Annotated in this window: 57 protein-coding genes (2 of these 57 cut by a window edge); 39 read left to right on the forward strand and 18 right to left on the reverse strand. The window is 60.3% G+C overall.

What is annotated here, in order from left to right; all coding sequences use genetic code 11:
- Window positions 1-309 carry the 5' portion of a transcriptional regulator FnrL gene (gene fnrL, locus B9A11_RS15240; RefSeq protein WP_058247205.1) on the reverse strand. Its footprint begins 438 nt before the window's first position, so 309 of the gene's 747 nt are visible here — the first part of the coding sequence; its start codon is at window positions 307-309; the stop codon falls past the left edge of the window.
- Window positions 310-375: 66 nt separating this feature from the next.
- Between fnrL and hemN the strand changes: the two genes are divergently transcribed.
- Entirely contained in the window at window positions 376-1,731 is a 1,356-nt protein-coding gene (hemN, locus tag B9A11_RS15245; protein WP_058247204.1) for an oxygen-independent coproporphyrinogen III oxidase, read from the forward strand.
- Between the two features lie 27 nt (window positions 1,732-1,758).
- Here the strand turns inward: hemN and B9A11_RS15250 are convergent, their stop codons facing one another.
- From B9A11_RS15250 to B9A11_RS15270, 5 genes are all read right to left on the reverse strand, one after another.
- Entirely contained in the window at window positions 1,759-3,348 is a 1,590-nt protein-coding gene (locus B9A11_RS15250; protein ID WP_058247203.1) for an ABC transporter ATP-binding protein, read from the reverse strand.
- Complete coding sequence (locus B9A11_RS15255; RefSeq protein WP_058247202.1) at window positions 3,345-4,481, reverse strand: ABC transporter permease; 1,137 nt, start codon at window positions 4,479-4,481, stop codon at window positions 3,345-3,347. The genes B9A11_RS15250 and B9A11_RS15255 overlap by 4 nt, the downstream gene beginning before the upstream one ends.
- Window positions 4,482-5,570, reverse strand: a complete 1,089-nt coding sequence (locus B9A11_RS15260; protein WP_058247201.1) for a microcin C ABC transporter permease YejB — start codon at window positions 5,568-5,570, stop codon at window positions 4,482-4,484. It abuts the gene before it with no gap.
- A 1-nt stretch (window position 5,571) separates the two neighbouring features.
- Window positions 5,572-7,512, reverse strand: coding sequence for an extracellular solute-binding protein (locus tag B9A11_RS15265; RefSeq protein WP_083499819.1), 1,941 nt, complete (start codon window positions 7,510-7,512; stop codon window positions 5,572-5,574).
- 207 nt (window positions 7,513-7,719) lie between these two features.
- Window positions 7,720-8,238, reverse strand: coding sequence for a c-type cytochrome (locus B9A11_RS15270; RefSeq protein ID WP_058247200.1), 519 nt, complete (start codon window positions 8,236-8,238; stop codon window positions 7,720-7,722).
- Between the two features lie 127 nt (window positions 8,239-8,365).
- Here B9A11_RS15270 and B9A11_RS15275 point away from each other — a divergent pair, with 127 nt between their 5' ends.
- Window positions 8,366-9,199, forward strand: a complete 834-nt coding sequence (locus tag B9A11_RS15275) for a prephenate dehydratase (protein WP_058247199.1) — start codon at window positions 8,366-8,368, stop codon at window positions 9,197-9,199.
- A 106-nt stretch (window positions 9,200-9,305) separates the two neighbouring features.
- On the opposite strand, the gene B9A11_RS15280 is transcribed toward B9A11_RS15275, so the two are convergent.
- Window positions 9,306-9,764: a methylated-DNA--[protein]-cysteine S-methyltransferase gene (locus B9A11_RS15280; RefSeq protein WP_058247198.1), complete on the reverse strand. Its 459-nt coding sequence runs from the start codon at window positions 9,762-9,764 to the stop codon at window positions 9,306-9,308.
- Window positions 9,765-9,865: 101 nt separating this feature from the next.
- Between B9A11_RS15280 and B9A11_RS15285 the strand changes: the two genes are divergently transcribed.
- A complete protein-coding gene (locus B9A11_RS15285) occupies window positions 9,866-10,351 on the forward strand; it encodes a hypothetical protein (RefSeq protein WP_058247197.1) in 486 nt (161 codons plus the stop codon).
- 65 nt (window positions 10,352-10,416) lie between these two features.
- On the opposite strand, the gene B9A11_RS15290 is transcribed toward B9A11_RS15285, so the two are convergent.
- The 3 genes from B9A11_RS15290 to B9A11_RS15300 are packed head-to-tail and all read right to left on the reverse strand — an operon-like array spanning window position 10,417 to window position 13,064.
- The gene (locus B9A11_RS15290; RefSeq protein WP_058247196.1) at window positions 10,417-11,115 is read right to left on the reverse strand and encodes a TadE/TadG family type IV pilus assembly protein; all 699 of its coding nucleotides are present in this window, start codon (window positions 11,113-11,115) and stop codon (window positions 10,417-10,419) included.
- 12 nt (window positions 11,116-11,127) lie between these two features.
- The gene (locus B9A11_RS15295) at window positions 11,128-11,664 is read right to left on the reverse strand and encodes a TadE/TadG family type IV pilus assembly protein (RefSeq protein ID WP_058247195.1); all 537 of its coding nucleotides are present in this window, start codon (window positions 11,662-11,664) and stop codon (window positions 11,128-11,130) included.
- Window positions 11,661-13,064 carry a TadE/TadG family type IV pilus assembly protein gene (locus B9A11_RS15300; protein WP_234988869.1) on the reverse strand — a complete coding sequence of 468 codons (1,404 nt, stop codon included), beginning with the start codon at window positions 13,062-13,064 and terminating at the stop codon, window positions 11,661-11,663. The genes B9A11_RS15295 and B9A11_RS15300 overlap by 4 nt, the downstream gene beginning before the upstream one ends.
- Window positions 13,065-13,444: 380 nt before the next feature.
- On the opposite strand from B9A11_RS15300, the gene B9A11_RS15305 reads away from it, so the two are divergent.
- The 17 genes from B9A11_RS15305 (at window position 13,445) to ribD (ending at window position 32,948) form a co-directional block, all read left to right on the forward strand.
- Window positions 13,445-14,881: a Glu/Leu/Phe/Val family dehydrogenase gene (locus B9A11_RS15305; RefSeq protein ID WP_058247194.1), complete on the forward strand. Its 1,437-nt coding sequence runs from the start codon at window positions 13,445-13,447 to the stop codon at window positions 14,879-14,881.
- A gap of 197 nt (window positions 14,882-15,078) precedes the next feature.
- Window positions 15,079-16,944, forward strand: a complete 1,866-nt coding sequence (locus B9A11_RS15310) for a TadE/TadG family type IV pilus assembly protein (RefSeq protein ID WP_058247193.1) — start codon at window positions 15,079-15,081, stop codon at window positions 16,942-16,944.
- 246 nt (window positions 16,945-17,190) lie between these two features.
- Entirely contained in the window at window positions 17,191-19,029 is a 1,839-nt protein-coding gene (locus tag B9A11_RS15315; protein ID WP_186009190.1) for a pilus assembly protein TadG-related protein, read from the forward strand.
- Window positions 19,026-19,562 (forward strand): TadE/TadG family type IV pilus assembly protein, encoded by a 537-nt coding sequence (locus tag B9A11_RS15320; protein WP_058247191.1) that lies wholly within the window; start codon window positions 19,026-19,028, stop codon window positions 19,560-19,562. Before B9A11_RS15315 ends, B9A11_RS15320 begins: the two co-directional genes overlap by 4 nt.
- A gap of 3 nt (window positions 19,563-19,565) precedes the next feature.
- On the forward strand, window positions 19,566-20,126 hold the full coding sequence (locus tag B9A11_RS15325) for a TadE/TadG family type IV pilus assembly protein (protein ID WP_058247190.1): 561 nt from the start codon (window positions 19,566-19,568) through the stop codon (window positions 20,124-20,126).
- Window positions 20,127-20,254: 128 nt separating this feature from the next.
- Window positions 20,255-21,508, forward strand: coding sequence for a sarcosine oxidase subunit beta family protein (locus B9A11_RS15330; RefSeq protein ID WP_058247189.1), 1,254 nt, complete (start codon window positions 20,255-20,257; stop codon window positions 21,506-21,508).
- A gap of 12 nt (window positions 21,509-21,520) precedes the next feature.
- Window positions 21,521-22,024, forward strand: a complete 504-nt coding sequence (locus tag B9A11_RS15335) for a hypothetical protein (protein ID WP_058247188.1) — start codon at window positions 21,521-21,523, stop codon at window positions 22,022-22,024.
- Between the two features lie 7 nt (window positions 22,025-22,031).
- Window positions 22,032-22,295: a sarcosine oxidase subunit delta gene (locus B9A11_RS15340; RefSeq protein ID WP_058247187.1), complete on the forward strand. Its 264-nt coding sequence runs from the start codon at window positions 22,032-22,034 to the stop codon at window positions 22,293-22,295.
- Entirely contained in the window at window positions 22,285-25,218 is a 2,934-nt protein-coding gene (locus B9A11_RS15345) for a sarcosine oxidase subunit alpha family protein (RefSeq protein WP_058247186.1), read from the forward strand. Before B9A11_RS15340 ends, B9A11_RS15345 begins: the two co-directional genes overlap by 11 nt.
- A complete protein-coding gene (locus B9A11_RS15350; RefSeq protein WP_234988870.1) occupies window positions 25,211-25,762 on the forward strand; it encodes a sarcosine oxidase subunit gamma in 552 nt (183 codons plus the stop codon). The genes B9A11_RS15345 and B9A11_RS15350 overlap by 8 nt, the downstream gene beginning before the upstream one ends.
- Window positions 25,763-25,791: 29 nt before the next feature.
- Window positions 25,792-26,067 carry a hypothetical protein gene (locus tag B9A11_RS15355; RefSeq protein WP_058247184.1) on the forward strand — a complete coding sequence of 92 codons (276 nt, stop codon included), beginning with the start codon at window positions 25,792-25,794 and terminating at the stop codon, window positions 26,065-26,067.
- Between the two features lie 154 nt (window positions 26,068-26,221).
- Entirely contained in the window at window positions 26,222-28,192 is a 1,971-nt protein-coding gene (gene dnaG, locus B9A11_RS15360; protein WP_058247183.1) for a DNA primase, read from the forward strand.
- 120 nt (window positions 28,193-28,312) lie between these two features.
- Window positions 28,313-30,298, forward strand: a complete 1,986-nt coding sequence (gene rpoD / locus B9A11_RS15365; protein WP_058247182.1) for an RNA polymerase sigma factor RpoD — start codon at window positions 28,313-28,315, stop codon at window positions 30,296-30,298.
- Between the two features lie 184 nt (window positions 30,299-30,482).
- Entirely contained in the window at window positions 30,483-30,734 is a 252-nt protein-coding gene (locus tag B9A11_RS15370) for a hypothetical protein (protein WP_058247181.1), read from the forward strand.
- A 90-nt stretch (window positions 30,735-30,824) separates the two neighbouring features.
- The gene (locus tag B9A11_RS15375; protein WP_058247180.1) at window positions 30,825-31,232 is read left to right on the forward strand and encodes a secondary thiamine-phosphate synthase enzyme YjbQ; all 408 of its coding nucleotides are present in this window, start codon (window positions 30,825-30,827) and stop codon (window positions 31,230-31,232) included.
- Between the two features lie 148 nt (window positions 31,233-31,380).
- The gene (nrdR, locus tag B9A11_RS15380) at window positions 31,381-31,848 is read left to right on the forward strand and encodes a transcriptional regulator NrdR (RefSeq protein WP_058247179.1); all 468 of its coding nucleotides are present in this window, start codon (window positions 31,381-31,383) and stop codon (window positions 31,846-31,848) included.
- On the forward strand, window positions 31,845-32,948 hold the full coding sequence (gene ribD / locus B9A11_RS15385) for a bifunctional diaminohydroxyphosphoribosylaminopyrimidine deaminase/5-amino-6-(5-phosphoribosylamino)uracil reductase RibD (protein WP_268811260.1): 1,104 nt from the start codon (window positions 31,845-31,847) through the stop codon (window positions 32,946-32,948). Before nrdR ends, ribD begins: the two co-directional genes overlap by 4 nt.
- On the opposite strand, the gene B9A11_RS15390 is transcribed toward ribD, so the two are convergent.
- From B9A11_RS15390 to B9A11_RS15400, 3 genes are all read right to left on the reverse strand, one after another.
- The gene (locus tag B9A11_RS15390; protein WP_058247177.1) at window positions 32,945-34,978 is read right to left on the reverse strand and encodes a capsular polysaccharide biosynthesis protein; all 2,034 of its coding nucleotides are present in this window, start codon (window positions 34,976-34,978) and stop codon (window positions 32,945-32,947) included. The genes ribD and B9A11_RS15390 overlap by 4 nt on opposite strands.
- 3 nt (window positions 34,979-34,981) lie before the next feature.
- The gene (locus B9A11_RS15395) at window positions 34,982-36,127 is read right to left on the reverse strand and encodes a polysaccharide biosynthesis/export family protein (RefSeq protein WP_058247176.1); all 1,146 of its coding nucleotides are present in this window, start codon (window positions 36,125-36,127) and stop codon (window positions 34,982-34,984) included.
- A gap of 93 nt (window positions 36,128-36,220) precedes the next feature.
- Window positions 36,221-37,513 (reverse strand): capsule biosynthesis protein, encoded by a 1,293-nt coding sequence (locus B9A11_RS15400; RefSeq protein WP_058247175.1) that lies wholly within the window; start codon window positions 37,511-37,513, stop codon window positions 36,221-36,223.
- A gap of 91 nt (window positions 37,514-37,604) precedes the next feature.
- On the opposite strand from B9A11_RS15400, the gene B9A11_RS15405 reads away from it, so the two are divergent.
- Window positions 37,605-38,192: a riboflavin synthase gene (locus tag B9A11_RS15405; protein WP_058247174.1), complete on the forward strand. Its 588-nt coding sequence runs from the start codon at window positions 37,605-37,607 to the stop codon at window positions 38,190-38,192.
- Window positions 38,193-38,225: 33 nt separating this feature from the next.
- On the opposite strand, the gene B9A11_RS15410 is transcribed toward B9A11_RS15405, so the two are convergent.
- From B9A11_RS15410 to B9A11_RS15420, 3 genes are all read right to left on the reverse strand, one after another.
- A complete protein-coding gene (locus B9A11_RS15410; protein WP_058247173.1) occupies window positions 38,226-39,284 on the reverse strand; it encodes a YeeE/YedE family protein in 1,059 nt (352 codons plus the stop codon).
- 79 nt (window positions 39,285-39,363) lie between these two features.
- Window positions 39,364-39,699: an ArsR/SmtB family transcription factor gene (locus B9A11_RS15415; RefSeq protein WP_058247830.1), complete on the reverse strand. Its 336-nt coding sequence runs from the start codon at window positions 39,697-39,699 to the stop codon at window positions 39,364-39,366.
- Between the two features lie 26 nt (window positions 39,700-39,725).
- On the reverse strand, window positions 39,726-40,106 hold the full coding sequence (locus B9A11_RS15420) for a thioredoxin family protein (RefSeq protein WP_058247172.1): 381 nt from the start codon (window positions 40,104-40,106) through the stop codon (window positions 39,726-39,728).
- A 75-nt stretch (window positions 40,107-40,181) separates the two neighbouring features.
- Between B9A11_RS15420 and B9A11_RS15425 the strand changes: the two genes are divergently transcribed.
- The 18 genes from B9A11_RS15425 to B9A11_RS15510 all read left to right on the forward strand — a co-directional run bounded on the left by B9A11_RS15425 (window position 40,182) and on the right by B9A11_RS15510 (window position 55,304).
- Window positions 40,182-40,919, forward strand: a complete 738-nt coding sequence (locus B9A11_RS15425; protein WP_058247171.1) for a cytochrome c biogenesis CcdA family protein — start codon at window positions 40,182-40,184, stop codon at window positions 40,917-40,919.
- 66 nt (window positions 40,920-40,985) lie between these two features.
- A complete protein-coding gene (locus tag B9A11_RS15430) occupies window positions 40,986-41,564 on the forward strand; it encodes a thioredoxin family protein (RefSeq protein WP_058247170.1) in 579 nt (192 codons plus the stop codon).
- A 147-nt stretch (window positions 41,565-41,711) separates the two neighbouring features.
- Window positions 41,712-42,176 (forward strand): sulfur oxidation c-type cytochrome SoxX, encoded by a 465-nt coding sequence (gene soxX / locus B9A11_RS15435; RefSeq protein ID WP_370736529.1) that lies wholly within the window; start codon window positions 41,712-41,714, stop codon window positions 42,174-42,176.
- A 29-nt stretch (window positions 42,177-42,205) separates the two neighbouring features.
- Complete coding sequence (soxY, locus tag B9A11_RS15440; RefSeq protein WP_058247168.1) at window positions 42,206-42,625, forward strand: thiosulfate oxidation carrier protein SoxY; 420 nt, start codon at window positions 42,206-42,208, stop codon at window positions 42,623-42,625.
- Window positions 42,626-42,643: 18 nt separating this feature from the next.
- Window positions 42,644-42,970, forward strand: a complete 327-nt coding sequence (gene soxZ, locus B9A11_RS15445; RefSeq protein ID WP_058247167.1) for a thiosulfate oxidation carrier complex protein SoxZ — start codon at window positions 42,644-42,646, stop codon at window positions 42,968-42,970.
- 58 nt (window positions 42,971-43,028) lie between these two features.
- Window positions 43,029-43,877, forward strand: a complete 849-nt coding sequence (soxA, locus tag B9A11_RS15450; protein WP_058247166.1) for a sulfur oxidation c-type cytochrome SoxA — start codon at window positions 43,029-43,031, stop codon at window positions 43,875-43,877.
- Window positions 43,878-43,978: 101 nt separating this feature from the next.
- Window positions 43,979-45,676, forward strand: a complete 1,698-nt coding sequence (gene soxB, locus B9A11_RS15455) for a thiosulfohydrolase SoxB (RefSeq protein ID WP_058247165.1) — start codon at window positions 43,979-43,981, stop codon at window positions 45,674-45,676.
- Between the two features lie 27 nt (window positions 45,677-45,703).
- Window positions 45,704-46,981, forward strand: coding sequence for a sulfite dehydrogenase (gene soxC / locus B9A11_RS15460; RefSeq protein ID WP_058247164.1), 1,278 nt, complete (start codon window positions 45,704-45,706; stop codon window positions 46,979-46,981).
- Window positions 46,965-48,209: a c-type cytochrome gene (locus B9A11_RS15465; RefSeq protein WP_058247163.1), complete on the forward strand. Its 1,245-nt coding sequence runs from the start codon at window positions 46,965-46,967 to the stop codon at window positions 48,207-48,209. The genes soxC and B9A11_RS15465 overlap by 17 nt, the downstream gene beginning before the upstream one ends.
- Before the next feature lie 3 nt (window positions 48,210-48,212).
- A complete protein-coding gene (locus B9A11_RS15470; RefSeq protein ID WP_058247162.1) occupies window positions 48,213-48,923 on the forward strand; it encodes a c-type cytochrome in 711 nt (236 codons plus the stop codon).
- A gap of 132 nt (window positions 48,924-49,055) precedes the next feature.
- Window positions 49,056-50,315 (forward strand): NAD(P)/FAD-dependent oxidoreductase, encoded by a 1,260-nt coding sequence (locus tag B9A11_RS15475; RefSeq protein WP_058247161.1) that lies wholly within the window; start codon window positions 49,056-49,058, stop codon window positions 50,313-50,315.
- A gap of 72 nt (window positions 50,316-50,387) precedes the next feature.
- Window positions 50,388-51,299: a cation diffusion facilitator family transporter gene (locus tag B9A11_RS15480; RefSeq protein ID WP_058247160.1), complete on the forward strand. Its 912-nt coding sequence runs from the start codon at window positions 50,388-50,390 to the stop codon at window positions 51,297-51,299.
- A 178-nt stretch (window positions 51,300-51,477) separates the two neighbouring features.
- Window positions 51,478-52,098: an ATP-dependent Clp protease proteolytic subunit gene (locus tag B9A11_RS15485; RefSeq protein ID WP_058247159.1), complete on the forward strand. Its 621-nt coding sequence runs from the start codon at window positions 51,478-51,480 to the stop codon at window positions 52,096-52,098.
- Window positions 52,099-52,264: 166 nt separating this feature from the next.
- Window positions 52,265-53,527, forward strand: coding sequence for an ATP-dependent Clp protease ATP-binding subunit ClpX (clpX, locus tag B9A11_RS15490; protein WP_058247829.1), 1,263 nt, complete (start codon window positions 52,265-52,267; stop codon window positions 53,525-53,527).
- 115 nt (window positions 53,528-53,642) lie between these two features.
- Window positions 53,643-53,999, forward strand: a complete 357-nt coding sequence (locus B9A11_RS15495; protein WP_058247158.1) for a RidA family protein — start codon at window positions 53,643-53,645, stop codon at window positions 53,997-53,999.
- Window positions 54,000-54,115: 116 nt separating this feature from the next.
- A complete protein-coding gene (locus B9A11_RS15500; RefSeq protein WP_058247157.1) occupies window positions 54,116-54,499 on the forward strand; it encodes an NADH:ubiquinone oxidoreductase subunit NDUFA12 in 384 nt (127 codons plus the stop codon).
- Window positions 54,496-54,948 carry an outer membrane lipid asymmetry maintenance protein MlaD gene (gene mlaD / locus B9A11_RS15505; RefSeq protein ID WP_058247156.1) on the forward strand — a complete coding sequence of 151 codons (453 nt, stop codon included), beginning with the start codon at window positions 54,496-54,498 and terminating at the stop codon, window positions 54,946-54,948. The genes B9A11_RS15500 and mlaD overlap by 4 nt, the downstream gene beginning before the upstream one ends.
- Window positions 54,945-55,304 carry a DUF2155 domain-containing protein gene (locus tag B9A11_RS15510; protein ID WP_058247155.1) on the forward strand — a complete coding sequence of 120 codons (360 nt, stop codon included), beginning with the start codon at window positions 54,945-54,947 and terminating at the stop codon, window positions 55,302-55,304. The genes mlaD and B9A11_RS15510 overlap by 4 nt, the downstream gene beginning before the upstream one ends.
- On the opposite strand, the gene aat is transcribed toward B9A11_RS15510, so the two are convergent.
- Together aat and accC are read right to left on the reverse strand one after the other, a co-directional pair.
- Window positions 55,268-55,903 (reverse strand): leucyl/phenylalanyl-tRNA--protein transferase, encoded by a 636-nt coding sequence (aat, locus tag B9A11_RS15515; RefSeq protein WP_058247154.1) that lies wholly within the window; start codon window positions 55,901-55,903, stop codon window positions 55,268-55,270. The genes B9A11_RS15510 and aat overlap by 37 nt on opposite strands.
- Window positions 55,904-56,118: 215 nt before the next feature.
- Window positions 56,119-56,983: the 3' portion of an acetyl-CoA carboxylase biotin carboxylase subunit gene (gene accC / locus B9A11_RS15520; protein ID WP_058247153.1), read on the reverse strand. The gene runs 485 nt beyond the window's last position; 865 of the gene's 1,350 nt are visible here — the last part of the coding sequence; its start codon lies beyond the right edge, outside the window; it ends in the stop codon at window positions 56,119-56,121.

Here is a 56,983-nt window from a genome sequence, read left to right on the forward strand (position 1 = left end):
CACGTCATAGGCGGCGGTGGCGCGCCCCGGACGGCCCACGAAATCGGACGGCAAAAGCAGGCCCACCATCTGCGTGCGCCCGTCTTCCATGGTCTGTGTCAGCGTCGCGATGCCCGAAACCACAGAGCCGACAAAATCCATGCGATCGCCGGACCAGATCACCGTCTGACCGGCTTCGAACTTGCGGTAGTATTTGATCTCTTCGAGGCGCTCCAGCTCATCTGTCTCACAGCGCGCACAGACGGCACGGTGCCGAATGGGACACTCTTCGCAATCGTTGTGCACCGCCAGGCTTCTTTCATTCAGCATCGGTTTCCCGTCCCGTGTTGATCTGGGTCAAAGTACATCTGTTCTACCCTTTTTAAGGGTACACCCATGACAAATCGAACACAACTCGCACGGCTTGGCTTGTTTGACGCCAAAGTGCCGCGTTACACATCTTATCCGACGTCGCCGCATTTTGCCGGAAACGTCGGTCCTGACCGCTTTGCAGAGTGGATCAGCGCCGTTCCTCAAGATGGGAACGTATCGCTGTATTTGCATGTTCCATTTTGCCGCAGGCTGTGCTGGTTCTGTGCGTGCCGCACCCAAGGCACGGCGACTGCCTCGCCGGTCGAGGCCTATGTGGACACGCTTCTTGCAGAGTTGGCGATATTGAAAAGCCATTTGCCGCAGGGGGTTAAGCTCTCTCGCCTGCATTGGGGCGGGGGGACGCCGACGCTGTTGTCGCCGGACATGATGACCCGTCTGACCGATGCGATTCATGATGTGGCAGGCTTTGCGGACGGGGCGGAATTCTCGGTCGAGATTGACCCCAACGAGATCGACGAGGCGCGTCTGGATGCGCTGGCGGCGGGCGGGATGAACCGGGCCTCGATCGGCGTTCAGGACTTTGACGAGCAAATTCAGGAAACCATCGGACGCCAGCAAGGGTTCGAGGTCACTCGCCGCGCAGTTGATATGATTCGCGAGCGCGGCGTCGCCTCGCTGAATGCCGATATTTTATATGGTTTGCCGCATCAGACCAACGCACGGATCACTGAAACGGTGCAAAAGCTGCTCAGCTTTGGGCCGGATCGGGTTGCCTTGTACGGCTATGCGCATGTGCCCTGGATGGCCAAGCGCCAGCAGATGATCCCGTCGGACGCGCTGCCGACGCCCGAAGAGCGGCTCGACCTGTTCGAAACCGCGCGCAAGCTGTTCCTGTGGGACAATTACGACGAAATCGGCATCGACCACTTTGCGACCAAGTCCGATGGTCTCGCCGTCGCGGCGCGGGCAGGGCGGCTGCGGCGCAACTTCCAAGGCTACACCGATGACACCTCTGAGGTGCTGATCGGCGTGGGTGCCTCTTCGATTTCCAAGTTCCCGCAGGGCTACGCGCAGAACGCGCCGGGCACCTCGGCGCACACCCAAGCGATCCGCGAGGGGCGCTTTTCCACGGCGCGCGGGCATATGTTCCAAGGCGAAGACGTGCTGCGCGGTCGCCTGATCGAGGCCGTGATGTGCGATTTCCGCGTCAGCGCCGCCGAGATCACGCGCGATCACGACATCACGCGGGACGGGCTGTTTACCATGTTCCGGCAGGTGAACGACCAATTCGAAGGCTTGCTTCAGATCACCGACGATGGGCTGTACATTCCCGAAGCGGTCCGCCCGCTGACCCGGCTGATCGCGCGCAGCTTTGACGGCTACGAATTGTCCAAGGCTGGGCACAGCTCTGCCATCTAAAAGGTGGCCCCCCCTCGGGCAGGGGGGCTACGTCAGATCGAAAGCGGCGGACAAAAGGGTTTTGGTGTACTCGGTCTTGGGCGCGTCAAAGATTTCCTGTGCCGTCCCGGTCTCGACCACATCCCCTTGTTTCATAACCATAACTTTGTGGCTCATGGCGCGCACGACCTTGAGATCGTGGCTGATGAACAGGTAGGCCAGATCGTATTTCTTTTGCAGATTGCGCAGAAGTTCGACGATTTGCACCTGCACCGTCATATCCAACGCAGAGGTCGGTTCGTCCAAGACGACCAATCGCGGGCGCAGAACCATGGCCCGCGCGATGGCGATCCGCTGGCGTTGCCCGCCCGAAAATTCGTGGGGGTAGCGGTGCATGGACGCCGGGTCGAGCCCGACCTCGGTCATCACGTCGGTCACCACGTCCCGCTTGGGCCGGCCGTCGGGGGATCCGTGCACCTCCAGCCCTTCGGCAATGATTTGTTCACACGTCATGCGCGGTGACAGGCTTCCAAAGGGATCCTGAAACACGATCTGCATCTCGGATCGCAGCCGCCGCAAATCCTTGGTCGACCATTTCCGCAGGTCCTGCCCGCGATAGTTGATCCCGCCGGTGGACTGGATCAGGCGCATGATGGCAAGGGCAAGCGTGGTCTTGCCAGAGCCGGATTCCCCAACAATCCCAATGGTTTCCCCCGCACGAACAGAGATCGTCGCCTCGTTCACGGCCTTCACATAGCCCACCGTGCGCTTGAGAAACCCGCGTTGGATCGGGAACCAGATGCGCAGGGCGTCGGTGCTGGCAATCTCGGGGGCGCTGTCGGGCACGGGATCCGGCGTGCCGGTGCTTTCAGCGGACAGCAGCATCTGCGTGTAAGGGTGTTGAGGATTGTCGAAAATCTCAGAAGTTGGCCCCTGCTCGACAATCTCGCCGTTCTTCATCACGCAGACCCGGTCCGCGATTTTCCGCACGATTCCAAGATCATGGGTGATGAACAACAGGCTCATCCCCTCAGCTTCCTTGAGATCAGCAAGCAAGTCGAGGATTTGCGCCTGAATGGTCACGTCCAAAGCGGTGGTCGGTTCATCCGCGATCAGCAATTCCGGCCCGTTTGCCAGCGCCATGGCGATCATGACGCGCTGCCGCTGCCCGCCTGAAAGCTGGTGCGGATAGGCGCCCAGCCGGGACTCCGGGTCTCTGATCCCGACTTTGGTCAACAGCTCAATGATCCGCGCACGCACGGCGGGGCCGGTCAACCCTTGGTGCAGTTCAATCGACTCTGCCAGCTGTTTTTCCAGCGTATGCAACGGGTTAAGCGAGGTCATCGGCTCTTGAAAGATAAAGCTGATGTCGTTTCCGCGCACTTGCCGCAGGTGCCTGTCCGAGGCACCGATCATCTCTTGGCCTTCATACTTGACCGATCCGCCCACGGTCGCCGTCTCGCCCAGCAGGGACACAGTGGACAAGGCCGAGACGGACTTTCCCGAGCCAGACTCGCCGACCAAGGCCACTGTTTCGCCCTTGTTCACCTCGAAAGACACGCCTTTTACAGCAGGTACAGTTTGCCCGTCTTGGCGAAAGCTGACAGTCAGATTTTCGACCTGAAGCAAAGCGGTCATGAGAAAGTCTTTCTGGGGTCAAAGGCATCCCGCACGCCTTCGAAAATGAAAACGAGCAGCGAAAGCATGATGGCGAACACGGTAAACGACGTAAATGCGAGCCACGGCGCTTGCAGGTTTTGTTTGGCCTGCAAGGTGAGTTCACCCAATGACGGTGCCGAAGAAGGCAGGCCGTAGCCGAGGTAATCAAGCGTCGCCAACCCGCCAATTGCGCCTGTGATGATAAACGGCAGGAACGTCAAAGTGGCAACCATTGCGTTGGGCAACATATGGCGAAACATGATTTTCCAGTTGGAGACACCTAGCGCTTTTGCAGCACGTACGTATTCCAGATTTCGGGCTCTTAGGAATTCGGCGCGCACCACACCGACCAAACCCATCCAGCCGAAGAGGACTGAGAATATCACCAACAGCCAAAAGCTTCGCCCAAAAATGGCGAACATGATGATGATGATATAAAGTCCCGGCGTCGCGCTCCAAATCTCGATGATGCGCTGGAATACAAGGTCAACCCAGCCGCCGAAAAAGCCTTGGATCGCGCCTGCAATGATCCCGATAATAGAACTGAGTGTCGTGACAATAAGAGTATAAAAGATCGACAGGCGGAAGCCATAAATAATGCGCGCAAGCACGTCGCGTTTGGTATCGTCGGTGCCCAGCCAATTCTGTTCATTCGGCGGAAGCGGCGCAGCGCCGGGGCGATCCACCGGCGTGCTATAGCTGTAGGGAATAGCGGGCCAAATCATCCAACCTTTTCGGAAATCACCTTCCAGTTGTTCTCCGGCTTCCGCCCGCTCGATCAAGCCCTCGGGGTCGTCAAAGCATTCTTCCAATCCTCCGGTCGTGATCAGGCATTTCACCTCGACATCGCGATACGGCGCTTCGGTTCGAAAGTCGCCGCCGAATTCGGTTTCCGGATAGAACTTGAAGATGGGCATGTAAAGCTCGCCGCGATAGCTCACGACGATCGGTTTCTCGTTGGCCAAAAACTCTGCAAACAGCGATAGACCAAAGAGAACCAGGAAAATCCATAGCGACCAAAAGGCGCGCCGATTTTTCTTAAAGTTATTCCAGCGTCTTTGGTTGAGCGGAGAAAGGCCTAAACGACGGTTTGGAGTTGTGGTGTCGGTCATTCACCCCTCCCGTTTTTCAAAGTCGATACGTGGATCGACAAGAACATACATCAGGTCGGATATAATTCCCATCACAAGGCCAATCAGCCCGAACGCAAAGAGGGTGCCAAAAATAACTGGGTAGTCACGCTGGACCGCCGCTTCGAATCCCAAGCGCCCCAAACCATCGAGCGAGAAAATCGTCTCGATAATAATTGATCCGCCAAAGAATACACCGATGAAAACACCGGGCAGACCTGCGATAACAATCAGCATCGCGTTGCGGAAGATGTGCCCGTAAAGGACACGCCTTTCCGACAGGCCTTTCGCCCGCGCTGTCATAACGTACTGCTTTTTGATCTCGTCTAAAAAGCTGTTTTTTGTCAGTAGTGTAAGTGTCGCAAAGGCTGCGATCGTCGAAGCAAGAACAGGCAGAGTGATGTGCCAGAAATAGTCCGTGATCTTTCCGAATAAAGAAAAGTTTTCCCAGTTGTCTGAGGTTAAGCCTCGTAGCGGGAAAATTTGCCAATAGCTGCCACCGGCGAAAAGCACAAGCAGCAAAATAGCGAAAAGAAACCCTGGGATCGAGTATGCCGCAATGATGACACCAGATGTCCAAGTATCAAAAGAGCTTCCATCACGTACGGCTTTTTTGATGCCAAGAGGAATGGAAACGAGATAAGCGATCAGTGTAGACCAGAGCCCCAAAGTGATTGAAACGGGCATCTTTTCCATTACCAAATCGACGACTGTAATTGATCGAAAATAACTCGTTCCAAAGTCGAACTGCATGTATTTCCACATCATATTCAGGAACCGCTCCAAAGGCGGTTTGTCAAACCCGAATTCCTTTTCGAGCTGCTCAATAAATTCCGGTGGAAGACCTCGGGCACCCGCGTATTCGGTATCGCCAGCCGAAGCCGTATCCATGTCGGGGCCGGAATTTCCGCCAGTGAAGCCGCCGGTAACGTCACCTTCGCCTTCCATATTTGCGATGATCTGTTCAATCGGTCCGCCGGGAACAAATTGCACCAACGCAAAGTTCACAATCATAATCCCCAAAAGGGTGGGGATTATGAGGAGCAGACGTCTTAGGATATAAGCGCCCATGTTATTTCAGGTAACCTTGCGCTTTGAGATTGGCTTGTTTTTCTGGATTTGCCCACCAGAAGGACAGGTAGCCGAGGTCGTAGGGCGGAATTGTCTCCGGGTGTTCATACATGTCGTAGTACGCAACCCAGTGGTCGGCGATATATCCCGTCGGGATCATGATAAATTCGTAGCGTAGCGCGCGATCCAGTGCTTTCAGAGCGACATCCGTTTCATCCTGATTTTCGGCATTGAAGCTTTCGGCAATGATTGCGTCTACTAGAGGGCTGGCCAAACCGGCAGGGTTGAAAACGCTAAAAGCGGCCTCTTCGGAGCCATACATTTGGCTCAACCCGCCGCCCGTCGAAAGAAATGTCCCGTATCGGGTGGAATAGAGGACGTCATAGTCCCGATCCCGTCGACGATTGGTATATTGCGAGGGGTCCACTTTTTCCACCGACGCATCCACGCCGATTTGTTGGAGGTTTTGAATAAACGTTTCGTGCATCCCCTCAACCGACGAGTCGATATTGCTTGGGATCAGGAACGTCAGGCTGAGCGTGTTGCCTTGAGCATTGCGTCGCACGCCGTCATCGCCAACTTCCCATCCGGCATTGCTCAGCAGGTTTGACGCCTGTCGCAGATTGCGCCGGTCGGGCAGGCGGGAAGCGTTGGATTCGTGAAATTGGTAAACGGGTGTGTCGTAAACGTCGCTCGGAACGACATCACCAAGCGATTGCAAAAATGCCAATTCGGCGCCAGTGGGCACATCGGTCGCTTCGATATGTGTGCCTTGGACAAAGGAACTGCGCGGCGAATACAGGCCAAAGAGCAGCGATTCATTGGTCCATTCAAAGTTAAAGGCCAAGGCCAAGGCCTCGCGCACGCGTTTGTCCTGAAGCGGTTCTTTACCAAGGTTAAAGACAAAACCGGTGGGATTGGGCGGGCTGCCGTCGGGCAGTTCTTCCTTTACTACGATGCCATTTTGGACCTTGGGGAAGTCATACCCCGTTGCCCATTGCTTTGGGTCACTCTCGGTGGTGAAGGTGTATTCCCCGGCTTTGAAGGCCTCGAATGCGGCGGTTTGATCGGCGAAGTACTCCAGCCGGATCTCGTCGAAATTGTTGCGCCCCGTTTGGTAGGGCAGGTCGGCCCCCCAATAGTCCTCGACACGTTTGTAGACGATGCGGCGGTTCACCTCAAAGCTGTCCAGACGATAGGGGCCAGAGCCAGGGGCAACCTCGAGTCGGGGTTGATCTAGGCGGCGGTTTTCGGGATCGGCTTCGAACCACGCCTTTTGGAAAACCGGGGTTGAGCCTGCGGTCTCAATGCGCGAACGCTTTGTTTCCTCAGGATTAAAGGTGAATTTAACCGTGTAGTCATCCAAGGCCTCTGCGCCGGTGATCATCTTGGACACGGCGGCGGCATAGGACGGCAAGCCTTGGGTCGTGAACAGCTTGTGAGAGTAGACCACATCATGCGCGGTGACGGGGCTGCCATCCCAGAACTTGGCGTCCTGCCGCATGTGAAAGATCACCCAATCGCGGCTCTCGGGGTACTCCAAGCTTTCGCAGAGCAGGCAGTAGTATTGACCGACGCTATCCTCGACCGACTCGATCAGCGAATCGTATTGCAAGGTCGTTAGCGCACCAGAGCGCCCCTTGACCGTGTAGGGGTTCAGACTGTCGAAGGTGCCGGTTGCGCCAAGCACCAGCGCCCCGCCCTTGGGCGCATCTGGGTTAACGAAATTGAAGTGGGTGTAATCGGCGGGGTAGTCGAGGTTGCCGAAATATGAATACCCATGCGCCGTGGTGACGTTTTCGTCTTGGGCAAAGACACTGGACGCCAACAGCGCGACGCCAAGCGCCAGCGCCCCGGTGGCCCAAGGACGCAAATCGGGCAAAGCGCGGGCCTTGGCTGCGGCGCGCGGACGGTGCGAGGGGCGTTTGTGCAGGACGGTCATGTGTTTCTCCCTGATCGGTCGAGACCTTCGGTGGATTCATTCCACAGCATTCTTGGTTAATTTTAAGCTAAGTGTTTCGGCTGACCACATTCAAGGTGAGAATATACCTGCAATTAGATGAAAACACTGTGAGGTTCCGGTGAACCGGCAAAGAAAAAGGCCGCGACCCCTAGGGGTGCGGCCCAAATCACAGGTTTTCAAAAGGGCTTAGCCGCCCAGCGTCGCCAGATACGCGATCAGGTTCACGCGATCCGCCGGCTTGTTCAGGCCAGAGAACGACATGGTCGTGCCCGATGCCGAACCGCGCGGGTTTTCGAGGAAGGTGTTCAGGTTCTCGGCAGTCCAGACGTCGCCAACCTGGTTCAGCGCACCCGAGTAGCCAAAGCCAGCAACCGAACCGATGGCGCGGTCGACCACACCGTTCAGGTGCGGGCCGGTCTTGTCGGTGCCGTCGATGGCGTGGCAGGCGCGGCATTTGCCAAAGACTTTTTCGCCCTTGGCGGCATCGGCGGAGGCCATCATGGTCGCAAAGTCGATTTCTTCTTCGGGCTCGGCAGCGGCGCCGCCGTCGTCCACTTCAATCACGTAAGCGGCGTGGACTTCTTCGCCGTGACCACCGACTTCGGTGTGGTACAGCGTTTCCGCCGTCCATTTTGCCAGCAGGAAAACCAGGAAGGTGCCGCAAACGCCGCCCACGGCTTTGGTAAGTGTCATCGTGTCAAACATTGTGGTGCCCTGTTCGTCAGAAAGCAGTATTCCGGCGCGTGTCTATTGCTTCCCATCTTGCAAAGCAAGGTGTAGAAGGCGCGACCAATCGCCCGCATGCCGGGGTATGCAGAGAAAGTTGTGAAAAATGCCGCAGAAAATTGCGTTCCAAGGCGAACTTGGCGCCTATTCGCATCAAGCTTGCGTCGATGCACGCCCGGATATGGCCCCGCTGCCCTGTAAATCCTTTGAGGATGTGATCGCCGCGGTGCGCACGGGGGCGGCTGAATTGGCGATGCTGCCGGTGGAAAACACCACCTATGGGCGCGTGGCGGACATCCATCGCCTGTTGCCAGAATCGGGTCTGCGGATCGTGGACGAAGCCTTTGTCCGGGTGCACATCAGCATGATGGCGCTGCCCGGCGTGCAGATCGAAGAGCTCAAATGCGTGCGCGCGCATCCGGTCCTGCTGCCGCAGGCCGCGACCTTTTTGAAAAAATACGGGATCGAGGGCGAAGCCTGGGCCGATAGCGCCGGTGCCGCGCAGGAGCTGGCGGACACGCAGTCGCGCGAGATGGGCGTGCTGGCCTCGGACCTCGCGGCAGAGATTTACGGGCTGCACATCTTGGCGCGGCACATCGAGGATCACGCGCATAACACCACGCGGTTCCTGATCATGGGCAAGGAGCCCAATCTGGAGCGGCGCGGCGCGCATGGGATGATGACGACCTTTGTCTTTCAGGTGCGCAACATTCCGGCGGCGCTGTACAAGGCGATGGGTGGATTTGCCACCAACGGCGTCAACATGACCAAGCTGGAAAGCTATATGGTGGGCGGCTCTTTTACCGCGACGCAGTTCTACGCCGATATCGAAGGGCACCCGGATGATCCGGCGGTGCAGCGCGCGCTGGAAGAGCTGGACTACTTTACCGATGTGCTGGAGATCCTCGGGGTCTACCCGCGCGATCCCCGCCGCGACTAAGCCAAACGGTATCTAAAGGGGCGCTGCGCGCACAGGGATAGCCGCCCCGGCCATTGGCCCGGTCGGCCCGTTGTCGCGCGGGGATAGGGCAGATGTCCGGTCGAGGTCAGATCAAGAGGCTGGCGGCACCTTCGTGTTTCAGGAGGTGGACCTTGGTTTCGATGCCGGTGCCGCCTGAGAAGCCGCCAAGGCCGTCCCGCCCCAAGACGCGGTGGCAGGGGATCAGCAGCGGCAGGGGATTGCCGCCGCAAGCCTGCCCGATGGCTTGGGCCGGGACGCCCAGCGCCGAGGCCAGATCGCCGTAGGTGCGTGTTTCGCCAAAGGGGATGGCCGACATGGCGGCGCAGACGGACGCCTGGAAGGGCGAGCCTTGGACGTGCAACGGCAGGTCAAACTCTTTGAGGTCATGGGCAAAATAGGCGTCGATCTGGCGCTTGGCCTCTGACAGCAGCGGCGTTGTGTCCTGCCTGTGTGCGCTGTCCCACGTGAGCCGTACGAGGCTCTCATCCTCTTGGGTGAGGGTCACGGGGCCGGTAGGGGTTGGGACAGTCAGCTGGGCGCGCATGGGGGCAGGCTAGGCGGGACTGCGGGGCAGGGCAAGGCGTGGCGCTTTTCAGCGGGGGCGCTTTTGTCTAACAGGGGGGGCAGTGAGGCAAGGGGACCGACATGCAGGATACGGAAATTGCACGGGTGAGCGCTTCGGCGCCGCGCAGGGTCATCGGGGTGGCCGCGATGATGGGGCTGGGGGCGCTGCTGCTGTACGTGGCCTTGGCGACGCCGCCGAGCCTGATGTGGCAGGCGTTTCTGGTGGTGCTGGGGATCGCCGCGCTTTGGGGCGGGCAGATGCTGTGGCAAGCGACCGGGCACGCGCTGATCCTGACCGAGGAGGCGCTGGTCGACAGCGATGGCACGGTGGTCGCGCGGCTGGAGGATATCGCCAAGGTCGACCGCTCGCCCTTTGCCCTGAAGCCCTCGAACGGGTTCCTGTTGATCCTCAAGGAGCCGTCGTCGCGCGTGTGGCGGCCCGGTCTGTGGTGGCGTACGGGCAAGCGGGTGGCCGTTGGCGGCGTCACCTCTGGGGCAGAGACCAAGCCTGTCGCCGATATGATCGCGCTGCGGATCGCGCCCCCCATGGGGTTTGACCCGGAATAAAACGCAAAATCCCGGCAAAGCGCGATGGCCTTGCCGGGGGTTTTCTTTTGCCTATGCGCGGGGCGTTAGTTGCCCTTGCCCTTTTTCGAGGGTTCGATGTTCAACTGGCCGCTGTCGTTCACGCAATCGGTGGCGTTTTCGGCGTTGTTGTTGCACAGCGAGTTGCCGGGCGCATCTTGGTCACCGTTGCCCCAACCGTTGTTCTGACCCGGATCGTAAAAGATGATCTGCGGCGCGTAACGCGGACGGGTAAAGCTGTAGGTGGTGATGTCGAACTCGGACAGGCCAACCTCGAACGCGGGGTCGTATTTGTCCCATGTCTCGACCAGCACCAGCTGTTCCGAATTGCCCGCCACCGGCAGGCGTTCGGTCATCCCGTTAAGGTCGCCGTTGTTCATGGGCGCTTGACCGCCGCGGGCCTCGGACCATTCCAACGACCACTTTTTGTTGTTGGCGTTGTACTCGGCCACGGTGATGCGCATGACGCTTTCACCGTTTTGCGATTTGTTCATCACGTTCAACAGCTTGAAGGCGTTGTCGATATAGGTGTCGTCGATCGGATCGGTTTCCCGAGAGATCATGTCACCAATCACGTAGTTGGCCTTTTGGTTCACGGCCTGCTGGCGGAACACGTCAAAGTAGACCCAGCCCACGCCGAACAGCCACAAGAGCGCCGGCATGACGATCACCGCTTCGACGGTGACATAGCCGCGCGTGTCCTTGGCAAAGGCGCGCAGACGGGAAGTGAGGATGGATTTCAGCATAGCCCGTCTCCTTTAGGTGGGTTCGTGCACAAAGGCGGTGGTCGAGATGATCGCGGTGTAGCCTTGGGCATCTTTTTTCATGCTGCCGCCCAGCATCCCTGCTGGGGTGATCGGCTGGTATTTAAAGCACGCGCGGATCATCATCATTTCATGCGCACCGCCGTGTTCAAAGTTGCGCAGCGGCGTGATCGCCTCTGGCGCAGTGTCGGTGCATTGTGCCTTGGCCGGGGGGTCCGACCAGTCGCGCAGGTCCAGACGCACCATTTCCAGATGCAGCTTGTCCATGCAGTCGGGCAGGATATTGGCGCTCGAACAGATCTTTTCCTTGATGATGTCGTTCGAGGTGCCGCCCGTCCCCAGACGCAGGTCACGCACCGCCTGGTCAAGGCTGCGCTCTAGCGCGGTATGACGGACGGTGACGGTGCCCAATTCGATCGAAGAGCCGATCAGGGCCAGGAAAACCGGGGTCCACAAAGCGACCGGGACCACCATGGACCCATCTTCGCGCTCGAGGAAACGACGCAGGGGGTTCTTGAGAAAGCCGATCATTGGGTGAGCCTCAACTGGTTAATGGTGTGTGCAATCGACGAAAACGCATCGGCGATATCCAGACCTTCCACACGGAAGAAGTGCGAGGGCGAGGACGCGCATTTTTGCAGAACAGACGCGCCGTGGTCGGTGGTTTCAAAGCCAACGGTCCAGATGATCACACCCTGGTCCTTGGCGGCGGAACAGATGTTGTTCAGCAGGGTGTCGCCCTGTGCGGCGTTGTACTTTTGCTCGTAGAAGTACCCCCAGTTGTTGGAGTGCACCGCGTTCACGAGGTAGTACCACATGTTGTAACGCGCCCAGAGCTGGATTTCCGAGTCCGAGTTGTAGGCCCAGTCGCGGATGCGCATGGACTGGTCATGCTGACCGTCGGTCATCAAAACGATGGTCTTGATGGTCTCGGTGTCTTCGTATTGGACGGGACGCCCAAGAAAGGCGCTGTCCACGGTGCTGCGCGAAATCAGGCCAGAGGTGACGTTCTGCGTGCTGGGGTCCAGCAGGGCCGCGCCCCACTTCATCCCCAGGAACATCGAGGTGCCCGCCCGCGGCTGCAACGCGTCAATCTGCGCCTTCAGCTCGGTGATGTCCTGGCTGAACGGGGTGATCCGCTCATAGCTGAACTGCGGGCAGATCGTGTCATCGCGATCGTTGGCCCCAAAGTAGTTCCACTGGAAGTGCTGGGTCTGCTCATAGGTGATGTCATAGTTCAGCTCGGTGCTGGCGAATTCCTCATCGGGGAATTCCAGACAGTGCGAATAGCCGTGCCGCCAGTTCACATTCAGATTGCTCGCGATGTCCGGGCCGGGGTTCACGTGCTCGGAGTAGGGCACCAGCGAGATCGACACGAGGTCTTTGTTCGCCGGGGTCAGCAGCGTGTCGAAAAAGCTCTTTGCGGCGGTGCGCAGGTTCGACATCTTGTTGTTGTCGGCCATAGAGCCGGACACGTCGAGTACCAGCGAGACCTCGATCTTGTTCACGCCTTCCTCGGCGCGGGCCAGCCCATCAACGCCCAGCGATTTGACGCCGAGCAGTTTCATGAAGTTGGCCTGGATCTCTGCCGTTCCGGTGGCGGTGACGCGGCGGGCGTTGATGCCGCCCCCCGTCTGCACATCCACCAGCGTGTCCGACATGTTCATGGCGCGGAAGTAATCCTCGACCACGAATGTCGGGTCCATCTCGTTTTGCAGATCGGCTGCGGCCAGCACGGCGCGGTCCAGCGTGTTCTGAATCTTGTTCCGTTTCAGTTCGGCGTGGATCATATCGATCCCGATACCGCCAAACACCATCATCACCAGCGCGCCGGTGATGGCGAGATAGGACATGTTGCCGGATTGGTCGGACCAAAACCGCCCCAGCCAGCCGCCTGTTGCGGAGGTGGCAGAGTTTTGGGGGCACGTCACACTCGTTACCTGTTTATTCATTTCGTTCGACATCCCGTCACCTTTCCCCCGAGTTTTCCCAGGTCAAAGTCCACGTTTCACACGTTGCGATAGACGAATTTATGCCATTCCATGATGGCCAAAATGGGGCGCATTAAGTTGCAATTTGCCCTTAAATTTAAGGGAAATGTAGACATTCACGGGTCTAAATTGCGCTCTGTTTCCATGGTCCCAACAATGCGCCGAAATCATCCGAAAAGGTGCCTGCCAGTTGGGCGCCACGTGGACAGATTCCTTTTCGCCGGGGAACCGATGCGCGTTAACGTGATTATTACGCTGAAATCGTAGGCACAAAGAAGCTGACCAAAAGCATATGGCAGCATCTCATCGGGAGGCATCTTATGTCCGTTGGACCATCGAACGAACCCACTTTCAGACAATCCGTGGACCTGATGTATAACCGGGCTGTCTCTTTGATGGACCTGCCGCCGGGGCTCGAGGAAAAGATACGGGTGTGCAATGCCACCTATACGGTGCGTTTCGGGGTGCGCCTGCGCGGGCAGATCCAGACCTTTACCGGCTATCGTTCCGTGCATTCCGAACATATGGAGCCGGTCAAGGGCGGCATCCGCTTTGCCCCCGAGGTCAATCAGGACGAGGTAGAGGCGCTCGCTGCCCTGATGACCTATAAATGTGCGCTGGTCGAAGCGCCCTTTGGCGGCTCCAAGGGCGGGCTGTGCGTCGATCCGCGCAAGTATGACGACCACGAGCTGGAACAGATCACCCGGCGGTTTGCCTATGAGCTGATCAAACGCGACCTGATCCACCCCTCGCAGAACGTGCCTGCGCCGGACATGGGCACCGGCGAGCGCGAGATGGCCTGGATGGCCGATCAATACGCACGCATGAACACCACCGACATCAACGCGCGCGCCTGCGTGACCGGGAAACCCTTGAACGCGGGCGGCATCTCTGGCCGGGTCGAGGCGACCGGGCGCGGGGTGCAATACGCCCTGCGAGAGTTCTTTCGCCACCCAGCGGATGTGGCCGCCGCAAAGATGGATGGCTCGCTGGACGGCAAGCGGGTGATCGTGCAGGGGCTGGGCAACGTCGGCTACCACGCCGCCAAGTTCCTGTCCGAAGAGGACGGGGCCAAGGTCATCGGCATCATTGAACGCGATGGCGCGCTGTTCGACCCCGAAGGCCTGAACGTGGAAAAGGTGCGCGACTGGATCGTCAAACATGGCGGCGTTTCGGGCTTTCCTGATGCCAACCACGGCGCGGACGGGGCAAAGGTGCTTGAAGAAGACTGCGACATCCTGATCCCCGCCGCTTTGGAAGGGGTCATCAACCTGTCCAACGCCCACAACATCAAGGCCAAGCTGATCATCGAGGCGGCGAACGGCCCTGTGACCGCGGGCGCGGATGATATCCTTCGGGCCAAGGGGGTGGTGATCATCCCCGACATGTATGCCAACGCGGGCGGCGTGACGGTGTCCTATTTCGAGTGGGTCAAGAACCTCAGCCACATCCGCTTTGGCCGGATGCAGCGCCGCCAGGAAGAGGCGCGCCACCAATTGGTGGTCGATGAACTCGAACGTCTGGATGAGGCGATGGGTGACGCCTGGTCCCTGACCCCGTCCTTCAAAGAGCGCTACTTGCGCGGCGCCGATGAGCTGGAATTGGTGCGTTCGGGGCTCGATGACACCATGCGCATTGCTTACCAATCCATGCGTCAGGTTTGGCATGGGCGATCCGACGTGACCGACCTGCGCACCGCTGCCTACATTGTCGCGATCGAGCGTGTCGCCAGCAGCTACCGCGCCAAGGGGCTGTAAGCCGTTGGAAACAGGGCGTGCGCTGGGCAAGGCGCGCGCCATTCCCCTGACGGAATTCAAACGAGTTTAGTGAAAATGGGAAGGATAGTTCACCTTTCCGCCGCATTTACGCCCCGTGTTTGGAACGGGTATTTCGTGAATCTTACCAGAACAACCGCAGAACCCCGTCAATGCGGTAAGGTTTGGGAGACAACGAAATGCGCCTTTCACGTCAGGACATCACACGCTTTGCCCGCGAAGAAGACGGCAATGTGACGATCTTTTCGGTCTTCAGCGTCATGACGATCCTGACGATCACCGGGGCGGCGGTCGATCTGATGCGCTCCGAGGCGGCGCGCGTGAAAATGCAGGCCACCGTCGACCGCGCGGTTCTGGCGGCGGCCGATCTGGACCAGATGCAGGCGCCCGACACGGTGGTGCGTGACTACGTGGCCAAGTCCGGTCTGGCCGAAATGCTGACCAACGTCTCGATCGAGACGGGCGTCAATGATCGCGTCGTCTCTGCCACCACCGAAGGGATGCTGGAAACCCTGTTCCTGCGCTTGGCCGGGCACGACACCCTGACCCAAGGCGCGCTGGCCACCGCCGAAGAGCGCATCGCCAACGTCGAGGTGTCCTTGGTTTTGGATATCTCCGGCTCCATGCGCTACAACCAGCGGATGGAACGGCTGAAACCGGCGGCCAAGGCCTTTGTCGACAAGGTGCTGACCGAGCGCAGCCAGGGCGTCACCACGCTGAACCTTGTGCCCTTTGCGGGCCAAGTGAACCCAGGCGACATCATGTTCGATTACTTCCGTGGTGAGCGCCCCAAGCTCAAGCAGAACAACGGCTGGGGCAACGGCGATCAGGACGCGCCGGGCAACTCGCTGTGCAACAACAATGCCGAGAACGCCGACGAAGGCGCTGCCGATCCGTCCTGCGCCGATGGCACTGCCACCGTGGACAACAGCTTTTTCCCCGTCTGGCCGCAGGCGATTTCCAACGTCGTGATGTATTTCGACACCGACGGCGACGACATCTTTGACCGCGCCCACAAGATCGAGGGCTTCCCCGAGGATGCCCCGCGCGATCTGGATGACATTATGGCGGGGGCGGCGGCCTATGCGGTGAACTACGATCCGAGCCTGTATAGCACCACGCAGCTTTTGGGCTTTTCGATCAAGGGTGGGCAGGAAAAGACGCGCTATTTCACCGTGCGCGGCAACACCAACGGCCCGGCGTCCGAACTGGGGCCGACCAAGAACAACGGCAAGATCCCCGGTCTGACGTTCCAGTACCCGTGGATCAACTACGCCTATTGGGAAGCGTCCTACGTGGCCCAGCCAGAGGTGGCCGACGAGCAGAACGTGAACATGCCGTCCTCTTGTATCGAGGTGTATGACGACGAGTTCTGGACGACCGCTTTGCCGCTGTCAGACGATTTTGTCCCGCATTTCAACTTTTGGCCTACCGATGAGACGGTCATGGACTGGGGCTGGTGCCCCGAGGATGACAGCGCGATCCAGTATTATTCGTCGGACGCCGCGCAGCTCAAAACCTTTATCGACGGGCTGCGGATGCACGACGGCACCGGTATCCACATCGCTTTGAAATATGCGCTGGCGCTGCTGGACCCGATGACACGCGAGGCGGTGGGGCATCTGATCGACGCTGATCTGGTGGCACCTGAATACCTCGGGCGACCCATCGACTGGCATGATGGCGAGACCGAAAAATACATCGTTCTTATGACAGATGGGCAGATCACCGACCAGTATCGCCCGGTTGATCCGGACGCGGCCATTAACGGAGAGGTTGATCTGCAAACCCAAGGGCCGGGCAGCTACACGGTGCTGTCGGATCAGGCGACCAACACGCAGCAGTTGTTTCGCCAATGTGATCTGGCGCGGCAAAATGGCGTAGTTGTGTTCACCATCGCCTTTGAAACGAACCAAGCTGCCGCAGACGATATGCGCGCCTGCGCCTCTTCGGACAGCCACTTTTTTCACGTCCAAGGCACAGAGATCGCCGAAGCCTTTGACTCTATTGCGCGTCAGATCAACAACTTGAGGCTGATCCAATGATTTGCGCGATTTCTATCTTTTCGCCTACAGCTGACTATACTTTCGGACAGGGCGTTAACAACATCTTCACGAAATGGAACCTGAATGTGCCCAAGTGCGCCACAATCCAGACCCATTCCTTAACTAATTCCTATTCTTGCCGGACTGCACTCCCCGGCCCGACAAGAATAAGGAACCAACCGCATGCAAAGAACTTGCGCGTTAAAAAGAACGTTAAAATCGTTCAAGGAGAACGATGCGGGCAACGTGACCATCTTCTCCATCTTCATGATCGTTCTCATTCTGACGATCACCGGCGCATCGGTGGACATCATGAGATTTGAAGCCACCCGGGCCAAGATGCAATCCAGCATGGACCGCGCGGTTCTGGCCGCCGCCGATCTGGACCAGCTGCAAAAGCCCGATGTCGTCGTCAAAGACTACATGGACAAGGCCGGTCTGGGCGACGCGATCGCCAGCGTCAACATCAAGTCCGGTCTTGCCTCGCGCACGGTCGAAGCCACGGGCACCGCGTCGATGAAAACGCTGTTCCTGAAAATGGCCGGTGTCGACACGATGACCGCCCCGGCTGTCAGCATCGCCGAGGAAAAGATTTCGAACGTTGAGGTGTCCTTGATCCTCGATATTTCCGGCTCGATGACCCGCAATGGTCGTATGGACAAGCTCAAGCCCGCCGCGCAGGACTTTGTGAACAAGGTCATGACCGACGAAAGCAACGGTGTGACCACGCTGAACCTTGTGCCGTTTGCGGGCCAGGTGAACCCCGGCGACATTCTGTTCGATTATTTCCGCGGCGAGCGTCCCAAGATCAAGCAGAATAACGGCTTCGGCAACGGCGATCAGGACGCGCCGGGCAACTCCTTGTGCAACAACAACGCCGAGAACGCCACCGATTGCGACGATGCGACGGTCACGACGACCCCTGCGGTTCCTGATTACTTCCCCGAATGGAGCGGCAAGCTGACCAACGTGGTGTTCTATTTCGACACCGACGGCGATGACATCTACAATATCGCGCATAAGATCGAAGGGTTTCCCGACTATGCCTCGCGCGATGTGGACGACTTCTTTCGCGGTTTCGTGGCCTTTGCCTTTGCCCATGACTGGCGCCTGACGGACCCCGAGCAGTTCCTCGGCGTGTCGATCAAGGGCCGCGGTGACAAGACGCGCTACTTCCAGGTCAAGGACGACCAGAACGGCACGGAATCGGACATCGGCCCGACGCGTAACTCGCGGTACATCCCCGGTGCGACGCTTCAGTACAGCTGGATCGACTACGACTATTGGGCCCCCAGCTACGTGCCGCCTTCGCGTACGCCGCCGGCCCCGGTCGAAACCGCAGAGGACAACGCCTACACCGACACCAATGTCAACATGCCGTCCTCCTGTGTCGAGATTTATGCGGACGAATTCGCCAACACCGAACTGCCCAAATCCAGCGACTATGTCCCGCACTTCAACTACTGGGGCTATGACGAGGAAACCATGGACTGGGGCTGGTGCCCGAGCGAAGACATGGCGGTGCAGTATTACTCGGCGGACCGTCAGGCGCTGGTGGAGTTCATCGGCAACATGCGGATGCACGACGGTACCGGACTGCACTATGGCATGAAATACGGCCTCGCGTTGCTGGACCCGGAGAACCAGGACGAGGTGAGCCACCTGATCGCCAACGGACTGGTCGACGAGCGCTTTGAAGGTCGGCCCATCGCCTGGGGCGACCCGGAAACCGAAAAGTTCATCGTGCTGATGACCGACGGTGACACGACCGACCAGTGGCGTCCGACGAACCCCAAAGATCCGCGCAACGGCGACACCCCGCTTCTGGCCCAGCACAGCAGCAAAAGCAAACTGCTCTCGCCCCGGTCCGAGAACGTGGCAGCCCTGCTGAAGCAATGTGACCTGGCGCGGGAAAAGGGCGTGACCGTCTTTACCATCGCCTTTGAAACCAGCGACTCCGGGGCGGCTGACATGCAGGCCTGCGCCTCTTCGCCCAGCCATTTCTTCCGGGTGGAAGGATGGGCCATCGACGAGGCCTTCGACACCATCGCCCGCCAGATCAATAACCTGAGGTTGATCCAATGATGTGCAAACTCAAGACTTACCTGTCCCGCTTTCGTCGCGAAGAAGACGGAACCGCGACCATCGAATTTGCGCTGTATTTCACGGTCTTCTTCTTCTTGATCGCCGCCGGGGTGGAAATCGCCTACATGAACCTGCGTCACGCGATGCTGGAACGGGGGGTGGATCTGGTGACGCGTGACATTCGTCTGAGCACCGGCAACGTGCCCAGCTATGACGACGTGCGCGCCAAGATCTGCACCGAGGCGGCGATCCTTGAAAGCTGCAATGAAAACTTGCGGTTGGAAATGGTTCAGGTGAACCCGCGGGCCTTTACCGCGGTGCCGGCCTCGGCCGACTGTAAGAACGCCGAAGAAGACCCGCGCCCGGTGCGCGCCTTCAACCCCGGTCTGGACAACGATCTGATGCTGATCCGCGCCTGCCTCAAGTACAAGCCCGTCATGCCGACCACCGGTCTTGGCAAGGCTTTGAACAAAGACGCCGATGGCTATGCCCAGATGGTCGTGACCTCTGCATTCGTACAGGAGCCGAGATAAGCCATGCTCAAGACCTTTCTTGCATCCCGCTTGCGCCGTTTTGCCCGCTCGGAAGAGGGCAACATGACCATCGAGGCTTTGATCTGGATCCCCTTGATTATCGCCCTGCTGGCCGCGACGTTTACCTTTCACGACGCGTTTCGTTACAAAAGCCTGAACGTTAAGGCGGCCTATACGATCTCTGACGCGCTGTCGCGTGAGACCGATCCGATCGACAACGCCTATCTGGACGGCATGGTTGATCTGCTGGAGTTTCTGACGCGCGGGCAGGGGCCGTATTCGTTGCGGGTGACCTTGGTCCGTTACAACGGCACGGACACCAAGTTCGAATCCGAGTGGTCGCAAGGCCGCGGCGAGTTTGCGCCGCTGACCGATGCCGATCTGGTGACCTTTGCGCCTAAGCTGCCGAATTTGCTGCACAATGAGCGGGTGATCCTGGTGGAAACCTCGTCCAACTATCAGCCGCCGTTCGAAATTCCGGGGCTGGTCGATAAGGGGCTGTTCTACAACTTTGGCTTCACCCGACCGCGTTTCGCCCCCAAGATCGTTTGGTCGGACGCATGACGATTTAGCGCCCCGTTTTGTCGCATACAGACAAGGCGGTGTCGCAAAATCACGCGGGAATTGTAAGCACGCATTGATACTCGACGACGGGGCTGGTTCACTGGCCCCGTCTTCGTGTGGAGAAAGCGATGTGGTTTTCAGGATGGCGCGTGCTGAAAGAGGGGCTGACCGGCAACAAAGGCTGGCGGCCACACTGGCGCGATCCTGATCCCAAACCGGTCTATGACGCGGTGATCATTGGCGGCGGCGGGCATGGGCTGGCGACGGCCTATTACTTGGCCGCCGAGCATGACATGACCAATATAGCGGTATTGGAAAAAGGCTATTTTGGCGGTGGCAACGTCGGGCGCAACACGACCATCGTGCGCGCCAACTACAACCTGCCCGGCAACTCGGAGTTCTATTCCCATTCGCTGAAACTGTGGGAAGGGCTAGAGCAAGAGTTGAACTTCAACACCATGTTCAGCCAGCGCGGGGTGCTGAACCTGTTCCATTCCGATGGCCAGCGCGATTATGCGGCGCGGCGTGGCAACTCCATGATAAGCCAAGGCGATGACGCGGTGTTGCTGGACCGCGAAGGCGTGCGCAGCATGGTGCCGTACCTTGATTTCGACAACGGGCGCTTTCCGATTTACGGCGGGCTGTTCCACCCGCGTGGCGGCACCGCGCGCCACGATGCGGTGGCGTGGGGCTTTGCTCGCGGGGCGGACCAGCGCGGCGTCGATCTTATTCAAAATTGCGAAGTCACCGGGATCGACATTCAGAACGGCAAGGTCACCGGCGTGCAAACCTCGCGCGGGGCGATCCGCGCCAAGAAGGTGGCGATTGTCGTTGCGGGGCGGTCCTCGCAGGTGGCGGCCATGGCCGGGATGCGCCTGCCCATCGAGAGCCACGTCTTGCAGGCTTTTGTCACCGAAGGGCTGAAGCCCTGCATCGACCAGGTTGTGACCTTTGGCATGGGGCATTTCTACATCAGCCAGTCCGATAAGGGCGGTTTGGTCTTCGGCGGCGATCTGGATTTCTATGCGTCCTACGCGGCGCGCGGCAACTTGCCGATGCAAGAGCACGTGATGGAGGCCGCCATGACCCTGATGCCGATGATCGGCAAGGCGCGGGTGCTGCGGTCCTGGGGCGGGATCATGGATATGTCGCCCGACGGCTCGCCGGTGATTGATCGCACTGGGGTCGAGGGGCTCTATCTGAATTGCGGCTGGTGCTACGGCGGCTTCAAGGCGGTGCCGGGCTCGGGCTTTGCGCTGGCGCATTTGATGGCGACGGGGCGGCCGCATGGGTCTGCCGCGCGCCTGCGGCTGGACCGGTTCGAGACCGGATATGGTTTGATGGACGAAGAGGGCACCGGCGCCCAACACAACCTGCATTGAGGGGCGAGAGCGATGATTTTGGATATTTTCAAAGAGAAGAACCTGCTGGCGTTGGCGCTTTGTTTTTGGGGTGGGGCGCTTGCGGCAGAGGATATTCGTCCCGGCTGTTACGAGCGGGTCTACACCGAGGATCATTTGCGCAGCCATCCCGAGCAGGTGGTCTGGCAGATCCGGCTGAAGGTTGGGGATTGGTTCACCGAAGTGTCGCGCGAGGGCAAGCTGGAGGTGGTCGCCGCCAATCAGGGCCACGCGCGGTCCAATGACATGATGGGGCGGGTGTTGGAGCAGAGCCTCTATTGCGGGACGGAAACGCGCGGCGATGTGTGTCAGGCGGAATGTGATGCGGGTCGTTTGGAGGTGATCAAGCAAGACAGTTCAGGGATGATTTTTCGGACGCGGTTCTTGCTGGTGGGCGAGGACGGCTGCGACGGGTTGATGGACTTGGCCGAGGTGCGGGACCAGTGGGTCAGTTATCGGCTGAACCGGGTGTCTGCTTCGGTTTGTTCAGGGATGTGAGGACGTTATGAGATTGCCTTGCCCCATTTGCGGCACGCGGGACCGGCGCGAGTTCTACTATCAGGGCGCGGCCTCGATGCTGGAGCGGCCCGTGTCCGGCGAATTGGACGCTTGGCATGCCTATGTGCATGTGCGCGATAATCCAGCAGGGCGGACGCGTGATCTTTGGCACCACGAGGCGGGGTGCGGGGCGTGGGTGATCGTCGAGCGGGATACCGTGACCCATGAGGTGTTCGGAGCCGTTTTGGTGGAGGATGCCGATGCGGATTGAGGGCAAAGGGCGGATCGGCACCGCGCCTGTGGACTATGTCTTTGACGGGGTGCGGCGGCGCGGGCGTGTGGGTGACACGCTGGCCTCGGCCTTGATGGCGGATGGCGAGATGTTGCTGGGGCGCAGTTTCAAATACCATCGTCCGCGCGGGGTTGTGACCGCCGACAGCGCCGAGCCGAATGCTTTGGTCACCGTGGGGACCGGGGCGCGGGCCGAGCCGAACACGCGGGCGACCGTGCAAGAGCTGTATCCGGGGCTCGAGGCGCGGAGCCAGAACCGCTGGCCGTCGCTGGGATTTGACTTGATGGGCGTGACCGATCTGGCGGCGCCGCTGCTGGGTGCGGGTTTTTATTACAAGACGTTCATGTGGCCTAAATCTTTTTGGGAAAAGCTGTACGAGCCGATGATCCGCCGGGCTGCGGGGCTTGGTGCGTTGTTTGGCGCGCACAACCCGGACCGCTATGAAAAGGCCTATGCGTTTTGCGACGTGCTGGTGATCGGCGGCGGCCCTGCGGGGCTGATGGCGGCGCTCGCGGCGGGGCAGAGCGGCGCGGATGTGATCCTGTGCGATGAGGGGCCGCGGTTGGGCGGGCGCTTGTTGGCCGAAGATGAAACCATCGACGGGCGTGACGCCGCGGTCTGGGCGCAAGAGACCGCAGAGCAACTGCGCGCCATGGACAATGTCCGGGTGATGACCCGGACAACCGTGACGGGGGCCTTTGACCAAGGCACCTTTGCCGCGTTGGAACGGGTTGCGCAGCATTTGGCTGACCCCGGTGGGCGGCCCTTGGAGTGTTTCTGGCGGATCGCTGCCAAGCGTTCGGTCCTGTGTGCCGGCGCGTTGGAGCGGCACATCGCCTTTCGCGACAATGACCGGCCCGGTGTGATGATGGCCGGGGCCATGCGCGCCTATCTGAACCATTGGGGCGTGGCGGCGGGTCAGTCGGTCGCGGTCTTTGGCAACAATGACGACGCCCACCGTACCGCGCGGGATATGGCGGCAGCGGGGGTGCATGTGGCGGCCTTGATCGACGCACGCCATGACGCGCAGAACCTTGCTGGCAACGTGCCCTTTTACCCCGGCTTTCAGGTGACGCGCGCGCATGGGCGCAAGCGGCTGGAGGCGATCACCCTGCGCGCGCCGGATGGTGGACGGGAAAGCATTGCGGTGCAGGCGCTGGGCGTGTCCGGCGGGTGGAACCCCGCGGTGCATCTGACCTGTCACATGAATGCGCGGCCCGTGTGGCGCGACGATATCGCGACTTTTGTGCCGCGGGACGGTGCGGTGCCGGGGATGCGCGTTGCGGGCGCGGCGCGGGGCGCGTTTACCACGATGACGTGCCTCACCGACGGAGCCGAGGCTGGGCGGGCTGCGGCCCAAGATATTGGTTTCAAGGGGCAATCCCCGGATCTGCCCGACGCCGAAGACGCGCCTTACCGGCTGCGCCGTCTTTGGGCGGTCGAGGGCAAGGGGCGCGCCTGGCTGGACTTTCAGAACGATGTGACGGTCAAGGATGTGCGCCAGGCGGCGGCGGAAAATTACGCCTCGGTCGAGCATATGAAGCGGTATACGACCCAAGGCATGGCCACCGATCAGGGCAAGAACTCGAACGTTCAAGCGCTTGCGATCCTCGCCGATGCCACCGGGCGCGACATTCCTGAAACGGGGACGACCACTTTTCGCCCGCCCTACACGCCGGTGGCGATTGCGGCGATGGGCGCGGGCGCTCAGGGGCACGGGTTTGCGCCGCAGCGGTTCACCACCTCGCATTCTGCCAGCGTCAAAATGGGCGCGCCGATGGTCGAGGCGGGGCTTTGGTACAGGTCGTCTTTCTTTCCGCGGGAGGGCGAAAGGACGTGGCGGCAAAGCTGTGATCGCGAGGTGCGCATGGTGCGTGACGCGGTCGGGATCTGCGATGTCTCGACCCTTGGCAAGATTGATCTCCAAGGGCCGGACGTGGGCGCATTTCTCGATTTCGTCTATGCCAATCGGTTCAGCACCTTGCGGCCGGGTCGGGTGCGCTATGGTCTGATGCTGCGCGAAGACGGGCATGTCATGGATGACGGAACCACGGCGCGCTTGTCGGAAAATCAATGGGTTATGACGACCACCACCGCTGCGGCGGGCGAGGTGATGCGCCATCTCGACTGGGTGCGGCAGGCGTTCTGCGCGCAGATGAACGTGCGCTTTACCTCGGTGACCGAGGCGTGGGCGCAGTTCGCCATCGCAGGGCCAAAAGCGCGCGATCTGCTGAACGGGATGCTGGATGCGCCCATCGACAACGCCAGTTTTCCTTATATGGCGTGCGGCGAGGTGTCGGTCCTTGGGGCGGCGGCGCGGCTGTTCCGGATCTCTTTCTCTGGCGAGCACGCCTATGAGATCGCGGTGCCCGCGCGCTACGGGGCCAGCCTGTTTGAAAAGCTGGTCGAACGGGCCGAAGCGATGGGCGGCGGTGCCTATGGGATGGAGGCGCTGAACGTGCTGCGCATCGAAAAGGGCCATATCACCCACGCGGAAATTCACGGCCGGACGACGGCCTTTGACATCGGGTTCGGGCGTATGGTCTCGGCGCAAAAGGACTGTATTGGCAAGGCGATGGCCGCGCGTCCGGGGCTGATGGACCCCGAGCGGGCGCAGCTCGTGGGGCTGCGGCCCATCGGCGCGGTCAAGCAGTTGGTCGCCGGGGCGCATCTGTTCGCGCCAGAGGCCAAGCCGGTCAGCGCGGCGGATGAGGGCTATATCACTTCGGCGTGTTTTTCCCCCACCTTGGGCGAGACGCGGGCGCTGGCGTTTTTGGCGAATGGGCGCGCGCGACATGGCGAGACGATCAAGATGGTGGACCACCTGCGCGGTCTGACAGCGGTGTGCGAGGTGACGGACCCGGTGGCATTTGATCCGGATGGAGGACGCTTGCGTGGATAGGTTAACGGCTGTTTCCCCCGGCGCGGATTTGCTGCCGGTGCGCCAAGGGGCGCTGACCCTGGAAGAGGTGCTGCCGGGGGAGATCACCTCGATTGCCCCGTTTCGCGGGCAGCGAAAGGCGGTGACGCAGGCGTTGCTGGCGGCGCTGGGCGTGGGCTTTCCCGAGGCCAATTGTCTGACAAGGAAAGGCGAGCTGCGCTGTGTCTGGATGGGGCGCGATCTGGCGTTCCTGATGGGCGCGCGCCTGACCGCAGACCTTGGCGGCTTGGCCGCGGTGACGGACCAGTCCGACGGGTGGATCGTGCTGAAGCTCAGCGGCGCGGGCGCCGAGGACGTCTTGGCGCGTCTTGTTCCGGCGGACTTGCGCGCCGCCGCGTTCCCCGAAGGCGCGGCGATCCGGACGCAGCTGGGTCATATGAACGTGTCGGTTGCGCGAACGGGGGGTGGTTTGCAGATCATGGGGTTTCGGTCGATGGCCCGAACCCTTGTGCAAGAGATCGCTGACGCCATGGCATCGGTTGCCGCGCGGGCAGGAGCGGGCTAAATACGGCTAAACGGCAAGGAGGAACTGTCATGCGTGCTGTGATGTTTGTGGCATTGATCGGGTGTGCCGCGCCGGCTTTGGCCGAAGAGGCCGCTATGGATTGTGCCGCTCAGGCCGAGTTTGTCATGGGTCTTGTCCAAGGGCGCACGGATGGTGTCGAGGCCGAGGCCGCACGCAAGAGTGCCGCCGACGTACTGGATAAGGACGCCGGAGCCATGCTGGTGGATTGGATCTACGCGCTGCCCAAAGAGCAGCTGACCCCCGATGTCGGGACCGCGTGGAAGCTGCAATGCGAGGCGCTTTGACCTAAAGGCGCGCTGTTTGCGCACAGGTTGGTTTGCGTTCAGGCCACGCAGGCCTTGGGGCGGTGCCCCAAACCCCGGCACTTTGTGAGGGCCCGGAAAGTTATCCCAAAGAAGCTGCTTGGATTCGGTCTCGTGAGGGCCGATATTGACCGCTATGAGTCTGCCCCCCGGTTTTCTTGACGAATTGCGCACGCGCACGAGCCTGACCCAAGTGGTCGGTCGCAAAGTCATGTTCGACATGCGCAAATCGAACCAAGGCAAGGGCGACATGTGGGGGCCGTGCCCCTTTCACCATGAAAAAACCGCGTCTTTTCATGTGGATGACCGCAAGGGGTATTACTACTGCTTTGGCTGTCACGCCAAGGGCGACGCCATTTCCTTTGTCCGAGAGACAGAGAACGTCAGCTTTATGGAAGCGGTCGAGATCCTCGCGCAAGAGGCCGGGATGCCGGTGCCGAAGCAGGACCCGCGCGCCCAGCAAAAGGCCGATCGGCGGAGCTTGTTGTCCGAGGTGATGGAACAGGCGGTGCAGTTTTTCCGGCTGGAGCTCAAGCGTGGCCCAGCCCAAGAGGCGCGCGCCTATCTGGCCAAGCGGGGGCTGTCGCAAGAGGCGTTGGACCGCTTTGAGATCGGTTTTGCGCCCCCCGGTTGGGAAAATCTGCGCGAGCATCTCAAGCAAAAGGGCGTCGATCCAGAGCTGATGCTGGCCGCCGGTTTGGTCAAGAAATCCGACAAGGGACGCGAGCCGTATGACGTGTTTCGCCATCGGATCATGTTCCCGATCCGCGACGGGCGCGGGCGGGCGATCGCCTTTGGCGGGCGGGCGATGGACCCGAACGACAACGCCAAGTATTTGAATTCGCCGGAAACCGAGCTGTTCGATAAGTCGCGCAACCTTTACAACATGCGCGCCGCGCGTGAGGCGTCGGGCAAGGGCAACCGCCTGATCGTCGCCGAAGGCTACATGGATGTGATCGCCCTGTCCGAGGCGGGGTTCCCGGCGTCGGTGGCCCCTTTGGGCACCGCCGTGACCGAGCCGCAGCTGCAACTGATGTGGCGCATGAGCGAAGAGCCGGTGATCGCGCTGGATGGGGACACGGCGGGTCTGCGCGCCGCATATCGTGTGATCGACATCGCGCTGCCGGTGCTTGAGGCGGGCAAGGGCTTGCGGTTCGCGATCATGCCCGAAGGCAAGGACCCGGACGATCTGCTGCGCGCCGAGGGGCCAGAGGCGGTGTCCAAGGTCCTGGATGAGGCGATGCCGATGGTCAAACTGCTCTGGCGGCAGGAAACCGAAGGCAAGGTGTTCGACAGCCCCGAACGCAAGGCGGCGCTGGACAAGGTGCTGCGCGCGCGCATCGCCAAGATCCAGGACCCCTACCTGCGCCGCCATTATGGCGACGAAATCAAGGAGTTGCGCTATGCGCTGTTCCGTCCGCAGCGGGCGCCCTTCAAGCCCGGCGGGGGCTTTGGTGGCGGCTTCAACGGCGGGAAACGCCGCGATTGGCGCGCGCCTCTGCCCGCCAGCCCCACGGCGAAACAGTCGCTCTTGGCCTCGGCGGGGGACGACGCCGAACTGATGTTGCGCGAGATGGTGATCTTTGCCGCGATCCTGCGAACGCCGCAGATCGCCGAGGAGTTCGAAAGCCAGCTGGAAACCATGCCCTGCCGCGACGCGGATCACGCGACCTTGCGCGACGTGATCCTGCGCGCCATCGGCAACGAGGACCGCATGATCGACATGGCAGAGGGCGCAATTGGCCCGGACGCCCTTGAAACCCTGTTCGCCGCACGCCATGTGGCGATTGTGCCCTGCATTCGATCGCCGGGGAACATTGTGCAGTCACGCAAGACGGTGGCCGAGGAATTGGCCAAGCTGGAGGCGCATCTGGGCTGGAAGGCGGAGCTGGCCGAGGCCGAACAGGATTTGGATGAACTGGCCGACGAGGCTTTGACCTACCGCGTTGGGGAGGCCGCCAAAGCCCGCGCGCAGGCGGGCCGTCTGGTCGATGAGGACGACGCTGAATACGAGATCGGGCCCAACGGGGCTTCGGTCGACCGCAACGAGAAGAACGCGCTTGATTCGCTGATATCGCAGATTTGGTCCTCCAAAGGATCGGACTAATTGGTATTTTGGTGAGGAAGCCGTAAAGAAATAAGGTTAAACGGGTGTGCGAATCGCCGATTCTCGGTATTGATTCGGATCAAACGAATCGCCCGCCCATTTCCCGATCAGGAGAGCCGCATGGCAGCCAAGGACAACGACGACGCCAAGACGCAGGATCAGGATGAGGACGTCAGCCTCGATATGAGCCAAGCTGCGGTCAAGAAGATGATCGCCGAAGCGCGCGAGCGCGGCTATATCACCTATGACCAGCTTAACCAGGTTCTGCCCCCCGATCAGGTCAGCTCGGACCAGATCGAAGACGTCATGTCGATGCTGTCCGAAATGGGCATCCAGGTGACCGAGGACGACGAGGAAGCCGAAGAGGACGACAAGGGCACGACCGATCTGGTCGAGACCAAGAAGCCGGGCGAGGTCGCTCTGGCCGGCTCTGGCAACGAAAAGCTGGACCGCACCGATGACCCGGTGCGCATGTACCTGCGCGAGATGGGTTCGGTCGAGCTGCTGTCGCGTGAGGGCGAGATTGCCATCGCCAAGCGTATCGAGGCGGGCCGCAACACCATGATCCTCGGGCTGTGCGAAAGCCCGCTGACCTTCCAGGCGATCACCATTTGGCACGAGGAACTTCTGTCCGAAGACATTCTGCTGCGCGATGTGATCGACCTTGAAACGACGTTTTCAGGCCAGATGGGCGAGGATGGCGAGGTTGACGAGCCGGTGGTTGACACCTCGGCGGTCGAAGCCGCGCCCAAGCCCAAGGGCAACGAGCCAGAACTGGACGCCGATGGCAACCCGATCGCCAGCGATGACGATGACGACGACGACGAGGCGGCCAACATGTCGCTCGCCGCGATGGAAGCGGCGCTGAAGCCGCGCGTTCTGGCCACGCTGGAGCAGATCGCAGGTGATTACGAGCAGCTGGCCGAGATGCAGGACAGCCGGATTTCCGCGACCCTGAACGAGGACGGCTCCTTCACGGCGGCGGACGAAGCGATTTACCAAAAGCTCCGCAGCGAGATCGTCGAGCTGGTGAATGGCCTGCACCTGCACAACAACCGTATCGAAGCGCTGATCGACCAGCTGTACGGCATCAACCGCCGCATCATGCAGATCGACAGCTCTATGGTGAAGCTGGCGGATCAGGCGCGCATCAACCGCCGTGAATTCGTTGAAGAATATCGCGGTCGCGAGCTGGACCCGAACTGGCTGGAGCGCATGGCCGAAAAGCCCGGTCGCGGCTGGCAGATGTTCATCGAACGCTCTTCGGACAAGGTCGAGGAACTGCGCGCTGACATGGCTCAGGTCGGTCAGTACGTCGGTCTGGACATCTCCGAATTCCGCCGCATCGTTAACCAGGTTCAGAAGGGCGAAAAAGAAGCCCGTCAGGCCAAGAAAGAGATGGTCGAGGCGAACCTGCGTCTCGTGATCTCGATCGCCAAGAAATACACGAACCGTGGTCTGCAATTCCTTGATCTCATTCAGGAAGGCAACATTGGCCTTATGAAGGCCGTGGACAAGTTCGAGTATCGCCGCGGCTACAAGTTCTCGACCTATGCGACGTGGTGGATCCGTCAGGCGATCACCCGCTCGATTGCCGACCAGGCGCGCACGATCCGTATCCCGGTCCACATGATCGAGACGATCAACAAGCTGGTCCGTACTGGCCGCCAGATGCTGCACGAAATCGGCCGCGAGCCGACGCCGGAAGAACTGGCAGAAAAGCTGCAAATGCCGCTGGAAAAGGTCCGCAAGGTGATGAAAATCGCCAAGGAGCCGATCTCTCTTGAAACGCCGATTGGCGACGAGGAAGACAGCCAGCTGGGTGATTTCATCGAGGATAAGAACGCGATCCTGCCGCTGGATTCCGCGATTCAGGAAAACCTCAAGGAAACAACGACCCGCGTGCTGTCGTCCCTGACCCCGCGTGAGGAACGCGTTCTGCGGATGCGTTTTGGCATCGGCATGAACACCGACCACACTCTGGAAGAGGTCGGCCAGCAGTTCAGCGTGACCCGCGAACGGATCCGCCAGATCGAAGCCAAGGCGCTGCGCAAGCTCAAGCACCCTTCGCGGTCGCGCAAGTTGCGGTCCTTCTTGGATCAGTAAGCGTTAAGATTTCTCGCTACAGCGGCGTCCCATACTGGGGCGCCGTTTTTGTGTTTGCCTAGGGAAAAACGTCAGCAATTTGAGCGAATTTGGAATCAGATCGTTCTGCATCAGGCGAGGCGTTTCAAACGTGTTGGGAACTTTTCAAGTGTTTTCTGGTTATCCAGACACGAAGGAGATCAGCATGAAAAAGCTTTTGGCATATAGCGTTGTATTGATGGGCACGGCTGCGGGCGCTCTGGCGGCGACCGATATGCTGGTCCCCGAGGAACCCACCGTAATCGAGATCGAGGTCGACGCAGTCGATCTGGAACGCTGCCGCGAAACCCTTGCGCAGGTGGCGATGACCCCTGCGGTCGCGGATAACGGCTCGCGGCTGCTGTTCGCCGCAGACGAGAGCCTTCCGACGGTGACCTGCGTCGTCAAAAACACCTAAAGCCCTGCAACGCTCCGATTTTCGGGGCGTTTTGTTTGCACGAACAGGCTGGGCGTGGCACCACGTGGACAACGCAAGCCTGAGGCCTCCATGCAGACCGAATTCACTCTCCAAACAAACGGCCAAGGGCTTTATGAGTTCACGGACGCGGTGCGGCGCTGGGTCAAAGGCACTGGTCTGCTTACTCTGTTTATTCGCCACACATCGGCCTCTCTGGTCATTCAGGAAAACGCCGATCCCGAAGTCCAGGACGATCTTTTGGCGTATTTCCAGCGTCTTGTGCCGCCCACGACCGACCCCAGCATGTCCTACCTGACCCACACCTATGAAGGGCCGGATGATATGCCTGCGCATATCAAGGCCGCCATTCTCCCGGTGTCGTTAACCATTCCTGTCACAAATGGGCGCATGGCCTTGGGCACGTGGCAAGGCATTTACCTGTTTGAACATCGCAGCGCGCCGCACCAACGCAAGGTTGTTGCGCATTTGGGGAACTGAGTCGCAAAAGCCACGATCACCCATCACGATATTGCGCCGAAAATTGCCCTCTACCCAAAGTATGGATGCGGGCCTATAGTGCCTGTGGATAAGTGGGGCAAACCCACCCCATGAGGCATATCGGCGGATAAAAACGAGGGGGACGGCCATGCGCTGCCCATTTTGCGGAAATATTGATACTCAAGTGAAAGATTCGCGCCCCGCAGAGGATCACGTTTCGATCCGGCGTCGGCGCTTTTGTTCTGCCTGTGGTGGGCGGTTTACCACGTACGAGCGCGTGCAGCTGCGCGACTTGGTGGTGATCAAAACCAACGGTCGGCGCGAAGATTTCGACCGCGACAAGCTGGAGCGTTCGATCCGGATCGCGTTGCAAAAGCGCCCGATTGAACCAGAGCGCATTGATCAGATGATTTCTGGCATCGTGCGGCGACTGGAAAGCATGGGCGAAACCGACATCCAATCCAAGATGATCGGTGAGATTGTCATGGAAACCTTGGCGCGCATCGATACGGTCGCCTACGTGCGTTTTGCGAGCGTTTACAAGAACTTCCAAGCGGCGGATGACTTTGACAAGTTCGTCTCCGAGCTGCGCCCGACCGGCCCCGGCGAAAAGTGAGCGAGCACGACGCGCGTCACATGGCCCATGCGCTTGCGCTTGGGCGGCGTGGGATGGGTCAATGTTGGCCCAACCCGGCTGTCGGCTGCGTGATCGTTAACCAAGGTCGCATCGTTGGGCGGGGCTGGACCCAGCCCGGCGGGCGGCCGCATGCTGAAACGCAGGCGCTGGCCATGGCGGGCGAGGCGGCGCGCGGCGCGACGGCGTATGTCACGTTGGAGCCGTGCTCTCATACTGGTCAGACGCCCCCCTGCACGCAGGCGTTGATTTCTGCCGGGATCGCGCGGGTTGTTGCCCCGATCAACGATAATGATGATCGCGTGTCCGGTCGTGGATTTGATCAGTTGCGCGCCGCGGGGATCGAGGTCTCGACGGGGTTGATGGCCCAAGAGGCATTGTTGGATCACGCGGGATTTTTCTTGCGTAATTCGCAAGAACGTCCGTGGGTTACGCTGAAGTTGGCGATGACCTTGGATGGCCGGATCGCGACCGCGACAGGAGAGAGTAAGTGGATAACGGGCGCACCCTCGCGCAAAAAGGTCCACGCCTTGCGCGCAACCCATGATGCGGTGATGGTTGGTGCGGGTACGGCGCGCGCAGATGATCCGGCGTTAACCGTTCGCGGCTTCGGCGCGCATCGCCAGCCGGTCCGCGTGATCGCCTCTAGGTTGTTGGATGTGCCCTTGATGAGCCAACTTGCCCAGACGGCACGGGACGTGCCGGTGTGGCTTTGTCATGGACCGGATGCGCGGCCCGAACTGCGCACCGCGTGGGATGGCTTGGGCGCGACGCTGTTGCCCTGCCAGATCAACGCAGGCCGCCTTGACCCCTCTTCAGTTTTGCAAGCGCTTGGCGCAAAGGGCATAACGCGGGTGTTCTGCGAGGGCGGGGGGCAGCTGGCGGCGTCGCTGTTGTCGCAGGATCTTGTGGACGAACTGCATGTATTTACCGCGGGCGTCGGTTTGGGCGCAGAGGGGCATCCGGGCATCGGTGCGCTCGGCGTTGATCATCTTGTCGAAGCGCCCCGCTTTCAACTTAAGAGTGTTTCTTCTTGCGGTGAGGACATTCACCATGTTTGGCGGCGTAGCGATCAGGGTTAACGCCGCCAGAGGTGGGCTTGTGACGCAAAGAGCCCTTGAAGTTTCGCCAAGCTGCGATTGAATGGCCCCGGTCGCGGAAGACGCCCGGACCGAAGGCGTTCAATGACGACTTCGATGGGGCAGGCAAGGCCCGTGAGGGGGTCAAAGTAGCGCGGATAGTCGATCAGCGTCGCGTGTGCGAGCGCCTCCAGTGTGGGGCGCGGCCCTTGTAGCCGCCGCGCGGGGACCGGCCCCAGATCGCGGGTCAGCCCCCAGCCCGCATAAAAAGGTGCGCCCAAAACGGTGACCGAGCACCCGCGGAGCAGGGCTTCGAACCCGGTGAGCGACGTCATGGTCCAGACTTCGTCGACTTGGGTCAGTAATTGAGCCATGTCCGCCTGATCCACGGTCAGATCTGCGAAGTCCAAAGGCGCGTCTACATGCCCGCTGCGCAACCCCGCAACCACATCCGGGTGGGGTTTCCACAGCAAGATCGCGTCGGGGTTCGCGGCGCGTGTGCGCTTGAGAAGCTCCAGATTGGACTGAATGTCTGGGCTGCCCTTCAGGATCGAGGCGTCGTCTTCAACCTGTCCGGGAACAAGGATCGTTCGACCTGCGGGAAGCTTGGGGATAACTCCAGAAAGGTTGTATTTGGTCAAGTTTGACGCGGAAATCTGAGCCTTAACTTGGTTAATACGTCGGATTTGATCTGGTCTTAGATCCGTGCTGCGCTGTCTGATCAGCTGTTCAAGGCGCGAGGCATGGGTCGGATCGTAGTAAATGCCGATCGGGTCCACCACGAGGGACAAGGGCGGGATCAATTCTGCGCCAAGCCCGCGCGACCGGAGGAAACCATCTTCGACACGGACTTTGGAACCAGTTGCCTTGCCGGCCCAAACCATGTGCCGCCGCTCGGAGTTTTGTAAGAGTTTCTCGACCTTTGCGGGGCGATCTTCATAGATCACTTTACGCGTCTGTCCAAAGAACTGCTGCAAGGGCTTGCGCTTCCACAACCGCATTCCAGTGGCGATCCAGCCCCGGTGATCTTCGCGCCAAGCGCGTGTCTGGGCGTCCAGCGCGTTTACTACGTTTTCCAGCTCGCACAGCTGGTCGGAATAGGGATCGTACCAACGTGGGTATAAAATCATCGATCCTGCAAACAGCTGCGCGCGCGTTAGGCTGCGTTGCCTCCGGTAAACGGGGTTTTCGTCGTCGGTCAGGTTCCAGCCCGCATAAAACGGTTGGCCAAAGACTCGCGGTCGGTGCCCTGCGAGGATCGCTTCAAAGCCCATTTGGGACGAGACAGTGTAGACCGCGACAGCGCCCTCAAGCAGCGCCCAAGGCGAGGCGGGCCCGTCATAAAGGGTGATCCGGTCGGTCTGTTCGGCGGTTGTGTAATGGCCGCTGCGATGACCTTGGGCCGTTTCCGGGTGGGTTTTGATGACAAACCGCGCGCCGGGGTGCTCTTCTTGAGCGACAAAGAGCATCTCGAGAAATCGGTTGCGGTCCGCGCCGCTGGCGATCACCGAGGCGTCGTTGCGTGTCTGGTCGATGATCAGCACATAGCCCGGAGCGGGCAGGGGGGCATCCAGCCGCGTGGCGCTGTATTTCGAAAGATGCGTTTCCTGCATCCGGGCGATGGCGCCACGTGCGCGGTCCAGTAGGGCGGTGTCGTCAAACGGATCTGTTTTGAGCAGCGTTTCCAGGTCAGAGGGCACACGGCCATCGAAATGAACGCCGGTATGGTCGATGACCAAGCCCATGGGCGGCTCACCGCTGCGTCCGGGATGAAGCGAGCGCAAAAAGGCGTCTTCGATGCGGACGATAGGCGCGCCTGTGCGTTTTGCCATGGCCTCGCCGCGATGGGCATAGGGCGACTGGCCCCAGACGCCGATCAGGTCTTGGGGCGTCGGACGCCCAAGTCGCAGCTGATAGCCGGACAACTTTAGGATGCGCCGCACGCGCGGTTGGGTCAGGAACCCGCCGTTATACACAAAAAGACGCCGGGGGGTGGTTTCCCCGGCGTCTGTCTCGTCCCGAAAGGGGAGCACGCGTCAGCCTCCGGACAGGGTGTCGGCAGCTGTGGTGATCGTGCTGACCGCGCCAAGCGAGCCGGTCAGCGAGCCAATGGTCTTGTCCCACTGGGTGAACGGCGCTTCGGTCACATAGAGCGTATCGCCATCGCGCACGGCAAAATCGCGGGCCATGAACATGCCATTTGGCTCTGTCAAATCAAGCACATAGACCATACGCTGGGCGCCGATCAGATCGCTGCGGCCAAGCACTTGGTTGGCGATTTCAGCGGGCTCGTTTCGGAAAATGAAGACGCCGGTGGGATCCGCTGCGGTCGGGATCAGGCCGCCGACTTGGGCGATGGCCTCGACGCCGGACAGGGTCTGCGTTTCAAAGGGCACGCGAGCCTGGGTGCCGGTCGCACCAAGCGCGGTAAAGGCGCGGGTGTCCTGTTCCACTAGGATACGGTCGCCACCGCGCAGGGCGATGTCAAACTCGGGATGGTTGTAAAGATCCTCGAACCAGATCTTGCCCTTGGCGCTGCCGCGCAAGACGGTGACTTGGGCAATTTCGGGCTCGATCGTCACGCCACCCGCGCGGGCCAACATGGCCGAAAGGGTGCGGGTCGGACGTTCGATCGCGTACACACCTTGGCCGCCCACCGCGCCCACGAGGCTTACGGTCGAGCCATCACCGGCGACGCGGCGCACCTGCACCTGCGGATCGGGGGTCTGGTCTTCGAGCTTGGAGGTGATGATCTGGCGCACACGTTCCGGCGTGTTGCCAGCAGCTTTGATCCGGCCCGCATAGGGCACAAAGATAAAGCCCGACCCGTCGACCTGCACCTCTTCGAGGATGGTCGAGTTGGTCGCTTCGGCGGCCAGCAGGCCATCGTCCACGTTTTCCCAGATCGTCAGGCCCAGCGTGTCGCCCGGACGGATCGTGTCAGAGCCGACAACGCCCGCGTTCTTGAACGCATCGGTAAAGCCAAGCGCGGGCACAACGGCCGTCGCGCGCGTCACCCGGTCGTTGACCGCGACGATAAAGGCATCGCCTTCGCGCTGCACAGAGCCTGCAAAGATTTCTTTTTTGGTGGGGCCGCTACGGGGCAGGCCGCAAGATGCCAGAACGGACACCGCAGCCAGCAAGGCGACGGACCGCGCCCAGCGGGTATAGGAGTTTTTCACTGCTCGGTCTCCTCGACCTTATAATTCTGCCTCAGTTTTTCAACCAAACTACGGCAAGTGCAAGAAAAACGCTAGTGTTTCAGAAAAATGCACCTAGTGGACAACGCGCAACTGTTGCCTCGGGGCCGCGGTGCCTTGGCGGAGGGCGTCGTAAGGATCGTCGGGCGCGAGCATCATATCGACCACTTGGCGCAACAATTGCCGCCGCCCGCGCGCCGAGTAGAACCCGCCCGGAAGTTGCGAAGTTTCAAGCAAATAGCGGCGATAATCCTTGTAGGCGTGCATATTTGGACGTGAAGGGGTGGCGAAAAAGTCCGGCAAAGGCTGGGTCGAGACGAACTCTGGCTTGGCATAGACCGCATCGCCAAAGACCTTGAGCGGAATGCCGCGCCACAGGACTTGCTGCGCGGCGGTGGAATTGACCGTCACGGCGGTGCGCGCATCGTTCAAAAGCTGCGCCAGCTTGCCGCCACGCACATAGTGGACGCGGTCGTTCACGCCGTAGCGTTTGGCGCACGCGCGGATGGCCTGGCGTACATTGGCGCGCCCGTCTTCCAGAGGATGCGCTTTGAACACAAGATGATGGTGGCCCGGCGCGCCTTCGGCAAAGCCTTGGACCACCAGCTCGATAAAGTCGGTCATCGACTCAAACGGCGAGTGCTTTTGAAAGCTGGAGTCGTGTTCCAGTTGCATCAGCGCGAGGTGATAGGGAAAGCCCCCCAGCCGGATGCGCTGGGTGCTGATGACCCGGTCGACCCAGCTGAACGGCATCAACGTCAAGCGTTTGAGATACAGGGCAAATTCCTGAAAAACCGTCAGTGATCGATGCGGTTTGAAATTCTTGTAATCCCCGTTTCGGAACATCACGAACCAGTGGTAAAGCGCGCCGTAAAAGATGTGATGCCGCATGTCGCCCCAGTGGGCGGGGGGCAGGGGTGCCTCCATGTCCGACAAGGCGAGCGTTTGCTGCATCTCTTCGATGCTCATGCTCATGAGGCGCGAATGCCCGTTCGAGCCGCCGCGCTCATAGGTCACCCAATAGGGGCGCATGTACCCTTCTTCAAAGACATGTACGGTCAGGCCGCGCCGCTTTGCTTCCTCGACCGCTTCGGCGTGGATGCGGCGCACATCCCCGTAGAGCACGATGTCCGTCACCCGTTTATTGTGCAGCAGATCGACAAAGGTGTCGCGCCATTCCTCGGGTTTGCCGCGAAACGGGATCAAGCTCTTGGGGTGGAACCAAAAGGCCCGGTCCCCGGCGTTAAAGCTGACACGCCAGACGTCTGCGCCGGTTTTGCGCAGCATAGCGCCCAGTCTGTTAAAGAAGGGGCCATGCGGACCCTGCAAGAACAGAAAGACACGTCTATCGCTGGTTGCGTTGCTCATATTGCCGAATTATGCCGTTTGTTTAAAGGAAACGCTAACGGCGGATCTCGGCGAAATTAAGGCCGCAGGCACCGTCCAAGGGAGACCATTGATGTTTACAGGTATTGTCACTGATATCGGCGAAGTTCGGTCTCTGGAAGACCTCGGCGATCTGCGGGTGCGCATCGGCACCCATTACGAGACGCAAGGGATCGACCTAGGCGCCTCCATTGCCTGCGATGGCTGCTGTTTGACGGTGATCGCGCTGGGGGATGACTGGTTCGACGTGGATATCAGCGCCGAGTCGGTGTCCAAGACCAACATCGGCGGGTGGTCCGTGGGCAAGCGCATCAACCTTGAGCGCGCGCTGAAGGTGGGTGACGAGCTGGGCGGTCACATCGTGTCGGGGCACGTGGATGGCGTGGCCGAAATCGTGCGGATGCAGGACGAAGGCGACAGCACCCGCGTCACCTTGCGCGCGCCCGAAAGCCTTGCGCGGTACATTGCGCCCAAAGGATCGGTGGCGCTGAACGGCACATCTTTGACGGTGAACGAGGTCAATGGTTGCGACTTTGGCATCAACTTCATTCCGCACACCAAGGCTGTGACGACTTGGGGTGACGCCAAAGAAGGCGACAGGATCAACCTCGAGATTGACACCTTGGCGCGCTACGTGGCGCGTCTGCGCGAGTTTGACTAAAGGTTTCAGGGTCGCCTCCTCGGGCGGCCCTTTTCATTCGGCGGGTTGAAAGCCGACGATCAGCTGGCGCAGGCCAAAGGCGGCCCCGGCAAAAATCGCCGCGGTGGTGACCGGCGCAGAGATCGCCAACACCGAAAAGGCCGACAGCCCTTGGCCGATGGAGCAGCCCAGGGCGATGACGGCGCCCGCGCCCATCAGGGCCGCGCCGATGATCTGGCGGCGCAATTCGCGTGGGTCTTCGCAGGCTTCCCAGCGGAAATGGCCCTTGATGAGCGAGCCGACAAAAGCGCCGCCCCAGACACCCGCGACAGAGCCCACGGCAAAGGACAAGGGCCGGGCCGATCCGGTCATCCACCACAGGATCGTCTCGCCCAGCGGCGCGGCAAAGCTGTGCGAGACGACGGGTAGGCCTTCGAATCCGCTGCGCGCGACCCAGGTGGTTCCCGCCCAGGCCAGGATGACCGCGAGGCCCACGGCCCCCGCCCAAGCGACTTGGGCCGGCTTGCGCCAGAGCGGCTTTGACGCGGCAGAGCCGACGAGGATCAGCGCGCCGATCAAAATGCCGATAAGGTTAACAGAGACGCCAGTCATGGCCCCCAATTGGTGGGCAATCCCCGGCGCGACGTCGGTCGTGACAGGGTTCTGCGGGAACAGCGCGCCGCGGATCGGGGCGAGGGGGCCAGAGAGCACCACATAGGTCGACACCCCCATGACGAGCACAATGACAAAGCTGCGCAGATCCCCGCCGCCCAGCCGTGCTATCGCGCCGTAGCCGCAATTTCCCGACAGGGCCATGCCGTAGCCAAAGATCAAACCACCTGCAATCGACGCCAATGGCATCCAGCGGATCGACAGGTAATAGGTGTCGCCTCCGGCCAGCAAACCCGCCTGCATAAAGGAAAAACTGCCAACCACGGCGATGCCGATGGCGATCCCCCACATGCGCAGGCGCACGGTCGATCCGCCGTAAAGCGCGTCTTCGATTGCGCCAAGCGTGCAGAACCGTCCCAGCCGTGCCGCGAGCCCCAAGAGCAAGCCGCTGCCAAGGCCGATCAACGCCACCAAGTGATGTTCCGACAACATGTCCAGCATGTCCGGGCCCTCCTCCTGCTCGGATATTCAAGACGTGGAATGAGTATGCGGTTGTATTCCGCATTGCGCAAGACGATCGTTAACAGCCATCGTCTTTGCAGAAGAGTTCGTAAACGGTTTCGAGAACCTTACGCGGGCGATCATCTGCCAAGCGGTAAAAGATCGCCTTGCCGTCGCGGCGCGGGGTCACCAGCCCTTCGAGCCTCAGGCGCGACAACTGCTGGCTCACGGCGGCTTGGCGCGCGGACAGCAGGTCTTCGAGCTCGGTGACGGATTTCTCGCCGGTCACAAGATGGCACAGGATCATCAGGCGGCCTTCGTGGCTGATCGCCTTGAGGAAAGAGGACGCAGTTGTGGCCTTGTCGAGGATCTCGTCAAGTTCCGCCTCGCTGAGGTCGCCATCCAGTACGGGCAGGCCCGAGTGATCTGTGCTTTGCTTGTTCACGGCGTTTCCGCTTCAAACTCTGTCTTGTCTTGCAGCAGCTTTGTAAAAATCGGCCAAAAGAAATCTTCGCCAGGATACCCCTCGATACGCGCTATTTCTACCCCACCGTCAATTAAGATGAAAGTCGGAGTAAAGTTCACGCGCCGTGCATAGGTGACACCGGCGGGCGGCCCCATGTGAAGGTCGGCCCGGTCCAGCGGGGCAAAGCGCCCCTCGGCGGTGTTGGGGTAGGCCGGCGCGATCTGATCGTCCCACGCGGCGCAATAGGCACAGCCGGGTTGCTCGACCATGATCAGCCGGATCTCGTCGGCGGTTGACGGGGTTGCCACCAGCAGACCGCTCATAAAGGCGATTGTTCGATAAATAGTACGGAGCATTTTACACCGATTGACGGGCGTCTGACGTACAACCTAATCTGAATATGTGAATTATTCAAGAAGAGGGCGGGAATCGTGCTTGATATATCCTTTGCGGGGGCGGCCTTTGCCGGTTTGCTAAGCTTTTTTACGCCCTGCATCCTGCCAATGGTGCCGTTTTACCTGTGTTACATGGCCGGGATTTCCATGAACGAGCTGCGCGATGATGCGGGAATCGCGCCCGGCGCGCAGCGTAAACTGATCGTCTCGGCAGTGTTTTTTGCGCTCGGCGTGACGACGATCTTTGTGCTGTTGGGGATGGGCGCAACCGCGGTGGGCCAAGCCTTTGCCGACTGGAAAGACACCCTGTCCTACGTCGCGGCGGCGGTTCTGCTGGTGTTCGGGCTGCACTTTCTGGGCGTGATTCGCATCGGCCTGCTGTATCGCGAAGCCCGTCTGGAAAGCAGCGCCGAGCCCACGTCGGTGATGGGCGCCTACGTGATGGGGCTGGCCTTTGGGTTCGGCTGGACGCCTTGCGTCGGACCCGCCTTGGCGTCGATCCTGATGATCGCGTCGGGCATGGGGGACGTGCTGCGCGGGGGGCTTTTGCTGCTGGTCTATGGTGTCGGGATGACCGCGCCTTTTGTGGTCGCTGCCTTGTTTTCCGGCCCGTTTTTGCGCTGGACGGCGCGGCACCGGTCCAAGCTGCAATACGTGGAAAAAGTCATGGGGGTCATGCTGATTGTGTTTGCGATCCTGATTGCAACCGATAGCGTTAACCTGATTGCACAGTGGATGATTCAGACTTTTCCCAGTTGGACCTCGCTCAGCTGAGGAAATTAACGGGTTGTTAGGAGCCGGGCGCTACTCAACGTCAAGCGCCCCAGAGGGAGTAGGAACATGAAGGCTTGGATCGGAGCGGTTTTTGCAATCGCGATGGCTTTGCCCGTCGGGGCGCAGACGATTGGCGACGATGGGCTGCACAAGCAGCCTTGGATGCGCGAGACGTTCAAGGATTTGCGGGAGGATCTTGCAGAGGCCAACGCCGAAGGCAAACGGCTGGTGCTGTTCTTTGAGCAACGCGGCTGCATCTACTGCAAGAAGATGCACGAGGAGGTGTTCGTTGATCCTGCGGTCAGCGAGTACATCGAAGAGAACTATTTTGTCGTCCAGCTGAACCTGCATGGCGACATCGAAGTCGTCGATTTCGACGGGGAATCGCTGCCGGAAAAAGACATGGCGCGCAAGTGGCGCGTGATGTTCACGCCCAACATCGTTTTCCTGCCAGAGGACGTGCCAGAGAAGCAATCCGCGCTCGACGCGTCGGTCGCCGTCATGCCCGGTGCTTTTGGCAAGGGGACGACGTTGGACATGTTTACTTGGGTGAACGAAAAGAGATATGCGCTTGATAATGGGGAAGATTTTCAGCGATATCACGCGCGCCGCATCCAGGAGCGAAGCAATGGACGGACGGATTGATTTGGCGGTTTTAGACTGCATTAATTCATATCCGTGAATTTGTTGTTGCGTATGAGGCATTCGGTAGCCTACGGTATGCAACAGCCGATACGAGGTACGACCCGTGCGGGTCTGCAAGCCTAGGGAGGGAACATGAGGCTTACAGCAATGACAGCAACGATGGCTCTGGTGGCGGGGGCGGCTTTTGCCGCCGACGTGGCGCCGGGCGATCTGCAGTTCGACGAGTACGGCGCCATCGAGGAGTCGCTGACCGGCATGGCCGGCGATGCGGAGAATGGCGCCAAGATCATGGCGTCGAAATCCAAGGGCAACTGCATCGCATGTCACGAAGTGACGGCCCTGCAGGACGCGCCGTTCCACGGCGAAGTCGGCCCGATGTTGGATGGCGTCGGTGGGTATCGCTCGGCGGCAGAGCTTCGCGGCATCGTGGCAAACGCCAAGATGACCTTCGAAGGCTCGGTGATGCCGGCGTTCTACAAGACCAAAGGCTTCATCCGTCCGGGTGATGGCTACACCGGCAAGGCACCGGCAGGCGACGAACTTCCGCCGATCCTGACCGCGCAAGAAATCGAAGATGTGGTCGCATTCCTGCTTACCCTGCAGGACGGCTGATCAACCCCAAAGCTCTAAGGAGAATGACGATGGAATTTACGCGTCGCGAAACTCTGGCGCTCGGCGCCGGCGCTGCGTTGATGACTGTTCTGCCGTTCCGTGCAAGCGCAGCGGCAGCAGAAGACGTGATCAATGAGTTCACCGGCGGTGCAGCCGTCGCGGACGCAGGCATCGACCTGACCGCGCCGGAAATCGCCGAAAACGGCAACACTGTTCCGGTGTCCGTGTCCGCAGAAGGTGCGACCAGCATCCTGCTGCTGGCAACCGGAAACCCGACCCCGGGCGTTGCCACCTTCAACTTTGGCCCGCTGGCCGGCGCGCAGTCCGCGTCGACCCGCATCCGTCTCGCTGGCACCCAAGATGTTGTGGCCATTGCGAAACTGGCCGATGGCAGCTTTGCCCGCGCCTCCAAGACCGTCAAGGTCACCATCGGCGGCTGCGGCGGCTAAGAATAGGAGTTCAGAACAATGGCATCTGGTGTTAAACCCCGCGTCAAAGTCCCGAAAAAAGCAGCTGCTGGTGACGTGATCACCATCAAGTCGCTGATTTCGCACAAGATGGAATCCGGTCAGCGTAAAGATGGTAGCGGCAACTTGATCCCGCGCTCGATCATCAACCGCTTTACCTGTGATTTCAACGGTCAGAACGTGATCGACGTCACGCTCGAGCCCGCAATCTCGACGAACCCGTACTTCGAATTCGAAGCCCAAGTCCCCGAAGCCGGTGAATTCAAATTCACTTGGTACGACGACGATGGCGACGTTTACGAAGAAACCAAGTCGATCGCAGTGTGATCACGGTTTTCTCTGCCCCGCTGGACGGTGGGGCAGGGACCTTAAGGGAGGGAAATATATGAAATTCAAGGCTCTGACAGCTGCTGTCGCTCTCTTCGCCGCACCGATGGCCTTTGCCGGTGGCGCAGATGACGACAACCTTGTCATCAATGGCGATCTTGAGATCACCACCAAAGCCGCCGCCCCTCAGCACCTTGACGGTGTTCTGGATGAGGTGATTTCCGGCTGGCACTTCCGCTCTGATGAAACTCAGGCGCTGGAAATGGACGACTTCGACAACCCCGGCATGATTTTTGTCGATCAAGCTGTGGACCAGTGGAACACCGCCGAAGGGTCCGAAGGCAAGTCTTGCGCGGACTGTCACGGCGCGCCCGAGGATATGGCTGGCGTGAAGGCCGTGTATCCCAAGTGGAACGAAGCCGCTGGCGAAGTGCGGACACTGCAAATGCAGATGAACGACTGCCGGACCAACCGCATGGGCGCGGACGCATGGAAGTACGATGCGGGCGATGCCATCAACATGGTTGCCCTGATGTCTTCCGTGTCTCGCGGGATGCCGGTCAATGTCGCGACCGACGGTCCGGCCGCCGAATTGTGGCAGAAGGGCAAAGACCTTTACTACACCCGCACGGGCCAGTTGGAGCTGTCCTGCGCGAACTGCCACGAAGACAACTACGGCAACTACATCCGTGCGGATCACCTCTCGCAGGGGCAGATCAACGGTTTTCCGGCCTATCGTCTGAAAAACGCCAAACTCAACGGCGTGCATTCGCGTTTCAAAGGCTGTGTGCGTGACACCCGCGCCGAGACCTATTCGCCCGGCTCCGAAGAGTTCATCGCACTCGAGCTTTATGTTGCATCGCGCGGCAACGGCCTGTCGGTCGAAGGTCCGTCCGTTCGTAACTAAAATCTAAACAAACCCCGCGTCGTCCGCACGATGCGGGGTTTCTTGTTAACAACCCATTCACACATGCGCATGTGTGTCGTGAGACAGAAAGATCCCTTCCTATGATCTCTAGACGCGATTTTCTGCAAGTTTCCATGGCCGCCTCGGCGATGGTCGGCGCTTCGGGCTTTGGCAATTGGGCGCGTTTGGCTGCACAGCAAAGCCTGACCCAAGACCAGTTGCTGCAATTCGACACTTTCGGGAACGTCAGCCTGATCCACGTCACCGACATCCACGCGCAAATGGTGCCGATTTACTTCCGTGAACCGGAGGTGAACATCGGGGTTGGCGACAACAAGGGCCATGTGCCCCACATCACCGGCGCGGATTTCCGCAAAGCCTATGGCATCGCGGACGGGTCTCCCTCCCACTACGCGTTGACCTACAACGATTTTTCGTCGTTGGCACAGGCCTATGGGCGCGTCGGTGGTCTGGATCGTGTGTCCACGGTGATCAATGCCATCCGCGCCGATCGTCCCGACGCGCTGCTGCTGGACGGCGGCGACACCTGGCACGGCTCTTACACCTGCTACAAGACGCAAGGGCAGGACATGGTCAACGTGATGAACGGGCTTAACCCCGACGCGATGACCTTCCACTGGGAATTCACGCTGGGGTCTGAGCGCGTTCAGGAAATCGTGGAAAATCTGCCGTTTGCCGCGCTCGGCCAGAACATTTTTGACGCCGAGTGGGACGAACCCGCCGAGCTTTTCCCGCCCTACAAGTTCTTTGAGCGCGGCGGCGTCAAGATCGCCGTGATCGGCCAGGCCTTCCCCTATATGCCCATCGCCAACCCGCGCTGGATGTTCCCGGAATATTCATTCGGTATTCGCGACGAAAACATGCAGGCGATGGTCGATGAGGTCCGCGCGCAGGGCGCCGAACTGGTCGTCTGCCTGTCGCACAACGGTTTCGACGTCGATAAAAAGATGGCTTCCAAGGTGACGGGCATCGACGTGATCCTGTCCGGCCACACCCATGACGCGCTGCCCGAGCCGGTTCTGGTCGGCGAGACGATCATCATCGCGTCGGGGTCCAACGGCAAATTCGTCTCTCGCGTCGATCTGGACGTGCGCGATGGCCGGATGATGGGCTTCCGCCACAAGCTGATCCCGATTTTCTCGGACGTGATCGAGCCGGACGCCAAGATTGCCTCGCTGATCGAAGAACAGCGCGCGCCCTTCAAGGCCGAACTCGAAGAGGTCATCGGCCAGACCGACAGCCTGCTGTACCGCCGCGGCAACTTCAACGGCTCGTGGGATGACCTGATCTGCGACGCGCTGATTTCCGAGCGGGAAGCCGACATCGCCATGTCGCCCGGCGTACGTTGGGGCCCGTCGATCCTTCCGGGGCAGGACATCACGCGCGAGGACATCTTCAACGTGACGTCAATGACCTACGGCGAGGCGTATCGCTCTGAAATGACGGGCGAATTTATCAAGGTGATCCTTGAGGACGTGGCCGACAACATCTTTAACCCGGACCCCTATTACCAGCAGGGCGGCGACATGGTGCGCATCGGTGGCATGGGCTACCGTGTCGATGTCTCCAAGCCGCAGGGCGAGCGGATCAGCGATATGACCCTGCTCAAAACCGGCGAAGCCATCGATCCGTCCAAGACCTACATCGTCGCCGGCTGGGCTTCGGTGAACGAGGGCACGGAGGGTCCGCAAATCTGGGACGTGGTCGAAAGCCACATTCGCAAACAGGGCACCATCACGCTGGAGCCCAACAATTCGGTCGAGGTGGCGGGCATCTAACGCCCGTCTACTTGAGAGGAGACAAACATGACCACAGAGAACAAGGGCGCATCGCGCCGTCAGTTCCTGACCGGTGCTGCCGCCATTGGCGCGGGCACGGTCGCGGCAACGGTGGCCAAGGCGGCGGGGCCCGATCCGCTGATCACCGAGGTTCAGGAATGGGCCAGCGGGTTGGGCGACGGCGTCGACGCGACGCCCTACGGCCTACCGATCAAATTCGAAGACGACGTGGTGCGCCGCAACGTGCCTTGGCTGACCGCCGATCCGATCTCTTCGATCAACTTCACGCCGATCCACGCGCTCGATGGCACGATCACCCCGCAGGGCTGCGCCTTTGAGCGTCACCATTCCGGCGCGATCGAACTGTCCAAGGCGGATTATCGTTTGATGATCAACGGCTTGGTCGACAAGCCCCTGGTCTTCACCTACGAAGACCTGGAACGCTTCCCGCGTGAAAACCACGTGTACTTCTGCGAATGCGCCGCCAACACCGGCATGGAATGGGCGGGCGCGCAGCTGAACGGCGCGCAGTTCACCCACGGCATGATCCACAATATGGAATATTCCGGCGTGCCGCTGCGCACCCTGCTGGCCGAGGCCGGTCTGGACGCGGCGGGCGATTTCAAGGACAAATGGGTCTACGTCGAAGGCGCGGATGCGTCCTCCAACGGGCGCTCGATCCCGATGGAAAAGGCGATGGACGACGTGTTTGTCGCCTTCAAAGCCAATGGCGAAGCGCTGCGCAAAGAGCACGGGTATCCCGTCCGTCTGGTCGTTCCCGGCTGGGAAGGCAACATGTGGGTCAAGTGGTTGCGCCGCATCGAGGTCATGGATGGCCCGGTTGAATCGCGCGAAGAGACCTCCAAGTACACCGACACGCTGGCCGACGGCACCTCGCGCAAGTGGACCTGGGTCATGGATGCCAAATCCGTGGTCACCTCGCCCAGCCCGCAGTCGCCGATCAAGCACGGCCACGGCCCGCTGGTCATCACCGGCCTTGCGTGGTCCGGCCACGGCAAGATCACCCGCGTGGACGTGTCCAAGGATGGCGGCAAGACCTGGGAAACCGCGCGTCTCGCCGCCGAGGGCGAGGATAAAGCGCTGACGCGTTTCTACCTCGACACCACATGGAATGGCGAAGAGATGCTGCTGCAATCGCGCGCCATCGACGAGACCGGCTATGTTCAGCCCACCAAGGCGCAGCTGCGCGAGGTGCGCGGCCTGAACTCTGTCTATCACAACAACTGCATCCAGACCTGGCATGTGAAAACCAATGGTGAGGCCGAAAATGTCGAAGTCTCTTAATCTCTTCGCGGGCGCAACTGTCGGTGTCGGCTTGATGCTGACGGCGGCCTATAACTTTGCCGACCGCAATGTGACCGCTTTCCCGGAAAAATCGCGTGTTTTGGGCGCTTTGCCCGCGCCGATCCCCGAACCCGAAGCGCCCGTTCAGGTCGCCGAGGCGGCGCCGGCCAGCGAAGGCATTTTGGTCTCGGCGGCTCATGCCGATGAGGCCAGCGCTGGCCTGCGGTTCGGTCTTGGCCGCGAAGCGCTGCCCGAGGAAATCGCAGCGTGGAACGTCGACGTCAGCCCCGATGGCACGGGTCTGCCGGACGGCTCTGGCGATGCCATCGACGGCGAGCCCTTGTTCGAGGAAAACTGCGCAGTCTGCCACGGCTCTTTCGCAGAAGGCGTTGATAACTGGCCGAAATTGGCGGGCGGCGACGGTACCTTGGCGGATGAGGACCCGCTGAAGACTGTCGGCTCCTACTGGCCGTATCTGTCGACAGTGTTCGACTATGTCCACCGCTCGATGCCCTTTGGCAACGCGCAGTCGCTGTCGGCGGATGAGACCTACGCCATCGTGGCCTATATCCTGTATTCGAACGACATGATCGACGACGATTTCGTCTTGTCCCGCGACAGCTGGACCGAGGTCGAAATGGGCAACGCCGACGGGTTCATCATCGATGACCGGGCAGAGACCGAGTATGCGCAGTGGCGCACCGAGCCTTGCATGGAAAACTGCAAGGAAACGGTCGAGATCACCATGCGCGCAACGGTGCTGGACGTGACCCCGGACGAAGAGGGCGCCGAAGAGGCCCCCGCCGAGATGGATCACTCTCCGGCCGTGGCAACCGCAGCGCCTGTTGAAGAGGCCGCAGCCGAGCCTGCCGCAGAAGCGCCTGTTGCCGCCGCTGCGGCTCCCGCCGCGTTGGATGCAGAGCTGGTTGCCGCCGGCGAGAAGGTCTTTAAAAAGTGTAAGGCCTGCCACCAGGTTGGCGACGGTGCCAAGAACAAGACCGGCCCGCAGCTGAACGCAATCGTCGGTCGCGCGATTGGCGGCGTGGATGGCTTCAAATACTCCAGCGCCATGGCCGAGCACGGCGGCGTCTGGGACGAAGCGGCCTTGGCGGCGTTCCTTGCCAAGCCCAAGGACTATATCAAAGGCACCAAGATGGCCTTTGCGGGTCTGCGTAAGGATGACGACATCACCGCCGTCATCGAATACCTCAAGTCCACGGCGCCATAAGCCATGAAGTGGACACTGGTAGCATTCACACTTGCGTTGGCCCCTCCCGGGGCCGCGCTGGCGCAGGACACGGCCGATGCGATTGGTGATGCCGATCGCGGGGCCAAGGTGTTTCGCAAATGTACAGGATGTCATCAGGTCGGGTCCGACGCGAGCAATCGCGCCGGGCCTCATCTTAATGGCATCTTCGGTCGGCGCGCGGGCAGCATCGAAGGCTTTGATTACTCAAAGGCGATGGACCGGGCGCATGACGACGGCATGGTCTGGGACATCGAACATCTCGATGCCTACATCGAAAATCCGCGCGCCTTGGTGTCGGGCACACGTATGTCCTTTCGCGGCTTGAAAGATCCGCAAGATCGGCATGATGTGCTGGCCTATCTGCGCCAGTTCACGGCCAACCCGCAGGACATCCCCGAGTCCGCGCCGACAGCAGTGGCCCGAGAGGTCGAGCTTCCGCCAGAAATTCTCGCGATTGTGGGGGATGCCGAGTACGGCGAGTACCTCGCGTCAGAATGTTTGACCTGCCACCAAAGCGATGGCGCGGATGCGGGCATACCTTCGATAACCCGTTGGCATCCCGAGGATTTCGTCGTCGCAATGCACGCCTACAAGCGCAAGCTGCGGCCCCACCCGGTGATGCAGATGATGGCCGGTCGGCTGTCCGACGAAGAGATCGCGGCGCTGGCCGCGTATTTCGAAAATCTGGAGTAGCGCGCGACAATCTCCGGATTTCATAAAATCTCAACGCCCCGAGCGATCAACTATGGGGCGCGTATCCCGTTTGGTGCCGAACAGACAATAAACAGCGGCACCGCGTTTTTCAGTCCATAGGAGGAGACGGACATGAAGTTTAATCGTAGAGCCTTTATCGGGACAGCGGCGGCTGCCGCGTCCATGGTCGCGCCGATGGTGCGGGCGCAGGGCAAGCCCCGGGTCGTCGTAATCGGCGGCGGGGCAGGGGGCGCAACCGCAGCGCGCTATATCGCCAAGGACAGCAAGGGTGAAATCGACGTCACCCTGATCGAGCCGACGCGCACCTACTACACTTGTTTTTTCTCGAACCTCTACATTGGCGGGTTCCGCGATTTGCAAAGCATTGCGCATACCTACGCGACCCTCGCCAGCGAGTATGGCATCAACGTCGTGCATGACTATGCGACCGGCGTGGACCGCGACGCCAAGACCGTTGCCTTGGCCGGTGGGGGCCGTGTGTCCTATGACCGTCTGATCATCAGCCCCGGCATCGACTTTATCGATGGGGCGGTACCCGGTTGGGACGTCAGCGCGCAGGACGTGATGCCCCACGCCTACAAGGCCGGCACGCAGACCGCGCTACTGAAATCGCAGATCGAGGCGATGCCACAGGGCGGAACCTATGTCATGGTCGCGCCGCCCAACCCGTACCGCTGCCCGCCCGGCCCGTATGAGCGGATTTCCATGGTCGCTCATGTACTTAAGGAGAAAAATCCGACCGCCAAGATCATTATTGCCGATCCAAAGGCCAAGTTCTCTAAGCAGGCTTTGTTCGAAGAGGGCTGGCAGAAACACTATGGCGGGATGATCGAACGCATCGGCCCGGACTTCGGCGGAGAGAATGTCTCGGTGCGCCCCGACACGATGGAGGTCGATGTCGACGGTGAGGTGATCAAAGCCGACGTGGTTAACGTCATCCCGGCGCAAAAGGCGGGCCATATCTGCGAGGCCGCCAGCCTGACCGAGGGCAATTGGGCGCCGGTTGATGGCCATACCATGCAAAGCCGTTTGGACGAGAATATCCATGTGCTTGGCGATGCCACGAACCAGGGCGACATGCCGAAATCGGGCTTTTCCGCCAACAGTCAGGCCAAGGTCGCGGCTATGGCGGTGCGCGGCGCGCTGACCGGAAGCCGCGTCTTCCCGGCGAAATTCTCGAACACTTGTTGGTCGTTGATCAGCACGGATGACGGGATCAAGGTTGGCGCATCCTATGCCGCCACCGATGAAAAGATCGCTAAAACGGATGGCTTTATCTCGGCCACCGGCGAGGATGCGGCATTGCGCAAGGCGACCTACGAGGAAAGCATCGGCTGGTACGAGGGGATCACCTCGGACATGTTCGGTTAACCTTTTGAAAACCAAGAGGGGCGCGGCATTGCGCCCCTTGATCTTTGCCGCGCCGAGGCGCAGCGTCAGATCATGCCACACGGACACCACCACCATCATCACGACCGCGAAGGCGGCGATGGCAAAATGGCCGCCGCCGTCGGTGTGAACCTTTTGTTGACGATTGCGCAGATTATCGGCGGGATCGTCTCGGGCAGTCTCGCGATGATTGCCGACGCGCTGCACAACTTTTCGGACGCGGCGAGCCTGATCATCGCCTTTTGGGCGCGCAAAATCGCCCGCCGTCCCGCCGATGACACCATGACCTTCGGCTACGCCCGGGCCGAGATCGTCGCCGCTCTGATCAACCTGACCACGCTGATTGTTGTCGGGTTTTACCTGATATACGAAGCGGTTATGAGGTTTTTTGCGCCCGAACCCGTGACCGGCTGGCTGGTCATGGTGATCGCCGGAGTTGCCCTCGTGATTGACCTGATCACCGCCGCGCTGACCTATTCGATGGCCAAAAACAGCGTGAATATTCGCGCGGCCTTTATGCACAATCTGGCCGATGCCATGGGGAGCGTGGCGGTCATCCTTGCGGGCGCCCTGATTTGGGCCTTTGGCTGGAATTGGGTCGACCCTTTGATGACGCTTTTGATCGCAGGCTACATTTTGTGGATGGCGTGGTCTGAAATTGGCGGTGTGGTCCGGATTTTAATGCTTGGCACCCCGCCACAGATGGCCCCCGAGACCGTCCTTGCCACCGCCGAAGAGGTCGACGGGGTCGATAGCCTGCACCACGCACACCTTTGGTCGATGGATGAACATGACGCCGCGCTTCAGGCGCATTTGGTCGTGAAATCAGGCGCTTGGGCGCGCGCTGACGCGATCAAACAAGAGGTCAAGATGCGACTGTCAGAGGTCCACGGGCTGACACATGTGACCCTTGAAATGGAATGCGCGACGCATATCTGTTCAGGCGTTAAACGTATTGGCCATTAACCAAATCCTCCGGCGCGCGGGACAACAGGCCGCAACAAAGAGCGCGCATTCAACCTTTTGGCAGCCCATTCGCGTTGAATTCACCGCCCCCTCTTGCGACCCCCCATGGCCGACACTAAGACTCAAGTAACTAATCAGCGTTACTAAAATTCTGGAACACGAAACGTAGGCAGGGCCGATGAAAGATCCGATCGAAACATACATGAACCTCGTTCCCATGGTCGTCGAGCAGACGTCGCGCGGCGAACGCGCCTATGACATCTTCTCGCGCCTGCTCAAGGAACGGATTATTTTCCTGAACGGCCCGGTGCATGACGGCATGTCGTCGCTGATCGTGGCGCAGCTTCTGCACCTCGAGGCGGAAAACCCGTCCAAGGAAATCTCCATGTATATCAACAGCCCCGGCGGTGTCGTCACCTCTGGTCTGTCGATCTACGACACCATGCAGTACATCAAACCCAAGGTCTCGACCCTTGTGATCGGGCAGGCCGCCTCGATGGGGTCGCTGCTGTTGACCGCCGGCGCGCCGGGGATGCGTTTCTCGCTGCCCAACAGCCGCGTGATGGTGCACCAGCCCTCTGGTGGCTACCAGGGCCAGGCAACCGACATCATGATTCACGCCGAGGAAACGCTCAAGCTCAAGCGTCGCCTCAACGAAATCTACGTGAAGCACACCGGTCAGAGCCTCGAAAATGTTGAAAAAGCGTTGGAGCGTGACAACTTCATGTCGCCCGAGGATGCCAAGGACTGGGGCTTGATCGACGAAATCGTGACCAACCGCGTCACGGAAGACGACTAAGACGATTGCCCCGTGGCCATCGGGTTGCGGGGCGAACTTTCGGATTGTGGCGCGCAAGCGCCTGTCCTAAGCTTGCGGGATAGACGGCGACCCGCGCAAGTGGGGGTGCGGAAAACGCCCTCTGAGAAGACGATGAAACCGGCGCAGACGCCGGGAAAGGTGCATGATGGCAACGAATTCAGGCGGTGACAGCAAGAACACCCTCTATTGCAGCTTCTGCGGCAAGAGCCAGCATGAAGTCCGCAAACTGATCGCCGGCCCCACGGTGTTCATCTGCGACGAATGCGTCGAGCTGTGCATGGATATCATCCGTGAGGAAACCAAGGGCGCGGGCCTCAAATCCTCCGAAGGCGTTCCGACGCCCCGCGAGATTTGTGAGGTTCTGGACGATTACGTTATCGGTCAGGCCAAGGCGAAACGCGTTTTGTCGGTGGCCGTGCACAACCACTACAAGCGTTTGAACCACGCGCAAAAATCGTCGGACATTGAGCTGGCGAAATCCAACATCATGCTGATCGGTCCGACCGGTTGCGGTAAAACGCTGCTGGCGCAGACCCTCGCGCGGATCTTGGACGTGCCATTTACCATGGCGGACGCGACCACGCTGACCGAAGCGGGGTATGTGGGGGAGGATGTGGAAAACATCATCCTCAAGCTGCTTCAGGCCTCGGAATACAACGTGGAACGCGCGCAGCGCGGCATCGTCTACATTGACGAAGTCGATAAAATTACGCGTAAATCGGAAAACCCCTCGATCACCCGCGACGTATCGGGCGAGGGCGTTCAGCAGGCGCTGCTCAAGCTGATGGAAGGCACCGTTGCCTCGGTTCCGCCGCAGGGTGGGCGCAAGCATCCGCAGCAGGAATTCCTGCAAGTGGACACGACCAACATCCTGTTCATCTGCGGCGGCGCGTTTGCCGGTCTTGATCGGATCATTGCTCAGCGGGGCAAAGGGTCTGCTATGGGCTTTGGTGCCGACGTGCGTGATAACGACGACCGCGGCGTGGGTGAAATCTTCCGCGATCTCGAACCCGAGGACTTGCTGAAATTTGGCCTGATCCCGGAATTCGTCGGCCGTTTGCCGGTTGTCGCCACGCTTGAGGACCTTGATGAGGACGCTCTGGTGACGATCCTGACCCAGCCCAAGAACGCTTTGGTCAAGCAGTATCAGCGCCTGTTCGAGATGGAAGATACCCAGCTGACCTTCACCGACGAGGCGCTGAGCGCCATCGCCAAGAAGGCCATCGAACGCAAGACCGGTGCACGCGGCCTGCGCTCTATCCTCGAAGGCATTCTGCTCGACACCATGTTCGAGCTGCCGGGCATGGAAGAGGTGACCGAGGTTGTCGTGAACGAAGAGGCCGTCGGCGCCGATGCCAAGCCTTTGATGATCTACGCGGATCAGAAAAAAGAAGAAGCCTCGGCCTAATCTTGCCCAGGCGATTTCAACAAAGGCCAGCCTTTGGGCTGGCCTTTTGCGTTGCGGAACCCTCTGGACGAAACGCGTGCCGCTGGCTAAGCGATGTCCAAACAGGAGAAGCAAAATGACCATCAAACGCATTCACACCGGCAGCCCCTTTGAGGCGAAAATCGGCTATTGTCGCGCCGTTGTCGCGGGCGGTTTCGTCCACGTCGCAGGCACCGTGGGCCAAGGCGACGACGTGGTGGAACAGTGCCGCGCGGCGCTGGACGTCATCGGCGAAGCTCTTGCCGAGGCGGGCAGCGGTTTCGACAAAGCCGTGCGCGTCAACTACTACCTGCCTGATGCCGCCGAATTCGAACCGTGCTGGCCGGTCCTGACCGAAGTGTTCGGCGACAACCCGCCCGCCGCGACCATGGTCGAATGCAACCTGATCGACTCCAAGTATCGGATCGAGATCGAGCTGACCGCCTTGGCCTAAGCCAAGTCGCAGATTTTAAGCGAAAACCGCCTGCTACGGCCCCCTGCGGCAGGCGGCACACTGGACGAGGGCGTCAGATTTCGCCATAACGCTGGCAAGAGAAACAGGAGTCGTCCATGGGCATTCTCAACACCCTTCTCAAAGCGGTCACTTGGTGGAATGGTGCCACCCTCAACACCTTGCTCTACACCCGCCGTCACGGCATCAAGGTGGGCGAGGACGAGCAGGGCAACACCTATTACCGGACCGAGGACAGCAAGCGTCGCTGGGTGATCTTCAACGGCGAATCCGAAGCGTCCCGCGTCAGCCCCGATTGGCACGGCTGGCTGCACTACACCTTTGACGAGCCGCCCACCGACAAGCCGCTGGCGCACAAGTCCTGGGAAAAGCCGCATACGGAAAACCTGACCGGCACGGCCTTGGCCTATGCGCCCGCAGGGTCGATCCGCCGCGCAGCCCCAGCAGAGCGCCGCGACTACGAGGCGTGGAGCCCGGAATGAGCCATTCGGCGACCGAAGTCACCGTCGGCGGGGTCGTCCTTGCCGCGGCCTTGGCCTTTGGTGTCTACACGATCCAAAGCACCGGCTTTTCCATGGGCAGCGCGGGCTATGACCTGCGCGCCTCTTTTCGGTCGATCGAAGGCGTCAGCGTCGGCACCGATGTCCGCCTTGCGGGCGTCAAGGTGGGCACCGTCACGGATGTGGGGCTGAACACCGAAACCTACCGCGCCGATACCGTGGTGACGATTTCGAACGGGGTCGAGATCCCCGACGATTCGGCCATCGTGATCGCGTCCGAAGGTTTGTTGGGCGGTAACTTCGTCGAAATTTCTCCCGGCGGCTCTTTGTTCTACTTCCAGCCAGGTGATGAGATTCTGGACACCCAAGGGTCCGTCAGCCTGATTTCTCTGCTGCTCAAATTCGTAAGCGGCGGCGGGGACAGCGAATGAAACGGCTCGCCTTTGGTGTCGCCTTGCTGCTGGGGCAGGGGGCTGCTGCACAAGAAGCGGTCAACTGGGGCGATGGCGCCGTTCTGCGGTCCTTGGACAAGCTCGACGCCAAGGTCGAGGATCTCACTCTGAGCAACGGAGAGGCGGCCACAATGGGCCTGTTGACCGTCGAGCTTACAGAGTGCCGCTATCCCGTGGGCGACCCGTCCGGCAACGCCTATGCCTTTCTGACCATTCGAGAAAAAGGCGTCGACGAGCCCGTGTTCCGGGGCTGGATGATCGCGGCATCACCGGCGCTGAACCCATTGGAGCACGCGCGCTACGACGTCTGGGTGTTGCGCTGCACCACCTCTTGACCGCTCGCGGCGAGCGGCGCGGATAAGATGTCCGCTTCGACCTCCAGCGCGTCTGTCAGGTGTCTTCGATAGGCGTCCTTGGTGATTTCCTGCCCGCCCAAGCTGGCGAGATGCGGGGTGATGAACTGGGTGTCAAACAGCCGAAATCCCGTTCGGTTCAACAGATCGACGATCCAAGCCAATGCGATTTTCGACGCATCCCGGCGCCGAGAAAACATCGATTCGCCGCAGAATGCCCCGCCAACCGTGACGCCGTAGACGCCTCCGACCAGCTCGTTATCCATCCAGACTTCCAGGGAATGGGCGTCCCCTTGGTGATACAGATCGGTGTAAAGGCTGCGGATTTCATCGTTGATCCAAGTCTCCGCCCGGTCCGCGCAGCCATCTATGACGCCGTCGAAATCGTGGTTCAGCGTAACCTGATAATCGTTGCGTTTCAGACGCTTGGCCAAACTGCGAGAGATGTGGAACCCGTCTAGAGGCAAGATGCCACGCCGCCGCGGCTCGACCCAGAAAATCTCGGGGTCATGGCGATGTTCGGCCATCGGAAAGATGCCCGAGCGGTAGGCGTGCAGCAACAGATCAAGAGTTACAGTCATACCCGAGGTTTAAACACGCCGCGCGCGGCGCTGCCAGACGGAAGCTGCGATTCGGGCGTGGAAAAACCCTTGTGCCAATCCGGTCTGTATCGCGTACGAGGTAAATAAATGCGGTACAGATCGGATCGGCACAAAGGCTGTTCAAAAGGTTAACGTCGCCGCCGGCGAACGGGTTCCCGCGCGGCAAAATAAAACGGGGCCGAAGCCCCGCTATTTTAAGTCAAACCACCGGCATCCAGCCATTTTTCCAACCAGTGAATGTTGTACTCACCGGTGTGAATGTCCTTCTCCTGCAAAAGCGCATGGAACAGGGGCACCGTGGTGTCGACGCCGTCGACGATCAGCTCGCCCAAGGCGCGGTTCAGGCGCGCCAGCGCTTCGGGGCGGTCGCGACCATGCACGATCAGCTTGCCGATCAGACTGTCGTAGTACGGAGGGATTCGGTAACCATCGTAAAGCGCCGAGTCCATCCGCACGCCCAGACCACCGGGCACGTGATACTGCGTGATCGTGCCGGGGCAGGGGGCAAAATTCGGCAGACGCTCGGCGTTGATGCGCACTTCGATCGCATGACCGTAAATGCTCAGGTCATCTTGGGTAAACGACAGCGGCATTCCAGAGGCCACGCGCAGCTGTTCGCGCACCAGATCGACGCCGAAAATCGCTTCGGTGACAGGGTGTTCGACCTGAAGGCGGGTGTTCATCTCGATGAAGTAGAACTCGCCATCTTCGTAAAGGAACTCGATGGTGCCGGCGCCGCGATAGCCCATCTTGGCGATGGCATTGGCGCAAATCTCGCCAATGTTCTTGCGCTCTTCGGGGGAAATCGAGGGGCCGGGGGCCTCTTCGAACACCTTCTGGTGACGGCGCTGCAGCGAACAATCGCGTTCACCAAGATGAACGCCGTTGCCCTGACCGTCCCCAAAGACCTGGATTTCGATGTGACGCGGCTTTTGCAGGTACTTCTCGATATAGACCTCATCGTTGCCAAAGGCGGCTTTGCCTTCGGCACGGGCGGTCAGATAGGCCTTTTCCATCTCGGCCTCGGAATTGGCGACCTTCATCCCGCGACCGCCGCCC

The organism is Tropicibacter naphthalenivorans, from assembly GCF_900176475.1.
Classification (GTDB): Bacteria; Pseudomonadota; Alphaproteobacteria; order Rhodobacterales; family Rhodobacteraceae; genus Tropicibacter; species Tropicibacter naphthalenivorans.

Coding starts and splice junctions, on each gene's coding strand:
- hemN (WP_058247204.1), top strand. CDS start 376: ATGACAAATCGAACACAACTCGCACGGCTTGGCTTGTTTGACGCCAAA.
- B9A11_RS15250 (WP_058247203.1), bottom strand. CDS start 3,348: ATGACCGCTTTGCTTCAGGTCGAAAATCTGACTGTCAGCTTTCGCCAA.
- B9A11_RS15255 (WP_058247202.1), bottom strand. CDS start 4,481: ATGACCGACACCACAACTCCAAACCGTCGTTTAGGCCTTTCTCCGCTC.
- B9A11_RS15260 (WP_058247201.1), bottom strand. CDS start 5,570: ATGGGCGCTTATATCCTAAGACGTCTGCTCCTCATAATCCCCACCCTT.
- B9A11_RS15265 (WP_083499819.1), bottom strand. CDS start 7,512: ATGACCGTCCTGCACAAACGCCCCTCGCACCGTCCGCGCGCCGCAGCC.
- B9A11_RS15270 (WP_058247200.1), bottom strand. CDS start 8,238: ATGTTTGACACGATGACACTTACCAAAGCCGTGGGCGGCGTTTGCGGC.
- B9A11_RS15275 (WP_058247199.1), top strand. CDS start 8,366: ATGCCGCAGAAAATTGCGTTCCAAGGCGAACTTGGCGCCTATTCGCAT.
- B9A11_RS15280 (WP_058247198.1), bottom strand. CDS start 9,764: ATGCGCGCCCAGCTGACTGTCCCAACCCCTACCGGCCCCGTGACCCTC.
- B9A11_RS15285 (WP_058247197.1), top strand. CDS start 9,866: ATGCAGGATACGGAAATTGCACGGGTGAGCGCTTCGGCGCCGCGCAGG.
- B9A11_RS15290 (WP_058247196.1), bottom strand. CDS start 11,115: ATGCTGAAATCCATCCTCACTTCCCGTCTGCGCGCCTTTGCCAAGGAC.
- B9A11_RS15295 (WP_058247195.1), bottom strand. CDS start 11,664: ATGATCGGCTTTCTCAAGAACCCCCTGCGTCGTTTCCTCGAGCGCGAA.
- B9A11_RS15305 (WP_058247194.1), top strand. CDS start 13,445: ATGTCCGTTGGACCATCGAACGAACCCACTTTCAGACAATCCGTGGAC.
- B9A11_RS15310 (WP_058247193.1), top strand. CDS start 15,079: ATGCGCCTTTCACGTCAGGACATCACACGCTTTGCCCGCGAAGAAGAC.
- B9A11_RS15320 (WP_058247191.1), top strand. CDS start 19,026: ATGATGTGCAAACTCAAGACTTACCTGTCCCGCTTTCGTCGCGAAGAA.
- B9A11_RS15325 (WP_058247190.1), top strand. CDS start 19,566: ATGCTCAAGACCTTTCTTGCATCCCGCTTGCGCCGTTTTGCCCGCTCG.
- B9A11_RS15330 (WP_058247189.1), top strand. CDS start 20,255: ATGTGGTTTTCAGGATGGCGCGTGCTGAAAGAGGGGCTGACCGGCAAC.
- B9A11_RS15335 (WP_058247188.1), top strand. CDS start 21,521: ATGATTTTGGATATTTTCAAAGAGAAGAACCTGCTGGCGTTGGCGCTT.
- B9A11_RS15340 (WP_058247187.1), top strand. CDS start 22,032: ATGAGATTGCCTTGCCCCATTTGCGGCACGCGGGACCGGCGCGAGTTC.
- B9A11_RS15345 (WP_058247186.1), top strand. CDS start 22,285: ATGCGGATTGAGGGCAAAGGGCGGATCGGCACCGCGCCTGTGGACTAT.
- B9A11_RS15355 (WP_058247184.1), top strand. CDS start 25,792: ATGCGTGCTGTGATGTTTGTGGCATTGATCGGGTGTGCCGCGCCGGCT.
- dnaG (WP_058247183.1), top strand. CDS start 26,222: ATGAGTCTGCCCCCCGGTTTTCTTGACGAATTGCGCACGCGCACGAGC.
- rpoD (WP_058247182.1), top strand. CDS start 28,313: ATGGCAGCCAAGGACAACGACGACGCCAAGACGCAGGATCAGGATGAG.
- B9A11_RS15370 (WP_058247181.1), top strand. CDS start 30,483: ATGAAAAAGCTTTTGGCATATAGCGTTGTATTGATGGGCACGGCTGCG.
- B9A11_RS15375 (WP_058247180.1), top strand. CDS start 30,825: ATGCAGACCGAATTCACTCTCCAAACAAACGGCCAAGGGCTTTATGAG.
- nrdR (WP_058247179.1), top strand. CDS start 31,381: ATGCGCTGCCCATTTTGCGGAAATATTGATACTCAAGTGAAAGATTCG.
- B9A11_RS15400 (WP_058247175.1), bottom strand. CDS start 37,513: ATGAGCAACGCAACCAGCGATAGACGTGTCTTTCTGTTCTTGCAGGGT.
- B9A11_RS15405 (WP_058247174.1), top strand. CDS start 37,605: ATGTTTACAGGTATTGTCACTGATATCGGCGAAGTTCGGTCTCTGGAA.
- B9A11_RS15410 (WP_058247173.1), bottom strand. CDS start 39,284: ATGCTGGACATGTTGTCGGAACATCACTTGGTGGCGTTGATCGGCCTT.
- B9A11_RS15420 (WP_058247172.1), bottom strand. CDS start 40,106: ATGCTCCGTACTATTTATCGAACAATCGCCTTTATGAGCGGTCTGCTG.
- B9A11_RS15430 (WP_058247170.1), top strand. CDS start 40,986: ATGAAGGCTTGGATCGGAGCGGTTTTTGCAATCGCGATGGCTTTGCCC.
- soxX (WP_370736529.1), top strand. CDS start 41,712: ATGACAGCAACGATGGCTCTGGTGGCGGGGGCGGCTTTTGCCGCCGAC.
- soxY (WP_058247168.1), top strand. CDS start 42,206: ATGGAATTTACGCGTCGCGAAACTCTGGCGCTCGGCGCCGGCGCTGCG.
- soxZ (WP_058247167.1), top strand. CDS start 42,644: ATGGCATCTGGTGTTAAACCCCGCGTCAAAGTCCCGAAAAAAGCAGCT.
- soxA (WP_058247166.1), top strand. CDS start 43,029: ATGAAATTCAAGGCTCTGACAGCTGCTGTCGCTCTCTTCGCCGCACCG.
- soxB (WP_058247165.1), top strand. CDS start 43,979: ATGATCTCTAGACGCGATTTTCTGCAAGTTTCCATGGCCGCCTCGGCG.
- soxC (WP_058247164.1), top strand. CDS start 45,704: ATGACCACAGAGAACAAGGGCGCATCGCGCCGTCAGTTCCTGACCGGT.
- B9A11_RS15465 (WP_058247163.1), top strand. CDS start 46,965: ATGTCGAAGTCTCTTAATCTCTTCGCGGGCGCAACTGTCGGTGTCGGC.
- B9A11_RS15470 (WP_058247162.1), top strand. CDS start 48,213: ATGAAGTGGACACTGGTAGCATTCACACTTGCGTTGGCCCCTCCCGGG.
- B9A11_RS15475 (WP_058247161.1), top strand. CDS start 49,056: ATGAAGTTTAATCGTAGAGCCTTTATCGGGACAGCGGCGGCTGCCGCG.
- B9A11_RS15480 (WP_058247160.1), top strand. CDS start 50,388: ATGCCACACGGACACCACCACCATCATCACGACCGCGAAGGCGGCGAT.
- B9A11_RS15485 (WP_058247159.1), top strand. CDS start 51,478: ATGAAAGATCCGATCGAAACATACATGAACCTCGTTCCCATGGTCGTC.
- clpX (WP_058247829.1), top strand. CDS start 52,265: ATGGCAACGAATTCAGGCGGTGACAGCAAGAACACCCTCTATTGCAGC.
- B9A11_RS15495 (WP_058247158.1), top strand. CDS start 53,643: ATGACCATCAAACGCATTCACACCGGCAGCCCCTTTGAGGCGAAAATC.
- B9A11_RS15500 (WP_058247157.1), top strand. CDS start 54,116: ATGGGCATTCTCAACACCCTTCTCAAAGCGGTCACTTGGTGGAATGGT.
- mlaD (WP_058247156.1), top strand. CDS start 54,496: ATGAGCCATTCGGCGACCGAAGTCACCGTCGGCGGGGTCGTCCTTGCC.
- B9A11_RS15510 (WP_058247155.1), top strand. CDS start 54,945: ATGAAACGGCTCGCCTTTGGTGTCGCCTTGCTGCTGGGGCAGGGGGCT.
- aat (WP_058247154.1), bottom strand. CDS start 55,903: ATGACTGTAACTCTTGATCTGTTGCTGCACGCCTACCGCTCGGGCATC.